Source organism: Alicyclobacillus herbarius DSM 13609 (genome assembly GCF_000430585.1).
GTDB lineage: Bacteria > Bacillota > Bacilli > Alicyclobacillales > Alicyclobacillaceae > Alicyclobacillus_G > Alicyclobacillus_G herbarius.
In genome coordinates this window covers 1-57,671 of the sequence record NZ_AUMH01000011.1, presented here as the reverse complement: position 1 = coordinate 57,671, position 57,671 = coordinate 1, and the positions used below count along the sequence as shown (strand labels likewise).

Here is a 57,671-nt window from a genome sequence, read left to right as displayed (position 1 = left end):
AAAGCCATCGCCGAGCAGCTCTTGACCCATAAGTTTGCCGTAGCCGCAGTGGGACCGGTCAGCGAAGAGCGGTTGCAGCGTTGGGTAGGGTGAGTTCGATGATGGACTTCAGTGTAAAATATCGAGTGGTTTCCCCGCATTTTCGTCCGGAATATCTGCCCAAGTATGCTACGGATGGGGCAGCTGGCATGGACCTGCACGCATGCTTACCCTCGCCGCTGACGGTGGCTCCCGGTCAACGCGTCCAGGTTCCCACTGGGATTGCGATTCAGCTGGATAGTCCGTCTACCGTCGCGCTGATCTACGCCCGCAGCGGCTTAGCCTGGCGTCACGGCTTGGCGCTGCCGAACGGAGTCGGCGTCATCGACAGTGATTATACCGGGGAAATCCTCGTCCTGCTCTGCAATTTCGGGGATTCTCCCGTTGTGATTCAACCCGGGGATCGGATTGCGCAGGTGGTGTTTGCACCGATTCATCGGGCGGTCTTCCAGGCGGTGGATGTGCTTACGGAGACGGCGCGTGGTGAAAGAGGATTCGGCTCGACGGGGGTACGTCCGCAGCCGGACTGAAACAGGATATCGAACAAAACGGCCAAAAAGGCTATAAATGCGTGCCCGGACAACACTATTAGCCCGACTTCACGCTTGACGCGTTGCAGCGGACAAGCTATGAGGCGGGCTTTTTTGCGCCTTCTTGGAGCATGCACCGGGATGGGCTTTGCTTCATAGATTGCATCGATCCGCTTGCGGAAAGGAGGCGAGTGCGGATGCTGACAGGCCGGCAAGTCTTGTTTATTGGTGGCGATGCGCGGATGGTCGAGGTCATCGCGCAAGTGATTGAATCGGACGCTAGTGTAGAACTCATCGGGTTTAACCATCTCTCTCGGGCTTTTCCGGATACCCGGCATGTTGAGCTGGCGGAACCGGCATTCAGCCAAGTGGATGCCATCGTGCTTCCGGTGGCTGGAATGGAAGACGACGGACGCGTCGATAGTCAGTTTTCCGATGAGCCCATCTACCTGCGTGAGGATATGTTTCGCAGCGCGAAACCGGGAACCTTTGTGTTCTCTGGCATCGCCCGGCCTGTATTGGAGGAATGGTGTCAGAACGCCGGACTGCGTCTGGTGAAACTGATGGAACTGGACGAGGTAGCCATACTCAACTCGATTCCGACGGCGGAAGGCGCCATCGCACTAGCCATGCAGCATACCGACATTACACTCCACGGGGCAGGCGTGGTTGTGGTTGGCTTCGGTCGCTGCGGGCAGACATTGGCTCGCACGCTGGCGGCTTTGGGCGCGAAGGTTCGCGTGGCCGCCCGCAGTACAGCCCACTTGGCGCGGATTGTCGAGATGGGATTGGAACCCGTGGCCATGGATCGACTGGCAGCAGCCGTGCAGGACGCGGATGTCGTCTTCAACACAGTGCCGGCCCCCATCCTGACCGCCGAGGTCTTAAAGGTGATGCGACGGGAGGCGGTCATCATCGATATCGCCTCAAAACCCGGGGGTACCGATTTTCGGTACGCGGAGCGGCGGGGCATGAAGGCCATTCTCACACCAAGTTTGCCTGGACTGGTCGCCCCAAAGACAGCGGGACGGATTATTGCCGGGACGCTGTGTCGCTTGCTTGCGGCCGATTGAGGAGGGCTATGCGTGGATTTGCGGGGAAAGACTATTGGTTTTGCGGTGACAGGGTCCCATTGTACGTACGCGGAAGTGTTTCCGGTGGTGGAGCGGTTGGTCAGCATGGGGGTCACAGTCGTGCCGATCTTTTCGAACAGTGTGATGTCGGTGGCAACCCGGTTTGGTGAAGCGGGACAATGGGCGGAAAAGATTGAACAGGTCACCGGTCAGAAAGGAATCACCACGATTCCCGAAGCCGAGCCGCTGGGGCCGAGTAAACGACTGGACTGTCTGGTCATCGCGCCTTGTACCGGCAGCACCTTGAGCCGTTTGGCCAATGCGAATACGGATTCGCCCGTGTTGATGGCGGCAAAGTCGACCTTGCGCAATGACCGGCCTGTGATTCTCGCCATTTCCACTAATGACGGTTTGGGACTCAATCTATTCAACCTGGCGAAACTCATCAATACGAAAAATATTTTCTTTGTTCCATTCGGACAGGATGCGCCTCATGTTAAAATGAATTCATTAGTGGCCCAGATGCGGTTGATTCCAGAGACTTGCCAAGCCGCTCTCGAGAAAAAACAACTGCAGCCGCTGTTGATTGAACGTTGGCGTGAAGAGCGGCCGCCGACGGCGCCCTGAGGGGGGTGGCTGCGGGACAAGGAGTCGGAGAAACGTGCAACAAAAGCAAAGTTACTGTGTGGCTGTACTCGGTGCAACCGGCGCAGTCGGCCGTAGAATGATAGATACCTTGGAGCGCAAAGACTTTCCGGTTGGGGAATTGCGGCTTTTAGCGTCGCCGCGTTCGGCCGGATCGACCTTGACGTTTCGCGGTCAACCGGTCCGGGTGGAGGCGGCCTCCGAAGAGGGGTTTCGCGGCGTAGACATTGCCTTATTCAGCGCAGGCGCGAGCGCGAGTCGAGACTTCGCGCCGCTGGCCGTCCAGCAAGGCGCCGTTGTGATTGACAACAGCAGCGCGTTCCGTCTCGAGGCGGACGTCCCCTTGGTGGTTCCCGAGGTCAACCCTGAGGACGCGTTCCGACACAAGGGGATTATTGCAAACCCCAACTGTTCGACCATTCAGTTGGTGGTGGCGGTCAAACCGTTGTTGGACTTGGGGCTGGAACGGCTGACCGTGACGACCTACCAGGCGGTGAGCGGCATGGGACAGAAGGCGATTGACGCACTGATGGAGGAAGTCGCTCTGGGCCCCAACGAGACAAAAAAGACGTTGTTCCCGGTGCATGGACAGGAGACGACCTACCCGATGGCGTTCAACGTCCTGCCTCAGTGTGACGTATTTGTCGAGGACGGCTACACGCGGGAAGAGATGAAGTTGGTCAATGAGTCGCGTAAGATTTTAGGGCTGCCGGGTCTCCGTGTCAGCCCGACTGCCGTCCGCGTTCCGGTCTTGTACGGACACGCGGAAGCGGTCGAATTGCAGTTTTCAAGACCCGTCACGCCGGAGGAAGTCCGGCAGCGCCTCGCGCATGCGAAGGGCGTTGTCTTAGTGGACGATCCCGCCGGTAACGTCTTTCCGCACCCACGCATGGCGGCTGGAACAGGCGAGACCTACGTCGGGCGCATCCGCCGCGGACTGGCGGATGACCGGTCCATCCTGATGTTTGTTGTAGCCGACAATTTGCTCAAAGGGGCGGCTTGGAACGCCGTTCAGATTGCCGAATTGCTCGTGGGACTGGACCCGAATCGTCAACCAAAGGATGGGCATGTGGAGGCACTCTTGGCATGAAGTTGATTGTGCAAAAGTTTGGCGGCACCTCGGTTGCCAACGAGGAAAGCCGCTTGGCGGCGGCCCGCCACGTGGAGTCTGCGTTGGCGGATGGCTACCAAGTGGTGGTCGTGGTGTCGGCGATGGGCCGACGTGGCGATCCGTACGCGACCGACACGTTGCTGGAACTTGTTCCGAATCGTCACCAGTCTGACCCGCGTGAGCTCGACTTGCTCATGTCGTGCGGGGAACTGATCTCCGCGGTGGTCTTTGCCAATCTACTGCGCAGCCGGGGTCACGAGAGCACGGTCTTGACTGGCGCGCAGGCGGGCATCATTACGACGGCCGAGTTCGGGAGGGCTCGTATCCTCAAAATTCAGCCCGACCTCATTCGAGAGCACCTACAGCAGGGCCGGGTCGTGGTGGTGGCTGGCTTTCAGGGTGTCACGGAGAGCGGGGATGTCACCACATTGGGGCGCGGTGGCAGCGATACCACGGCAACCGCGCTTGGCGTCGCCTTGGATGCGCGTTTCGTCGATATTTTTACCGATGTCGAGGGGATTATGACGGCCGATCCGCGGATTGTGGAAAACGCGCGCCTCTTGCCGCAGGTCACCTATACGGAAATCTGCAATCTGGCCTACCAGGGGGCGAAAGTCATTCACCCGCGGGCGGTTGAAATTGCGATGCAAAAAAACATTCCGATTCGAGTGCGCAGCACGCACTCGGATGATGAGGGAACGCTTGTGGCTTCTGCGGCTGCAGTCTTGGAAAATGAAGCCGTCTCGGACCGGCTGCTGACGGGAGTCGCGCACGTACCCCATTTAACGCAGATTCGCTTAGAGGGGGCCTTGGCCCGGTACCAGGTGTTTGAGGCTCTGGCGAGAAACGGCATCAGTGTCGACTTCATTTCCGTCGCGCCTGGCCGGATTCACTTCACTGTGCCGGATGCGGAGGCGGAAAAGGCGCTTGCGGTTCTGCGGGAGATGGGCCTTAAGCCGGATACGACTCCAGGCTGTGCCAAGGTGTCGGCGGTGGGGGCTGGCATGGCAGGTGTGCCAGGGGTGATGGCTCGGATTGTTGGAGCGTTGGCGGATGAAGGGATTGAAGTCCTACAATCGGCGGATTCTCACACGACGATTTGGTGTTTGGTTCATGGAAAGGATATGGAAGCGGCGGTTCAAGCCCTTCACCGCGCCTTCGGGTTGGGCAAATAGCCTTGGATTGAGGTGAGATTGCGTGGATTTTGGCCGGATTGTAACCGCGATGGCGACGCCATTCACCGCCGACGGCGCGTTGGATGTGGCCGGACTGGAGCGGCTCATCAACCACCTGTTGGAGACAGGCACAACCTGTTTGTTGGCGGCGGGTACGACGGGAGAGTCGCCAACCTTAACCCATACGGAAAAGCTGCGTCTGTTTGAGTCTACGCTACGTTTCGCGGATGGCCGCGTGCCCGTCATGGCTGGAACCGGCACCAATGACACCCGTGCGTCCATTGAACTGTCACGGGAAGCGGCGCGTCTTGGCGTGCATGGTTTACTTCTCGTCACCCCGTACTACAATAAACCTTCGCAAGAAGGACTCTACCATCATTTTGCTGCCATCGCTGAGGCGGTGGATTTGCCAATCATGCTTTATAACGTGCCCGGTCGAACCGCGGTCAATATCGATGTGGATACAGCGCTCCGACTGGCCGAGGTTCCGAACATCGTGGCTCTCAAAGAGGCTAGCGGGAACTTCGCTCAAATCCTTGAGATTGCGGCACGCAAGCCGGACGACTTTCTGCTGTACAGCGGTGACGACAAGTTCACCTTGCCCATGATGGCTGTGGGTGGATACGGAGTGGTCAGTGTTGCATCGCATGTGGTGGGACTTGAGATTCAGGAGATGATTCACTCCTTTTTGGCTGGGGATCATCGCGCGGCAGCTACTTGGTCCGGCCGCTTGTTGCCGATTTTCGAGGCGTTGTTCCGTACGACCAGTCCGTCTCCGCTCAAGGCGGCACTGGAACTCCTTGGTTTGCCGTCGGGCGGCGTACGACTCCCATTGGTGGCGGCCGGGGATGCGGTCGTCGAAGAACTCCGGCGTGAGTTGACCCGTCTGGGCAAATTGTCGGATCGCTAACATCGCGTCGTGATGTATAGTAGGATTTCAGCGGCGAGGGGAGACCCTCGCTTTTTTTATGCGAGCCTTTCTGCCCCTTTGTTCCATCGTCTCATGGCTGGGTTTCCTATTCGGGGCTATGGCCGGCGCCCTGGTTGTGATTGCCGACGCATGCGGTTATAATAAACACAACGTGACTGGTGCGGCGGCCTGACAATCGCAAATGGGCAGCGCGCCTGTGTATTCAGGCAGGCGCTACGGTTTGTGTGCGCATTGTTCGGAATGGTGTGCGACGGGTCGGAGAACGGATACAGCGGGGATTTTATGCCCAGTTTCGAAAACCGAGGCTTCACGTCATCGGGGGAGTCTATTTTTGTGTTTTATGTAAAAAGTGTACGAGCTGCGGAGGTGGCTCATCGAATACGGAGGTGCTACGTTGGCGCGTAAGCAGAAACTCACCATCGTCTCTCTGGGGGGCGTTGGGGAAATTGGTAAGAATATGACGGTTTATACGTACGGCAATGATATCATTGTCGTCGATGCAGGACTCAAATTTCCGGAAGAAGAGTTGCTTGGGATTGACGCCATTATTCCTGACATTTCCTATCTGACCGAGAATAAGGACAAGGTACGCGGAATCTTCTTAACCCATGGCCACGAGGACCATATCGGTGGTTTGCCGTATGTGTTAAAGAATTTGAACGTGCCGATTTATGGGACGCGGTTAACTTTGGGGTTGGTGGAAGGAAAACTGCGGGAGCACGGCTTACTGGATGCCGCCGAATTGAACACGATTGATGGCAACAGTGTTATCCAGGCTGGGGTATTTAAGGTTTCCTTCTTCTACGTCAATCACAGCATTCCCGATTCGGGTGGATTCGCCATCGATACACCGGAAGGTTTGGTCATTCATACGGGTGACTTTAAGTTTGACCACACTCCGGTGGACGGTCGACCGGCCGACATTCAGAAATTAGCCGGTTACGGCGCACGTGGCGTTCTGGCTCTGGTGGCCGATAGTACAAATGCGGAACGTCCCGGGTTTACGCCATCCGAACGGGTGGTTGGCAAGGCCATTGAAGGGATTTTGGCCCAAGCCGAGGGACGCGTCATCCTCGCCACGTTTGCGTCAAACATTCACCGCATCCAGCAAGTGATGACCATTGCCGAACGCGTGGGGCGAAAGGTGGCCGCGGTTGGGCGGAGTATGGTCAACAACATCCAGGTCGCGATGCAATTAGGTTACCTGGACCTCAGACCCAATACGCTCATTGATGCGGACGATGTCGGAAAATTGCCGCCTGAGAAAGTGTTGATTTTATCCACCGGATCGCAAGGGGAACCGATGTCTGCGCTGACCCGCATGGCCCGCTCAGCCCACCGTAAGATTGAGATCTTCCCTGGGGATACCGTGATTTTGGCCAGCTCGCCGATTCCCGGAAATGAGCGTGCGATAGCGCGGACCATCGACCAGCTGCTGAAAATCGGAGCTCATGTCATCTATCAAGGTGTTCACGTATCCGGTCATGGCAGCCAGGAAGAGTTGAAACTGATGTTGAACTTGGTGCGGCCGAAGTACTTCTTGCCGGTTCACGGCGAGTATCGGATGCAGCTGCGGCACGCAGAACTGGCAGAAGCGACCGGGGTGAACCCGGAGAACATCTTCATCGTGGACTTAGGCGACGTTGTGGAATTTGAAAACGGTCGAGCCCGGCTGGGCGGAAAAGTGAACGCAGGCATGGTTCTGATTGACGGACTCGGGGTAGGCGATGTCGGGAACATCGTCCTGCGGGATCGGAAACTTTTGTCTCAGGATGGCATTCTGGTGGTCGTGGTGACGCTTTCGAAGACCGCTGGAACCATTCTTTCCGGGCCGGATATCATTTCGCGTGGTTTTGTGTATGTGCGCGAATCGGAGGCGCTCTTGGAGGAGGCCAACAAGATTGTGGAGGCCACGCTGACAAAAATGGTGGCGGACAACATCAGTGAATGGTCGTCTCTGAAAACGGCCGTCCGGGACGCGCTGGGTCGTTTCCTGTATGAGCAGACCAGGCGGCGCCCGATGATTTTACCTATCATTATGGAGGCTTGAGCGAAGAAGCGAGCATGTTTGTCGTGACTCAAATAGGCGGCTCCCTACTAGGGGCCGCTTTTTTGCATGGCACGTCGCGCGGCACCCCATACTACGACCAAAGCGTGGCACTGTTTCAGACACCTGGTGCCCAGGAAGAGAGGGGATTTTGTTTGAATCGTCAAGCCGAACTGCCAACTAACCCATCCAGTGTGGCGAACCTACAATTTACGGGAACGAGTCAACCGGAAGCGCCCGCGCCAGCCAATCCAGAAGCGCCGAACGCAGCCCCGAATGCGACGCCAAATCCGCAAGTGGTCTCGAATACCATTGAGTCCTTGGGGCAAACGTCTACGGTTCAGGCGGTGTCAAATATCTATTGCTTGGCCGTAATCGGTCAGATTGAAGGCCATCTGGTATTGCCGGCGCAAAACAAGACGACCAAGTACGAGCACATCATTCCCCAGTTGGTGGCCGTGGAGCAGAACGAGAAGGTCGAAGGCCTCCTATTGATCTTAAACACGGTGGGTGGGGATGTAGAGGCGGGTTTGGCCATCTCGGAGATGGTGGCAAGCTTGAGTAAACCGACAGTCTCGTTGGTATTAGGCGGAGGGCATTCGATTGGCGTGCCAATCGCTGTCAGCACGAATTACTCTTTCATCGCCGAAACCGCGTCTATGACCATCCACCCCATTCGATTGACCGGCATGGTGATTGGGGCGCCCCAGTCGTTCGAGTATATGGAACGGATGCAGGAACGGGTCATTCGGTTTGTTGTGCAGCACTCCCGCATCAGTGAACGGGTATTTCGCGACCTAATGCTGAATACGGGTGAGCTCGCCCGAGATATCGGGACCACCGTGGTAGGTCCCGACGCGGTTCGTTACGGGTTAATCGACGAGGTGGGGGGAATTGGGCAGGCGATGGGCAAGTTGCAACAGCTGATTGCAGAGCAGAAGGGACGTCCGGCGGTGTCCGGTTTGTCAGCCATCACTCCGGGGGTGATGCAATGAGTCTGTTCTGGAGCATTGTTCCATTTGGTGTCGTGATGTCTGAGTTGGATCAGCCGTCCCCATTTCGAGAGTATGCGTTTCAAGGGGTCAACCTGTTGGTGACACCAACCCGCCTCGGTAAGGCACGAATTGAGCGCGTGTTGAGCCCACTCCCGCAAGACTTTTTACGTCCAGAACTACAACCGGGTCAGGAAATTCCATATTCCGGAGAGTAGTATGCGTCCTCGCAAGACGAAAAGCCTGTTTGGCAGGAATTGCACCTGTGCGTCTCGAAATAATGTCCGAATGCGTGCCAGAAGGCACACAGGAGGGCGCACGAGTGGGGAAGAAGCAACATAAGCAAGACATTTTGCGCTATGAACTGACAGGCATGGCGCTGCTTGTTCTGAGCGCTCTCGCGCTGGGCAGGCTGGGGATCGTGGGCGAATACTTGGATATCGCGTGTATCTGGATTGCCGGGTCGTGGAGTTTTCTGCTGCCGGTCTTTGTTGGTTATGCGGCAGTATACACCATGGTTCGCCGCATGACCTTTCCGTGGCATTATCGACACATGGGCTTGTTGGTTTTATTTATCACCTGGCTCACCGGCATGGAATACTCCTTTTACCAGAACATCGCGAAGTTCTATCCCAACGGAGAAGTTCCGCTGTTCTCTGCGACTATCGCCGCCATCAAACAGATGTCCCGCCTTGTCCTGAATCCATCCAGTGTCGATGCGTCGGACGTCAGTGGTGCCGGTGGGGGCGTCGTCGGGTACGCGTTTTTCTCCATTTCCTATTACCTGTTTTCCGGCACCGGGACCCTTTTAGTTCTCGGCGTCGGCGTGATCATTGGCGGAGCATTGGCCACTGGAGTGTCTTTAGTCGCGGTCGTCCAGCGCGGCACCGACTTCATGGAACAGCGTCTGGAAGGGCTTTGGCGAGGCATCCAAGGCTATTTGTCGTTATTGTTTGGGCCAGATACCGATGGAAATGGAAACTCGCGCCGCCAGGCAAGGAATGGGGTATCCGAGGAGGCGGATGGAGAAGAGGCGAGACGCTCCTCCCGCAGGAGAAGGGCCAAAGCCAAGGCACATGCCTACGCGGAGACCTCTCCGGGGAATCTGCCCTTTACCCCTGATGCGGCGAGAGGTGGTGAAACGGTTCGCGAAGACGCTGCGCCGGTAGTGCACGACTTTGCTGCTCGATTGCGGGCTCGGCACGAGGCAGAGGCTGTATCCGACGGCCCTACCATGGAACAGGTCGGGAATCAAATCATCATGCGGTATCCTGACCCTTCTCCGCCGACAAGCTCCAAGAAGACGAAACGGAACTCGGAGACGCAGCGGACGCAGTCGAATCCGCCGGGTGAGGAACTGGGTTACCCTGTAGGGGCACCGGTTCGCGACGAAAATTATCAGTTGCCTCCCTTGCGTATTTTTAATTTGCCAAAGGGGTCGAAAGGCGGATTCAGTCATCGGGATGCCCAGGAGAACGCGCGCAAGCTGGAAATGACGTTAGAGAGCTTTGGCGTGCACGCCAAGGTGCTTGAGATCAGCCGCGGGCCCACAGTGACCCGCTATGAACTGCAGCCGGCCATCGGGGTGAAAGTCTCCCGCATCGTCGGTTTGGTCGATGATATTGCCCTAGCCTTGGCGGCGCGAGATATTCGTATCGAAGCGCCGGTGCCCGGCAAATCCGTGATTGGCATCGAGGTGCCCAACGCGGAGGTAGCCGTGGTGACCCTGCGTGAGGTTCTCGAAGCGCCGGAATTTCAGGAGGGCGAGAGCAAGCTGGCTTTGGCATTAGGGAGAGACATCAGCGGTACCGCGATTGTCGGCGACTTGCAAAAGATGCCTCACCTCCTAGTGGCCGGCGCAACCGGATCTGGCAAAAGTGTATGCATCAATGGAATGATTGCCTCCATTTTGATGAAGGCCAAGCCGCACGAGGTCAAGTTGATGATGATTGATCCAAAGATGGTCGAACTCACCATGTATAATGGGATACCTCACTTGTTGGCTCCCGTGGTGACCGACCCTCGTAAGGCGGCTTATGCGCTAAAAAAGGTTGTCCAGGAGATGGAAAGCCGCTATCGCGCCTTTGCCGATCGGGGAGCGCGCGATATCGAGCGTTACAACCAGATGGTGCGCGCGGAAGGTGCCGACCCGTTGCCCTATATCGTGGTGATCATCGATGAGTTGGCGGACTTGATGATGGTCGCTCCGGGCGATGTGGAGGACGCAATTTGCCGTATCGCACAAATGGCTCGGGCTGCCGGGATTCACTTGATTGTCGCAACGCAGCGGCCTTCGGTCGATGTCATCACGGGTTTGATTAAGGCCAATATCCCGAGTCGGATTGCCTTTGCCGTGTCTTCGATGGCGGATTCCAGAACGATTTTGGACATGGGAGGTGCGGAGAAGTTACTCGGCCGAGGAGATATGCTGTATCTTCCGGTAGGCGCATCCAAGCCGGTTCGGGTACAGGGCGCGTTTCTATCCGAGGAAGAGATTGAGCGTCTTGTCAAGCATGTCAAACAGCAGCAGGAGGCCGTCTATACGGTGGACCTGAATCCGTCAGAGGAAGCCGACGATGAGGAGGAGAGCCGAACCAACGATTTGGATGACTTGTTTGTCGATGCGGTGGACCTCGTTGTCGATGCCGGGCAGGCGTCTGTATCGATGGTTCAGCGCCGCTTTCGGGTGGGTTACTCGCGTGCGGCACGCATCATCGATCAAATGGAGCAGCACGGATTGGTCGGACCCTTCGAAGGAAGTAAACCGCGCGAAGTCCTAATTTCCAAGGAGCAGTGGCTGTCTCTAAGGGAGTCCTTTCGCAATGCGTGAGGCATGTTTGTCCAAGGTTCCTCATACAATGTACGGCGAGGAGGGGAACCGTACCCCTCTGCTGCGACACCCTGAGCACGTGCATGAGGGGGATCCGTCATGCCATTTCCAAGCCGTGCAAAGCGTCCAAGGCGGGTGCGTTGGCTGGCGCTATGGTTTTGTGGCGCTGTAGCGCTATATGCCGTCGGAAAAGTCGGTTTGCAACCACTTATAACGACGTATGGGCTCGGTCAAGCTAGACCAGCAGTGGACAACGTGAACACTTCGGCAGCTCGGTCGGCAACAGAAAAGGATGTTCCCAATTCGGTGGTTTCGGCGGTTGCGCGGCATGTAGGCGTGGTTCCTGGATTGGACGAGCTGGTCGTACTTCCGCGCGGAAACGGTTATCTGGTTTCGGCTACCGTGAATCTTTCTACAGGGGATGCTGGCAAGGTAAGATGGACGATTGCGCGCGACGTTCAAACGTTTTTTACCGAACTATTCGCGAGCAACAAGGACGTGGTGGAAGGGGAACTTTCCTTTCTGTCCAGTGGCTCCGGTGACAATGGAGAGGTCATCGCGAGTGCGGGGTTGGGACGAGCGGCCTATCAGAAACTGAGTGTGTCTGCCATGGGTGGAGACGGTATTCAGTTTACAGACCTAATGAGCCGCTCCCAGGCAGATCACGGAAATCTCGATGACTGTTGGTTTGAGGTGGATGTGAATCAACTTTCGTAACCACATTCCGACTCGCTGCAGGTCATACAAAGCGGTTAACGCCGCTTTGTATGACCGAACATATAAGCATGTGACACTCCGATGTCGCGGCGGCGAACTTCACGCATTAAAGCCCGCACCAACGGTTGGTGTCCGGTTTTCATCAATACCTCAATGATGGTCTGGGTCGTAAAAGGCTCGTCCAGCGACTCGACAACTTCTGGGTTTTCCTCTAAATGATCCAGCCAGCGGTCGTCGAATTGATCGTTGCGTTGTTGGCGATAGGCGCGCCGATATAAGTCTTTGACCGTAATGGGCAGATTGAGAATCTCTAAATAAAAATTGAGTTGATATAGCGCCTTTGCCACCGACAGATGTTCTCCTGAATGGGTCATTATTTGCCACCTCTTGCTCCCATTATCTCGGTTTATCCACAGAAACGCAAGGACATTTCCGAAATCCAAGGACTTGGACCTAAGTCCTCGTCTTAGACATGGTACAATAGGCGGCGACGAGCGTACCCGGCCTTTAGATGGGTCGCGATTTTTTCAGCAAGGGGTGTGTTTCTTGCGTTCACGGGGAATAGCCCGGGTGGGACGTGGGATAGGTGCCATTCTCGCGCTATTCATGGCAAGCGGGTGTGGAGCTCCTGACCTTTCATCCATGCATCCGAGTGTCGCAAAAAAGGCGGCACTGGTCTTCCTGGTGGGTAACAATCTACCGCATTGGTCGACACGTCAGGTTGACGACTTGCAAACGTCGACGGGTTTGGTCCTCAAGACCCAGACAGTATCCAATACACGCCAGGTGTTATCGCAGGTGCGTGGTTTGGTGAATCGCCAATTGGCTTCCTTGCCTCTATTGGTGGTCGTGGCGGATGGTCCTCCTGACGCGCAATTCATCTCTTTTCTGCATCAGCACAACGAACTGCGCGTAGAATGGTTGAGTCGCCAGACGGCGCATGTCCAACTGCAGAATTTACGCCAGGTTGTCGAAAATCCGCAGTTGGCGGCGTATGCGACGGGGTGGCTGGCCGGATCGGCCGCGATGGAGGTCGCTCAGCCAGTCGGAACGGTCGGTTGGTTCGTGAATGGGAATCAACAGCCTGCTCCAGAGATGAGCCACGCCGTGCTAGCGGGCCTGTACAACAGTGATACGGTGGCACGGGTGGAACCCTTGTCTCTGGCTGGGTTGCGGAAGCTGCCCAAGGTGGTCATCGTCTGGGGGGCTGTCCCTTCCGGTCTCCGCCAACTTGCAACCGCTTCAGGGGCGTGGTTGGTGACTCCGCCGTCCACGGACGCGTCGACGGATACGGTCTCCCTCGCCTTGCCTCCGGTCTCCGCGCTGGCGAGCGATTTAAAACTGTACGCGAAGAATCGCTGGCACGGGGGGATCCACGAAGTCAACACCGCGCCACAAATCGAGGTTAAGCTCCCGGCTTTACCTGCGAACGTGCAGACGAATCTGGAGCGGATTCAAACGACGCTGGCGAGCCAGCCTGGTTTTCCAGACAAACAGTGGCAAACCATTGCCGCGGATGTGAAACAGAAATGGCAAGTAAGTTTGGGGGTCTCCGCATAGCAGTGGCGGTTTATGGTAATCTATGAGGAAGGAGTCCGTATCGACATGTCGAATGAGAACACGGATATGGGATTGCCAGTGCATGAGTTTTATCTCCAATACCGTATCCGCAAGAATCGTCCGGGCTTGTTGGGGGACCTCGCTTCGTTGCTGGGAATGCTCGGATTTAATATCGTGCAGTTAAACGACCTCTCCGAAGAGAGTCGTGGCTTTCTCCTGCAGACCACGCACCCAGCCAATGTAGAGGTGCTTCGGCACATTCTGAGTTGTTTGGATGATGTGGAATTGGCAGGTTTGCGGCCGCCGTCGTTGCGAGATCGGATGTCTCTGCGTCATGGCCGTTTTATCGAGCGCAGCGATACGGAGACTCGAACCTATCGTTTTGTCCGCGACGAGTTGGGCGTTTTGGTCGATTTTCTCGGGGAGATATTGAAACGTCCGGGTCATCAGGTCATCGGGTTTCGCGGTCAACCCCGCGTCGGCAAGACCGAATCGATTGTGGCTGCGAGTGTGTATGCCAATAAACGCTGGACTTTTATCTCGTCCACCCTATTGCGGCAGACGATACGCAAGGATTTACCGAACGAGTACTGGCACGGTGAGCGGTTTGTCTATATTATCGACGGTGCAGTGTCCACCCTACGCGGGGGTGAACAGCATATGCAATTGGTCGATCAGGTGATGGCGTTGCCTGCTCCGATTGTGATTGAACACCCGGATATCTTCGTGCGGCACTCGCGCTTTGGCTGGAACGTCTTTGACTTGTTGATTGAACTACGTCATTATCCAGAGGAACAAATCTCATACGAGGAATATGAGCGAGAGGCGGCGAATTGGCAGGAATAGAGGGATAGGATGTCTGGAGGGTTCGGCATGCGTGATGTGGGTGAGACGTTGCGACGGCGGCGTGAGGAGATGGGACTGGACCTCAATCAGGTCGAACAGATGACGAAGATTCGCAAGCGGTATCTGATGGCTATTGAACAAGGAGACTGGAGTTCCTTGCCGGGCGAGGTGTATGGGCGCGGCTTTGTCCGGAGCTATGCGGAGGTATTGGGACTCGACGGGTTAGAGCTGCTCCGAGGTGCGGATGAGCGGCAAACCGGTGCCCCTTCTTCGTCAAACGCGGGGCTTCGTGGAGAGGGTGCAAAACCATCGACCAATGCGGTCCGTGTCTCTGCACCGGGTGATGCTCATGAAGACGAATCAGCTCGCCATTTTGAGGCGGACAATCCGCCTGTTCATTCGACCAGGACGCGCCGCGGTGGGGCACGGAAACGGAACGTCTCCCTGCCGAGTGGAAGCGGGCAGGCGGCGATTGTGGTGGCCATTCTCGTCGTGCTTGGAGCCGGTTGGTGGTATTTTAGTCAGGCGCACGGACATAGCGGCCATGATTCCAACCAATCCAATATGAATGCAAGCTCTACCAATCGTGCGATCGGGTCCAACGGGAATACCACCGGAAACAAAGTGGGGCATGCCCAGGGAACGCATTCGCATCCTACGCCGGTTAAACCAGTGAAACCGAGCGTGCAAATTACAACAGAACCGTATCAGAATGGTGTACAAAAGTATGTGGTTCAGACGGCAGATCCTTTGCGCGTAGAGATCGATGCGATGAAGTCCCGGTGCTGGACACAAGTGACCGCCGATGGAAAAGTCGTGGACGCCAGCGATATGATTGAAACAGGACAGAAGCGTACCTGGCAGGCGAAATCCTCGATGGAAATTGTGGTCGGGGCTGCGTATGCGGTCCAGTTGCATATCAATGGCAAGTCTGTCACTCTGCCTCCAATCAACGGCAAGGTGAACGTGGAAATTACGAAGACGAATACGGCCGGGTAACGGTTCGTATCGCGTTGGCTCAGGTAAGTTTTGCTGGATTTTGGAGGGTGGACAAATGGCCAAGGAAGCATCGTTTGACGTAGTGTCGAAAGTGGACCTGCAGGAAGTCGACAATGCGGTGAACCAAGCGAATAAGGAGATTGCGACCCGCTTCGATTTCAAGGGCAGCCATAGCCGCATTGACTTTGACGGGAAGTCCATCATCACGTTGGTCGCAGATGACGAATATAAGCTATCCTCTGTGTTTGACATTTTACAGAGTAAGTGTGTCAAGCGAGGGGTATCCCTGAAAGCATTGCAGCGAGGAAAAGTCGAGGCCGCCAGCGGCGGAATGGTCCGTCAGACGATTGCGTTGCAGCAAGGGATCTCGCAAGACGTCGCAAAGCAAATCATAAAAATGATTAAGGATAGTAAATTGAAGGTCCAAGCTTCCGTTCAAGGCGATCAGGTACGCGTTGCCGGAAAGAGCCGTGACGACTTGCAGGCTGTGATTCAACGCATACGGGAGGCTGACTTACCCGTTCCCTTACAGTTCATCAACTTTCGCTCGTAACAGGGCGTTCAATCCGCTCGGAACACGATGCCTGGTTTGTAGGGACTACTGTGTCAGGCAGCGAGTGTTGAATGGCCACTTTGACACCTTTTTTTGCCGTGGGCTATACTGAGTGCGGTGAGTACGGCGTGGAGAATGCGCAGCGAGGAATGGGGCGTGGGTACGATTGAATCTGGCTAACCGGATTACGATAGCCAGAATTTTCTTTGTGCCGGTCATCGCGTTTTTGCTGCTGGTTCGGTTCGATTTCTGGTCCTTTACAATTAACCATCGGACAACCACAGGCAGTGAAATCATCGCGGCCTTGGTGTTTATTCTGGCAGCGAGTACCGATGGGATTGACGGTTACATTGCTCGGAAACGAAAAATCATCACGAACTTCGGAAAATTTCTCGATCCACTGGCTGATAAACTTCTCATTTCTGCGGTCTTAATCAGCTTGGTTGAGATGCAAAGGTTGTCGGCTTGGGTGGCCATCGTGATTATTAGCCGGGAGTTTGCCGTGACTGGACTGCGGCTTGTGGCGGCGGCCGACGGCATTGTACTGGCGGCCTCCAAGCTGGGGAAATTAAAGACGTTGTCTCAAGTCATTGCTATGGTTGCTTTGATTGTGAATAACTTTCCGTTTTCTGTTATCCAATTTCCTTTTGATACCTTGATGGTCTATGTGATGGTGATTCTCACCGTCGGCTCAGGAATCGATTATTTTGTGAAGAACAAGCACGTCATCGACGTAAGGGGTTGAGCGGATTGCAGGTCGAAGACGTCTGTCGCGCAGAACACATCGCGGTTGGCAGCGAGATCCTGCTTGGGCAAATCGCCAATGGACATGCCCAGACGATTTCCCAGACCCTTGCGGAACAAGGGTTTTTTCTGTTTTATCACAGCGCCGTTGGCGATAACCAGGAACGGTTGATGCAGGTCTTTCAGCAGGCGGCGAAGCGATCCAACACGGTCATTGTGACGGGAGGACTTGGCCCGACGGAGGATGACTTGACGAAAGAGGCGCTGGCCGCTTCCTTGGGACGGCGGCTGATTTTGTCCGAATCCGCTCTGCGCGAGATTGAATCGTACTTTCACGGGCGCGGTCGCCCGATGCCGGAATCGAATCGGAAACAGGCGCTCTGCATTGAAGGTGGAGAACTCATACCCAACCCCAACGGCACTGCGCCGGGGCAGTACATTTTCGCGGATGGCGTACACTATTTCTTGTTGCCGGGTCCTCCGTTAGAAATGAAGCCGATGCTGACGAACAGCGTCATCCCAAAATTGCACACTATTTTTTCCAACCGGCGATTGATCCGTTCGCGCGTTCTGCATTTTTGTGGCATTGGCGAGTCGGATGTCGATATGCAGATTCGCGACCTGCTTCACAAGTCCAATCCAACTGTGGCTCCGCTCGCGGGTGAAGGGGAGATGCTGTTGCGCATCTCCGCGGCTGCGGAATCCGAAAGTGTTGCAGATGCGTTAATCAAACCGATTGAGGAAGAAATTCGTAGGCGGTTTGCGGATTATATTTACGGTACCGATGAGGAAACCTTGCCGTCGGCTGTGGGTCGTCGGCTGCGGGAATCGGGGTGGACGCTCGCCTTGGCCGAAAGTTGCACCGGCGGACTAATTTCCTCTATGATAACGGCGGTGCCAGGAAGTTCGGCGTACTTTCAAGGCGGGGTCGTCGCTTATCAGAACGAGGTAAAGCAAGCTGCGCTTGGGGTGCAAGAAGAAACGTTGCGTAGGTACGGCGCAGTTTCAGAGCCGACGGCCGCGGAAATGGCACGCGGGGTCCAGACGAGGCTTGGCGCGACAATTGGAGCGGCCGTGAGCGGAATTGCAGGTCCGTCCGGCGGGACTCCAGAAAAGCCGGTTGGCACCGTGTGTGCAGCTATTGCCGGCCCGGACGGGGTGTCCACTTGGACCATGCACTTACGAGGGTCCCGGGAACAAATTCGCGTCCGAGCCGCCAAACGGGTGCTCTGGGAGGTCTATCGACGGATAGGCGAGAAGCCTGCCGGCGCGTAAACGCCGACTCCCGGATGGGAACAGCAGAGAAAGGTGAGAACATGACATTATTTACAGATTTACCGCTGAGCAAACGCGTCCAAGACGCGATCAATGACATGGGTTTTGAAGAGCCATCGCCGATTCAGGCGGCGTGTATTCCGCTTGTGCTGGAAGGCCGGGAGGTGATTGGACAGGCTCAGACCGGTACTGGGAAAACAGCCGCCTTCGGAATTCCGATGGTGGAAATGGTGACAACGGATCGAAAAGTGCAGGGCTTGGTGTTGACGCCGACGCGGGAGCTGGCCATTCAGGTGGCGGGGGAATTTCGTAAGATTGCCAAATACAAGCGGATCCGTACCCTGCCGATTTATGGTGGGCAATCCATCGTCCATCAGATTCGCGCGCTGCAGCAAGGCGTGCAAATTGTCATCGGGACGCCCGGGCGAGTGCTCGACCACCTGCGTCGCGGTACATTGGATTTAAGCTCGGTGCGGATGGTGGTTTTGGACGAAGCGGATGAAATGCTCGACATGGGCTTCATCGAAGATATTGAAGCAATCTTATCCGAGACGCCGGCAGAACGGCAGACGCTTTTGTTTTCGGCGACGTTTCCGCCCGCGGTGAAGCGGCTGGCCACGCGTTACATGCGAAACCCGGAGCACGTGACGGTCAACCGTGGCGAGGTTACCGTCCCGATGATTGACCAGGTATACTATAAAGTCCTAGAACGGAATAAGCTGGATAGCCTCTGCCGCATCATCGACAGTGAAGAGGTTTCCCTAGGGATTATCTTTTGCCGCACCAAACGGGGCGTCGACGAATTGACGGAGGCCCTGCTGGCGCGCGGCTACCTGGCCGATGGCCTGCATGGTGACTTGAGCCAAACGCAGCGCGACCGGGTCATGAGAAAGTTTCGCTCCGGGGATATTGAGCTCCTGATTGCCACAGACGTGGCCGCCCGCGGGATTGACGTAGAGAATGTGACGCACGTCATTAACTACGATTTGCCGCAAGACCCCGAGTCCTATGTACACCGCATCGGTCGCACGGGCCGGGCCGGTAAGCGCGGGTTGGCGATTTCACTGGTTACGCCGCGGGAGTTTAAGCTGCTGAAACAGATTCAGCGCGAAACGGGAGCCCATATCGAATCGCGGGACGTGCCTACGCTGGCGGATGTGGCCGAGCGACAGGCGGAAATGTGGCGGGAACGACTGGTACAAACGATTCAAGAAGGTGGCCTTGCCCATTACCGCGCCATTTTGGGGAACGTCGTCGATGAATTCGATCCGGTCGATGTCGCGTGTGCGGCGTTGAAACTAGCTTCGGCTGGAGAAACCCAGGGTCGTGAAGAAGAGGATTATGACTTTGGGGACACCGGGGCGAAGCCGGGCATGGTTCGGTTCTTCGTCAACATCGGGCGATCCGCACGAATCGGCCCGTCCGATTTGGTGCGGACGATTTCCGAAGAGGCCGGAGTCCCCGGGCAGGCGATTGGCAAGATTGATATTTTCGACCGCTTTACCTTTGTCGAGGTGGAACAGGAGTCGGCCCCGTTCGTGTATGAAGCGTTGCGCCACAGCCGCATTAACGGATCAAGGGTGAACTTGGAACCGGCGAAACCCCGCAGTCGTATGCGCTAACCACGAATACCGAACTTCGAATCGTGCACAGCCAGGCGCATTCAGCGCTGACCACAGCGCCGGATGCGCTTTTTACTGAGCATGAATGGGAACAGGTGTTTGCATAATCATTTGGAACTGATACAATAGGCAACAGGAATTAGACCGGCCTGTGTCGAAAACAGGGGTGTCGAAGACAGAGCGAGTGCTTCCTCAGAGGATGAGGGATAAGACGGGATGGTGGCGACATGAACGATAAGCGCGCGGCCCTGGAGATGGCCTTAAAAAAGATTGAAAAGGATTTTGGCAAGGGTTCTGTCATGTGGCTTGGGGAAGCGTCCGCTTCCATGAATGTAGAGTCGATTCCGACCGGGTCCATTGCACTGGATATCGCGCTTGGGGTCGGAGGGTTCCCTCGCGGTCGCATCATTGAAATTTACGGGGCTGAATCTTCGGGTAAGACAACGGTCGCGCTGCATGCGGTCGCCGAAGTACAAAAGCGCGGCGGTCAGGCGGCCTTCATTGACGCAGAACACGCGTTAGACCCTTTATATGCCCAAAAATTAGGGGTCAACGTGGACGAGCTGCTCATCTCTCAGCCGGACACAGGGGAACAGGCGCTGGAGATTGCCGAGGCATTGGTGCGTAGCGGGGCTGTAGATATTATCATTGTCGACTCCGTCGCAGCCTTGGTCCCAAAAAACGAGTTGGAAGGGGACATGGGGGATTCCCACGTAGGTCTCCAGGCGCGTCTGATGTCTCAGGCCCTGAGGAAACTGGCTGGCGCCATTTCCAAATCGAAGACGATTGCCATTTTCATCAACCAGATTCGGGAAAAGGTCGGCGTGATGTTTGGCAATCCAGAAACGACCACGGGCGGACGGGCCCTGAAGTTCTATTCGACGATTCGTCTCGAGGTTCGTCGTGCTGAGGCGCTGAAAATGGGCAACGACATCGTGGGCAGTCGGATGCGCATTAAGGTCGTCAAAAATAAGGTGGCTCCGCCGTTCAAACAGGTGGATGTGGACCTGATGTTTGGCGAGGGGATTTCTCGGGAAGGCAGCCTTATCGATATCGGAACCGAATTGGATATCATTCAAAAGAGCGGAGCTTGGTATTCCTTTCGCGATGAACGATTAGGACAAGGCCGGGAGAATGCGAAGCAGTTCCTCAAAGAACACCCAGAGATTGCCGAAGAGGTTGAACAGCAGATACGAGCCCACTTTGACTTAAATCCGGCTCCCATCGCTGTAATGGCGGCGGATGAAGATGAAGGATTCGTATTCGAAGAGTGACCAAGGCGATCAAATCCGCCCGCAAAACGAGCGTGATTTGCGGACTCGCGCGCTGGCGGATTGGGAGAGCCGGGAGCGGCCCCTCGTCAACGGCGGGGCTTCGGTCGATGCGCAGGCCGACGGCCAGGCGCCGCGTATCAGCGCAGTTATGGAAGTGACCGGACGGACGAATTGGCTGTCTGTCCAATTTGATGACCAGTCAGAGCTTCAGGTTACCCTCCGAGACTGGGCGGATTTCGGTCTCAAAGTCGGACAGAGCATCCCTGCTTTCATGCGGAGAGAACTTGAGCAAAGAAGTGTCGAAGCTGCGGCTTATGAGGTGGCGCTCCGATACTTGAAACGTTCGCATACGGAGGCGGAGGTGCGCCAATATCTCCGGCAAAAAGGGTACAATCAAGCTGCTGTGGATAGTGCCCTGAAATGTTTGAAGACTGTGGGAGCTATCGATGATGAGGCATATGTGGCCCGCTTTGTGGAAGTGAAGGCCCACCGGATGAGCCGTCGCGAGATGTCGTGGAGGCTGCGGCAAAAAGGGATACAGAGTCGGGAACTGACCCCCTATGTGGATGCGGACCGCGTTCGGCAGGCGGAACAAGATGCTTGCCAAGAGTTGGCACGTAGGTATTGGCGGAGAATAAAGGACTCGGACGCTCAGGTGCGAGTCCGCAAGTTGGCCGCATACCTAAACCGGCGAGGATTTCCGGTGGACGTATCGCGTATTGCCATTCGCGCAATCCTGGCTGAGGCAGACCAGTCCGCCACGGACTTCGATACCGATTGGACCGAATAAGGAAGGAACGGATCGACAGGGGGGTGAGATGTATGCTGGGCCGCGTCCGACAGCTGTATGGAAATCGCGGTCCGCGTTTCCGTTTACGGCCGCCCGCTTGCCTGGCGGCCGTTTTCCTCACCTTGACATCCCTTCCCATCGAAATATACAATAAAAATGCGTATCATTTACGGCCTCTAGCTCGAACTGTGGTGTCGCCATGGCGTACCTGCTTGCGTGGCGGTTCGCGGCGGTGAGCAAGGAGGCAGACACATGTCCAGCACCTTTGTCATTGTTGTCGCGGCGGCAGTGGCTGTCGTGGCCTTGTTGGTTGGCTTTGGAATGGGTTATATCGTCCGACGTTCGTTCGCGGAGGCGAAGATCGGCAGTGCGGAGTCGAGAGCTCTCGAGATTCTTGAATCCGCGCAGCGTGACATTGAAGCAAAAAAGAAAGAAGCCTTGTTGGAAGCGAAAGAAGAGGCGCACCGGATTCGCCATGAAGCAGAACGGGACATCCGTGAACGCCGGAACGAAATTCAGAAGTTGGAACGTCGTTTATTGCAGAAAGAAGAGACTTTGGACCGTAAGCTGGAAGCTCAGGAGCAAAAGGCGGAGGAGCTGAAGGCGAGAGAGCAGCGCATCCGTACTCTGGAGGCTGAAATCGAGCAACTTCACCAGCAGCGTGTTGCTGAATTAGAGAGAATTTCCGGTCTCACGCAAGAAAGCGCCCGCGAAATGATTCTCTCGGCGGTTGAGCGGGAGAGCCGCCACGATGCGGCCGTATTAATGAAGGAAATCGAGCAAGCGGCACGTCTGGAAGCGGAGAAAAAGGCTCGGGATATCATCGCAACCGCCGTTCAACGTTGTGCGGCAGACCACGCGGCTGAAATTACTGTTTCGGTCGTCAACTTGCCGAATGACGAAATGAAAGGCCGCATTATCGGGCGTGAGGGTCGGAACATCCGTACGCTGGAAACGCTGACGGGTATCGACCTCATCATTGACGACACACCCGAAGCGGTCATTCTTTCGGGGTTTGATCCGGTTCGGCGGGAAATTGCCCGGGTTGCGTTAGAGCGGTTGGTGGCCGATGGTCGAATTCATCCAGCGCGAATTGAGGAAATGGTTGAAAAGGCTCGTCGAGACATCGACGAACTCATTCGTGAGGAAGGCGAACAGGCCACGTTTGAGACGGGTGTTCACGGTTTGCACCCAGACCTGGTGAAACTTCTGGGCCGCTTGAAATTCCGCACAAGCTATGGTCAAAACGTGCTCAAACACTCGATTGAAGTGGCGCATTTGGCGGGGTTGATGGCAGCAGAGTTAGGCCTGGATGTTCAATTGGCAAAACGCGGTGGATTGTTGCACGATGTCGGCAAAGCGGTCACGCATGAAGTCGAAGGTTCACATGTCGAAATTGGGGTTGATCTCGCTAAGCGATACCGAGAGCACCCGGTTGTCATCAATGCCATTGCGGCTCATCACGGGGATGTTCCATTTACCTCCCCAGTCTCTGTCATCGTTGCCGCCGCAGATGCGGTTTCGGCAGCAAGACCCGGGGCGCGTCGGGAAACCCTCGACATTTACATGAAGCGTCTGGAACAGTTGGAGTCGATTGCGGAGTCGTTTGAAGGTGTTGAGAAGAGCTACGCGATTCAGGCCGGACGAGAAGTCCGCATCATTGTAAAGCCAGAAATGGTGGATGATGCGGAGTCCATACGGATCGCTAAACAGATCTCGAAGAAGATTGAAAATGAGCTGGATTATCCTGGACAAATCAAAGTCACTGTGATTCGAGAAACTAGAGCCGTGGAATACGCAAAATAGAGTAGCCGATGGGCTACTCTATTTTTTCCGGTCTTGCCTGGTAGGTGTGCAAGTTGGCGGCAGGGAGGTTGTAGAGTGCGTGTATTGTTTATCGGCGACATCGTGGGCCGGCCGGGACTGGAGTTTACGGCCGCGGTGCTGGCAAGGCACTATTCCGAGTGGCACCCGGACCTCGTCGTGGCCAACGGGGAGAATGCCTGCGCCAGTGGGCGCGGCTTATCGCCGCGTGTGGCCGAAAGGCTGTATGAAGCAGGTGTGGAATTACTGACGCTGGGCAACCACACGTGGGATCAGAAAGAACTCATCGACTACATTGATTCCGATGCGCGTATCGTTCGTCCGGCCAACTATCCAAAGGGGACCCCCGGGCGTGGTTTCACGCTGTGCCCGGTCAACGGGACGCCGGTTCTCCTCATCAATGTCATGGGCAGGACGTTTCTGAGTCAACTGGATTGCCCATTTCGGGCAGTGGACGAAATTCTTCAGGAACACCCGCAGGTTCGACATGTGCTCGTGGACATACATGCCGAAACGACCTCCGAAAAGTTGGCCATGGGGTGGCACTTGGACGGTAGGGTCTCCGCGGTGTTGGGTACACATACGCACGTACAGACCGCCGATGAACGGATTTTACCGCAGGGCACGGCCATGATTACGGATGTCGGGATGGTTGGCCCCCGCAACGGGATCCTCGGCATGGACCGAATGCGGATTCTACGCAAAATGTTAACCCACATGCCCGAGCGATTTACCGTCGCCGACGGGCCTTGCCAATTTTGCGCGGTTCTCCTTGATTTGGATGACAAAACGGGTAAGGCGAACCACATTGAGCGCATCCTCATTTTCGAATCCTGAACAGTCGTTCTGTAGACTGGAGAACGATTGCGACGGGTGACGATTTTCCGTGTCGTAAGGAATCATTCTGGAATCTGTGAATATCGATATAGTGTCCTAGTCCCGAGGTTTTCCCGAAGGAGGTCATCCGAGCGTGGATGTATTAAAAGTATCCGCCAAGTCCAATCCCAATTCTGTAGCAGGGGCCTTGGCAGGAGTTTTGAGAGAACGTGGATCCGCCGAGATTCAGGCCATCGGGGCAGGTGCACTAAACCAGGCGGTCAAGGCGGTGGCCATTGCCCGCGGGTTCGTGGCACCCAGTGGGGTGGATTTAATCTGTATACCGGCATTCACGGATATTGTCATCGATGGGGAGGAACGAACGGCAATCAAGCTGATTGTCGAACCAAGGTGAAGGGAGAACCAAGAGATTGACGCCCGTAGCGATTGCTGACGCACATGTTGACGTTCTTTGGCGCATGGACGAAGAAAGACACCCTTTTTATGGAGATTCGCCTTTGATGGCAAGCTATCAGAAGATGCAGGAAGCTCACGTCCGAACTCAGGTGTTTGCCCTCTTTACCTCTCCTCGCCGTTCCTCGGGCACTCAGCTTGAACAGGTACTGCGCTGCCTGGACCGGTTCTATCACGATGTGGTCCGTCCAGGCAGCGTCCGCATGGTTGTCGATGCGAAAGGGCTCTCGGCCGCGCACCAGCAAGGAGAGGTGGCAGCCGTATTGTCTCTGGAAGGAGCCGGATGCCTGCACGGCCAGGTCTCGCTTCTCCGGGTTTTGCACCGTTTAGGCGTCCGGGGTGTGGGATTGACTTGGAACGATGCGAACGAGTTTGCCGACGGATGCCTGGAAGACCGCAACGCAGGCCTGACGCGTAGCGGGCGAGAACTCGTGCGCGAACTGGCTCGTCTCGGCATGTGGCTGGACCTCGCGCATCTGGGGGATGGGAGCACGGCGGATGCGCTGCGTTGCTCCGACGGGCCGGTCATGGCCTCACATGCTAACGCGCGGCAGGTGCATCCGCATCCCCGCAATCTCCCCGACGCGGTGATTCGAGAAATCGTTCAACGTGACGGGTGGATAGGGCTCACCTTTGAGGGCTCGTTTGTATCGGAGAGGGAACACCTGAGTATGGATGCGGTTCTGGAGCACGTGGACTACATGCTCAACCTAGGGGCGGAAGACCATCTCGGCTTTGGGTCAGACTTTGATGGCACGTCGCATCCGATACCTGGACTGGCGGACATGGGCGACTATCCGGCGTTGGCCCGCAAACTGCGGGAGCGCTATGGGGAAGCATTGACCCGGAAGCTGATGGCAGAAAATCTGGAACGTTTTTTGCTTCAGGTCTTGTCCTAGGCGCGAGACCGGGAGGACAGATATCATCATTTACAGATGGGCAGTGCCTGAGACATGGGCACTGCCCATTTTTGCACCACATGTGGGCGCTCTGCATACTGATGAACTAACCCGGCCTGGGCGGGGCGGCGCGTCAATCGGCTGACAGTCCGGGAATAGAAGGAGGTTGCCGCATGGTACTCTCAACGAAAGATTTCAGTTACCGTGAGATCGTCGCCAACGCGGTATGCGGGCGTGGCAGCAAGTATTCGCAGACTACCTACACGGTGCGTCCGGCCAACCGTCCCAGCACCATCGGGGGATGCTGGGTGATGAATCACCACTATGATGCAGAGCTGGTTGGAGACTACGTCGAGGTCCACGGTCGGTTCGACATCAATGTATGGTATTCGTACAATGGCAACTCGGAAACGGCGGTTGCCAAGGATACGGTATCGTACGTCGAGCAAATCGCCCTGCGTGACCTGGATGTGGCGTGCGAGCGGGACAGCCGACAGGTCGAGGTACGCGTTCTGCAGAATCCGAACTGCCTGGATGCCACCATCACGGGGAACGGATCGGAAATCCTTGTGCGCGTCGAAAAGGAAATGGGCGTCGAACTGATTGGTCAGACGAAACTTTGCGTGGTGACCGCTGAACTCCCCAAGAAGAAGGACGACGACTTCGCGGACGAAGACGAAGTGCTTGAAGAAGTGGAAATTGAGGACTGACGGATGGAACAATATGGCCGTCGGGGCGTGGGAACGCCCCTTTTTTCTCGGGCCATGCGGACTGAAGGAGCGAGTACGATTGCTGCTGCGCGTGATAACCGATCCACGATTAACCGGTGAACGTATGGATTGGGAGGGAGAAACTCCGCCGCACACGATCCGATACGGGGATCGCACCATCGCTGTGACGCCGCCCGAAGGCACGCCGATCCATCCGGTCGCCTTTTCTCGAGAATCTACAGGCGTGAACGTGGTCCGCTTCAGTCCCAGCGTCAGCCGGCAGCTCTGCCTGCCGGCCAATCTATACCTGCATGGAAAAGTGGAAGAGAACGGGTGGCGGCTGGGGCCATGTCTCGGGATCTACACTCGGCTGAGCCACGGCCGATTGCCGTTTGACTCGCAGACACGGTTGTTTCGCGATCTCGCCAAGCTAGGCGCCGATTGTGCGGTGGATGTGGTCATTTTGACCCCTGGGTTTCTGCGGTCGGGGTTGGGATGGCGATATCACCCGGAACTTGACACCTGGCGGGAACAGCCTGTCCCGATGCCGGACGTGATTCTGCGTCGGGCTGCCAGTTTTGCTGAGGCACAGTCGACCGCACATCGCGAGCTTTCCGGTATGGGACAATCGGGACGGGTACACACGTTGCCTTCCGAATATGGGGACAAGTGGTTTGTCTATAAGGAACTATCGGCCCAGCCGCGCTTCGCTGCGCATTTGCCTACGACCCGCTACGCGCGCGCAGTTCGAGACCTCGTTTGCGCGGCGGCTGATTTGAAGGACGTCTACGTCAAGCCGACCCGGCGCGCCCGGGGTGCGTCTGTGTTTCGATTATGTCAGCAATCAGACGTCTGGGAAACCGTCTTTCACAAGCGACGGACGGTGGCCAACAAGGAGGTCTTGAGCGTGGTCCGGCGGCGCTTCTCGAGTGTCGACGCATTGTCGAACTTTTGGATGGCGCGCCGCATCACGCCATGTATTGTCCAGCAAACGATTCCTGTTTTCCGGTTTCCGAACGGACAACCTGTAGATTTTCGTTGGCTGGTTCAGTTTACCCCGACGCCTTGTGTGACCGCGCGGGTAGCGCGCATTGGGAGGCCGTACGCGGTGACGACCAACCTGCACACCGGAGGGCGTCCAGAGAACGCCGAATCGGCGCTTCGAGAACTGGGGTGGTCCCAACCCGAACAGCTGTTGAACCGATTGGATGAAATCGCGCTTGGCGTCGCCGAACACCTCTACCACCACTACGGGCCGTTTGCGGAACTTGGGGTTGACCTGGCCTTGTCCAAAGAATGCGAGGTCTTTGTGCTCGAGGTGAATCCGACACCGGGTAGGCGGATGCTGAGATTGTTGGGGACGGATGTCCGGGAGATGTCATTACGAAACTGGCTCGAATATGCTATCAACGCGGCTGGGTTTCGTGACGAGACATGACCGGAAAGGAGAGGGCCGAATGGACACGGATCGACGCATGAAACTAGAGTGGTTTCCAGATCCGTATTCATCGCTACGGCTCCATCCCCGGGTCTTCCGAACGCTTACGCCATCGGAAACCTCCATGTCCTGCGATCTGGTTTGTGCGGGAAGGACTTTTCGTGTACCACTGGGTGTGGATGCCACAGTACCAGCCGACACCATCCGGATGAGCAGTAAACTTGCCCGCGAGCTCGGCATCTTCGACCTGCGGGCCGAGTTGACTGCTTTCTTTATCAATGGAAAGCTGCGCATCGGGCCGCTGGTAGGTATCTTATGCAACCCGCGTTGGGATGAGCGCAGGCAGAGTCTGAAGGTGACCCAGCAACTGCTAGGTCTCGAAAAATTGGCGGCCGCTGCACGTGAGGCCGGCGCGTTGTGCTACCTCTTCGGCGCCTCCGACGTTGACTTGGAAGAGCGGCGAGTGCGCGGATACGTCCACGACGGGAACAGCTGGAGCCCGCACCAGCTGCCACTGCCCGACGTGATCTACGACCAGGTCGTCTCACGCAGGGTAGAGCGCCGCGCCGGCGGGGCAAAAGTCCGCAAGGAACTGTCTAAGGTCTATGGAGACCGCATTTTCAACGATGGATTTTTCGATAAATGGCAGGTCCACGAGTGGTTGATGGCCAATTCGCGCACCCGTGGCTGGCTGCCTGCGACGACTCGGTACACGACGACGGCAGCGGCTGCAGGATTTATCAGCCGCTATCCGCTGACATACCTCAAACCGGTGCATGGCAGCCTGGGTTTGGGTGTAGTCCGCGTGGAGCGTACGGCGGAGGGTTATCAGTGGACCGTGCGGCGCAAACACGCGCCTGCACAGGCCGCCTTTGCGCCCAGTGCGGAGGAAGTGGTGGAACGGTTAAAGTCTCGCCTATGCTCCCGCCCGTATCTTCTCCAACAAGGGATCCTGCTCGCCACTGTGCATAACCGGCCGTTTGACATTCGCATTTTGATGCAGCGCGACGGCAGCGGACAGTGGCGTCGGACCAAGATGTTTGCGCGGGTGGCCAAGTCGGGAGAAATCACGTCAAACCTAAGCAGCGGCGGTGAGGCGCAACCGGTGCCCGAAGTCATACGCGCCATCGCGGGCAAAGAGCTCGCGCCGACGCCCATCTTACGAAAAATTCGCCGAGCGGCGCGGGAAGTTGTCGATGTGGTCGAGAAAGGCGCCGGGAAATCGTTTGCCGAACTCGGGATTGACATCGGAGTTGATCAGGAAGGGCGGATTTGGGTCATTGAGGTCAACTCGAAACCGTGGAAAACGCCCGAATCGGCGAAAGGGCGCCAGGACTTGACCGAATTGGCGTTCATCCGGCCCATTCAGTATGCCATCCATCTGGCGGAGCAGATCTAGACGTACGTCGCGGAAAGGGGAAATCGCGCATGGCTTGCTATTTATTGCATGCGGGGCAGCCTTCCGCCAAAAGGCTGCTGCGGCGGGTAAGCGCCTTGCAGGCATACTCATCCGCCAGCGCGGTTGGCACCAAGGATGTCGTGCTACGCTGGGGGCCAACGCGCGAGAGCGATCCCCCACAGGGTCGTATCCTCAACTCCGCCCGTGCGGTTGCTCGCACTCGTTCCAGGGTTGCCATGGGGCGTTTCCTGAGGCGGGTAGGGATTCGAGCAGCCCGGGATCGGACCCGCGGCGAGGAGGAAGAACGGTTTCAGCGGCAGTTTCGCATTCCCGTCTTTCACTTAACCCCATTAGCTTGTTTTCGAAGTGATGCGGGATCCGCCTGGATCAATGAACGAATTCAACGCATTCAAGAAAATTTTGTGGAAGTGTCGCCCGATGAGGACCGACTCACGCGCCGGGCGGTCCGACTCGCCATGCGCGCCGTGCATGCGTTGGGCCTGGACTTTGGCCTGGTCAGCATTGGACAGACAGGCAAAGGGCTGCTGGCGGTTCTGGATATCACGCCCAACCCGGTCCTTACAGGCCGGATGCTGGAGTTGTTCGAAAAGGCCGTGACCGATTACATCGCAGAGGAAACGCGTGCACCAGAGGTATACAGTGGTGTGTTACTCGGCACCGACTTGGAACTGATGTTGCGCAACTCTGCAGGCAAGATGGTGTTGGCGAGCAAGTACTTCGGACGTCGCGGGCCCATTGGCTGTGACGACCGCAGTATTCATATGGACGGTCGCCGGCTTCCGCTGCTGGAACTGCGTCCAGAACCGGATACGAATCCACTGGTCGTGGTCAACCGTCTGCGTGACCTGATGACGGAGGCTGCACTGACGATAAACCGCAGGGGGGTACAGTGGCGCGCCGGCAGTATGCCGTTTCGGCCCTTTTGTACCGGCGGGCATATCCACTTCTCCAACGTGCCGCTGACTGGTCACTTCGTGCGGGTACTGGACAATTATCTCGGCTTGCCGTTGATGCTGGTGGAAAACCCAGAGACTGCCGTGCTGCGTCGACCTCGATATGGGTTTCTCGGCGACGTCAGGCACAAGAGCTGGGGGTTCGAATACCGTACACCATCCAGTTTTCTGGTGGATAGGGATGTCGCCACGGCGGCGATGTGTCTGGCGTGCGTGCTGGCGGCCCATCACCGCGACTTACCCGTGGTCGACCTGTATGACATTCACCTGCAGACCGCATTTTACCGTGCGGATCAGGCTGCTTTACGCCCGATCGCGTTGCGGAATCTGGGGAATCTAGGCGGACTTGCTGTGTTTGAACGCTTCCGAGATTACATCATGCCATTGGTTGAGATGATTGAACAGGGGCGAACGTGGGATGAAACGGTGGATGTGCGGGTCGTCTGGGACATTCCGCTGGCCAAAGTGGAAACTGGGCGCCGAAAAACCGTGCGTCGGTCGCAGTCGCTCGTCGCATCCCACCCGGTTCGGGGATAGGAGGTGAGGGTATGCGTAGAGCCCTTCAATTGGTTTGGCTGGAGAAGGGCGGCAAGTTGGAAATGGCCGTGGTCTGGCCAGAAAACGGCAGAAACCGTCCAGACACCAGTACTGCGGTGCCTGCGCAGGTGAGGGTGTCGAACCTGTTGCTTCCTTGTTATGAATCGGTTGAGAACGCGCGGACGGTCTTCCGGACGCCTTTAGACTGGCGTCGGGCCCCGGACGGGGTGGCGCGGGTCGGACCGGTCTTCGCCATTCTCGCCGGTGGGCGGGACGGGAAGTTTGTCGGCAATCGGTCGCACTTCCGGGACCTCATCCGCATGGGGAGGCGGCAAGGGCAGTTCGTCTATGTATTGCCGGACGACCAGGTAAATGACAATGAGGTGTGGACGGGGTTTGTGCGCATCCGACCGGGGGTATGGCGTCCGCTTCCTTGCCCGCGCCCGCAGGCGGTTTACAATCGAATTCCGCTGCGGCACCTGGAGAAGACCGAGATGGCGGCGAACGCGCGACGAACTCTGAAAGAATATGGGATTCCCATGTTCAATCCAGAGTACTTTGACAAAGCGGTGCTTTATCGCGTCCTGTCCGGATCGGCTTTGTCGCGCCACTTGCCCGAATCGGCCTTCTCTATCGACGCAATGACCCTAGACCGCATGCTCCAACGGTATCAGGCGGTTTATTTGAAACCCGCAGGCGGCAGTATGGGGCATGGCATCATGCGCATTGAGCGCCAAGGGGAGGGCTATCGCCTGCAGGTGTTAAAGAAGGGGCGAACCCGCACCACCGTGGCATCGGACTTAGCAGAGGTATTGCGCATCATGGAACGGGAGCGGACTGGCGGGGCATATGTGATGCAGGCGGCCAAAGAACTGCTCAAGTGGGAGGGGCATCCGTGTGATTTTCGTGTACTCCTGCAGAAACACCGCGGCATGTGGCGAGTGGTTGGTGTCGGGGTGCGCGTGGCGGGAGACGGAGTGATTACGACGCATGTTCCCAACGGGGGTTCGATTGCGGCCGCGGATTTAGTCCTGCGGCATCACTTTGGGCCTCGGGGGGGCGAGGTCAAGCGCTCGTTGGAGCATATGGCGGTCGCTTGTGCGCGCGCGATTGATCGACACTATCGGGAGCAGCTCGGGGAGATGTCGATGGACATCGGAATTGACCAGGAAGCTCGTCTGTGGTTTTTTGAGGCGAACTCGAAGCCGATGAAGTTTGATGAGCCAGAAATCTGGCGGCAGGGGCTGCGCGGAACCTTGATTCACTTGGCGGAATTGGCCGACCTTGAGCCCGTGCACGCGCGGGTATAGAAGCAACGAAAGGCAGACGACAATTTCTGACGCGTCTTTTTTCCTCATGGTATAATAGGACATTGTAGCAGAATCAATGGTGTAGTTGCGATACCCACAAAGGCTGAACGCCGTGAGGAGGGGAGCGCATGGAAAACCGAATCAAACAACTGCGGGAGGGGCGGCTGATTCCTGGCAAAGGAATCGCGTTTAACACGCACCGGCCCCGCCCGGTTGACTATATTCAGTTTGACGTCGCGTCGATGGTGAAAGGGTACCAGGTAGGCCGGAAAGCGAATGGTGAGCCGTACCGGTATTTGATTAAGACGTATGGTTGTCAGATGAATGAACACGACACCGAGATGATGGCGGGCCTTCTGCAGGCGATGGGCTACGAGCCAGCCGAGGATGTGGAAGTGGCCGATTTCATCCTTTTCAATACCTGTGCGGTGCGAGAGAACGCCGAGGACAAGGTGTTTGGCGAAATTGGTCGTCTGCGTCCGCTCAAGGCCACGCACCCGGAACTGATTCTGGGTTTGTGTGGGTGCATGGCACAGGAGAAGAGTGTACAGGCGATGGTTCGGGACAAGTTTCCGTGGGTGGACTTGGTGTTTGGGACACATAACATCCACCGCTTGCCGCAGCTTCTGACAAGGGCTCGGAACAGCCAGGACACCGTCATGGAAGTCTGGGACGAGGCGGCTGCCACCGTGGAACAGCTGCCCAAGCTGCGCAAAGACCGCGTTCGTGCGTGGGTCAACATCCAGTATGGGTGCAATAAATTTTGCACATACTGCATCGTCCCGTATACCCGAGGGGCGGAGCGCAGCCGTCGTCCGGAAGACATTGTGGCTGAAGTCAGGCAGTTGGCCGAAGAAGGGTTCCGAGAGGTCACCTTACTCGGGCAAAATGTCAATGACTATGGTGTCGACCTGGGGGATGTCACGTTTGCCACACTCCTGCGCCAGGTCAATCAGGTGCCAGGAATTGAGCGAATTCGCTTCACGACGTCCAACCCGTGGAACTTTACCGATGAACTGATGGCCGCAATCGCCGAGTCGGAACACGTCGTAGAACACATTCACTTGCCGGTTCAGTCGGGCAACAACCAGGTATTAAGGCGGATGAACCGTACGTATACACGGGAGTACTACCTCGAGCTGGTGGACAAAATCCGTAGGGCGGTGCCAGGCGTGCAACTGACTACGGATATCATTGTCGGGTTCCCCGGGGAAACGGAAGCCCAATTTGAGGACACGTTGAGCCTGATTGAACAGGTGCGCTTTGACAACGCGTTTACGTTTATCTATTCACCACGCGAAAACACGCCGGCTACACGTTTTGCGGACAATGTGAGCTTGGAAGAAAAGAAGCGGCGCCTGCAGCGTTTGAATGAAGTGCAATATCGAATCAGCCGTGAACTAAATGAACGCATGGTCGGTCAAACGGTCGAAGTTTTGGTGGAAGGACAGAGCAAAACCAACGCGTCGGTGCTCTCCGGCCGCACACGAGGCAACAAGTTGGTCCTGTTCCCGGGCAATCCGGCGTGGACGGGCCGCTTGGCGCAGGTTGAAATCACGGAAGCAAAGACCTGGACGTTGACCGGACGTCTACGCTCCATTGAACCAGCCGCCGATACGGGACAGGAGGAGTTGGCATGAGCCACACTGCCGAGGCTGCGCGGGTTACGCGTGAGGCCATTTTAACCAAGGCAGATGCCATTGCCAAGCAGATTACCGCCTTGGATGCGTACGCGCGGTATTGGCAGGCACGGGAGAAAATGGAGCGGCACAAGCGGGCGCAGGAACTGTTTGAGGAACTCAAGCTCAAAACCAACCAGAGCCTGATTCTCAAGCAGCGTCTGCCGGAAGATCACCCAAAGGTGATGTTGGCAGAGCTCGAAATGCAAGAGGTGGAGAGTGAGCTGTGGAAGATTCCGGTCGCCATGCAGTATAAGGAGGCTCAGGCCGAGCTCAATGAGTGTCTGCAAGGCGTAATTTCCGTTTTGCTGACCCGCATTCGTCAAGCTGTCCCCGTGGAACAAGGACCGCGTCAGGGATGCGGACGCGGCCATGGCGGGCAGGGTTGTGACTGCGGCCGGCGCTAGGCGGTAGCGCCTTGGCGAGATCTCGACCGGACACCCATGGAGGCATTCGTATGTCGTTAACCCCAATGATGAGGCAGTACCAGGAACTCAAGCAGCAGCATCCGGACGCATTGCTGATGTTTCGACTGGGAGATTTCTATGAACTGTTTTTTGAGGACGCGGAGACGGCCAGCCGCATTCTGGACATCACGCTGACCGGTCGTGATGCAGGGAGCGCTGGCCGCGTTCCCATGTGTGGAGTCCCATTTCACAGTGCGGATCAATATATTACGCGCCTGGTGGACCACGGATACGCGGTGGCAATCTGCGAACAGACGGAAGACCCGAAGCAGGCGAAGGGGTTGGTCCGCCGTGAAGTGGTGCGCGTCATCACACCCGGAACCAGTGTGCGCGAGGATGAGGTCGGGCATCGATACTTAATGGCCATCATTTCCCTTTCGGACCGGTTGGGCATCGCCCTGGTGGACGTCGGCACTGGGGATGTCTGGGTCGACGAAACGGATACGGATGACCTGCAGCAAATCCTGCTGCAGTGGTCTCCAGCAGAGGTCCTGATGACTGAGCCTCCTCAATGGCCTTGGTTTGCATCGTGGCGAGACCGTACGAGCGCGCGGATGACGCTGCGTCCGTTCGATCCCGCCCGCGATGACGTGGAGCGGCGCGTGCTCCACCAATTTCACGCGTCGTCTCGGACAAGCCTAGGTTTTGGTGAGACTAGCGCGTCTTTGGCGGCGCTCGGGCTTTTGCTCGCCTACCTGGAAGAGACGCAGAAACAGTTTTTACCTCACCTTCGCCCCCCGCGCCAGCTGCAGTCGGAAACGGTCCTCGTGTTGGACGCCACGGCCCAGTACCATTTGGAGTTGTTGGCCACCGCGCGGACCCGCAAGCGGCAAGGGTCGCTGTTTGGCCTTCTGGCAAAGACGCAAACGGCAATGGGCACGCGCCTCTTGGGTCACTGGATTGAGCGGCCGCTGGCCGAGGTCGCGCCGATTGAGGAACGCCTGGACGCGGTGCAAGCGTTGGTCGAAGACGTGTTCCTGCGGAGCGAACTGCAGTCGTTGTTGAAGCGGGTCTATGACTTGGAACGGTTGGCCGCAAAGGTCTCCTTCCAAACCGCCCACGCGCGTGACCTGCTCGCTTTAGGGCACTCCCTCCAGGTGATTCCGGACATTCAGGAGCGTCTGGCGACGCAGACGTCCAATCTTTTGCGGCGTTTGGGGGCACAGCTGCCCAATCTCGCGCCGCTGGCACAACGGATTTTGAATACCATCGTGGACGATCCGCCCGTGCACCTGCGCGATGGGGGCATCATCCGCGAAGGGGTGGATGACGAGCTCGACGAACTGAGACGGTTGGCCAAGGGCGGTAAGACATGGCTGGCCGCCTTCGAGCAGCAAGAGCGTGAAAGAACAGGGATTAAATCCCTGAAGGTCGGTTACAATCGCGTTTTTGGCTACTACATTGAAGTCTCCAAGGCCAACGCTCACCTGATCCCCGAAGACTATGAACGAAGGCAAACCTTGGCGTCGGCGGAACGGTACGTGGTGCCCGCCCTGAAGGAACAGGAGGCGCGCATTCTCGGCGCGGAAGAACGGGCTATTGAACGGGAATACGAGCTGTTTGTTCAACTCCGTGAAGCGGTTTTGGCGCAAATTGAAGCGATACAGGCAACCGCCTCCATCGTAGCCCAACTCGATGTGCTCTGCGCCTTCGCCATTGTCTCGTCTGAGAATCGGTATGTCCGGCCACGCATTCGGCAGAGGCGCGGCATCCACATTCGTCAAGGGCGACACGCGACCGTCGAGGCGATGCTCGGGGGGAAGTTTGTTCCCAACGATGTACACCTGGACGACGAACGACAGCTGATGCTCATCACCGGTCCCAATATGGCTGGCAAAAGTACATACATGCGGCAAGTGGCGCTGATTGTGGTCATGGCCCAGATGGGCTGTTTTGTGCCGGCCGAGGAAGCGGAAATCGGCCTGGTCGACCGGATCTTCACGCGCATCGGTGCTTCCGACGACTTGTCGCAGGGTCAGAGCACCTTCATGGTCGAGATGGTGGAACTGGCCCAGATCTTGCGGCAGGCCACCCATCGCAGCCTTGTCTTACTAGATGAAATTGGCCGCGGAACGAGTACCTATGATGGGCTGTGCATCGCCGAGGCGGTGGTCGAGCACCTGTTGCAGCCCCAGCTCGAGCCGTTTGTCCTGTTTGCCACCCATTATCACGAACTGACGGAGACGGCGGGACGGCTACCCAAAGTCGTCAACGCCTCGGTTACGGTGCATGAACGGGAGGACACTATCGAGTTTTTACACACCGTCGTCAACCGGCCGGCCGATAAGAGTTACGGCATCCAGGTGGCGAAATTGGCTGGCATACCCGACTCTGTCATCGCGCGGGCGAGCGAACTCCTGCAGGTGCGGGAGCGGCAGTTTCCTGAGAAGACCGCCGAGGTCGCAGAGGCGGCAAAGGTCGCCGAGGCAGAGGCCGCAAAGATGGCTGCTGGTTCGGCCGAGGCAGCGGCAGCCGGACCTCCAGCCAGCCCGACAAATTCGGAGGCCCCGAGGGGATACCCACTCCCCCTGTTTGCAGCCGCATCGATCCCGGTTGTCGAGCGCCTCTGTGCGTTGAATCCGCTGGAAATGACGCCGCTGGAAGCCCTCAATCAGCTTTACGCCCTCTGGAAAGAGGCTCGGGAGGTGATGACGTGGGACGCATCCAAGTGATGCCTCCGTCGCTGGCCAACCAGATTGCCGCCGGAGAGGTGGTGGAGCGGCCCGCGTCGGTGGTCAAAGAGCTGGTGGAAAACAGCCTTGACGCCGAGGCCAAGGCGATTGTCGTGCAATTGGAGGAAGGGGGCATTGCCCGCATTGTCGTCCAGGATGACGGCGTGGGCATGGACGAGCAGGATGCGAAACTGGCGTTCGCACGCCACGCCACCAGCAAGGTGCAGACGCCGCGCGATTTATTTCGCATCGTCACGTTGGGGTTTCGGGGCGAGGCTTTGGCCTCGATTGCGGCGGTGGCGCGTGTGGAGCTATCCACCCGCCCGCACGACGCAGAGACCGGAATCAAGCTGCGCATGGAGGGAAGCGAATGGGTAGGCCATCCCGAACCGGTCGGGATGGCGCCAGGGACCCGCATCGAAGTTTCCGACCTGTTCTTCAATACTCCGGCACGGTTGAAGTATTTGCGTACGGTGGCCACTGAGCAGGCGCGCTGCCTGGAGGTGGTGCAACGCGCGGCCTTGGCCCGGCCGGACGTGGCCTTTCGCTGCGAGGCGTCGGGGCGTATCCTCTTACAGACGCAGGGATCCGGTCGCATGGAAGATGTATTGGCCGCCATCTACGGCCCTGCGGAAGCGAAACAGTTTCTTCCGGTTTCCGCGATCACGCCGGATTATCAATTGAGTGGCCTGATTGGCCGGCCGCTGCAGGGGAGGTCCAGTCGGTTCCACGGCCACCTGTTCATCAATGCGCGACCGATTCGCAATCTCGTCTTGCATCAGGCGGTCGTCGCTGGGTACCAAGGCCGACTGATGATCAACCGTCACCCGATGTACGCCTTGCGCATTCAAATGGACCCGACCTTGGTCGATGTCAACATCCATCCGCACAAAGCGGAGGTTCGCCTGAGCGAGGAGCGCGACGTAGCTCGCCTGGTGGAGGAAGGGGTGCGGGCCGCGTTGCAGGAAGCGCTGCTCATTCCCACCTTACGGCAACCGAGCCGAACCGGCGAGTCGGATGAACGGATGGAATCGTCAAGCCGACGAGAAACACGCGTACAGACCCAATTGGCACTTGAGCGCCCTGCAGCCTTCACCCCGACTCGGTCCGGCGAGGTGAAGCCTCGGTCGTCTGGAATACCTGATCGGCACAGGAAATGGGTGGGTCGCATCTATGGGGAGGTGCATCCGACTCGGTCGGTCACTCCTTTGCAGACGCATATGTCCGCGGAGTTTCCCGGAGAGTCTGCGGATCATGGCAATCCCCAGGTAAGCGATGACCAGGTTGTCGAGAAATCGGATCACAGTGGTGTGCAGACGTCATCGGCCCTCGCACAATCCCCAGCGGCGGAGCACCGTTCACTTCTGACGAGGCTGCGCCCGATTGGTCAGGCGTTGAACACGTATATCATCGCGGAGGATGGGGAGAGCCTGTACCTGATTGACCAACACGCCGCCCACGAGCGGGTCTTGTATGAACGCTTCAAAGCCAGCTTGGAAGCGAAGGATATTCATGTGATTCCTTTGCTGACACCCATCCCACTCACGCTCAGCGAGTCGGCTCGTTCTGCGGTTCTGCAGAAGCGATCACTGTTGGCGGAGATGGGATTGGAGATTGAAGAATTTGGTGCGCGGGATTTGTTGCTTCGAACCATCCCTGAGATTTGGGAGGGGCTGGATATCGCCGCCTTGGCGGAAGACGTGCTCGAGATGCTCAAGGAATATCGTCAGAGTGCAAGTGTCCGGGAGGCCGTGCGGGATCGGATGATCATGCGGGCGTGTAAGGCGGCGATTAAGGCGAATCATCATTTGTCTCAGATGGAGATGGAAGCCCTCTGTGCGTCCTTGGCTGACCTGGAAGACCCGTTCCACTGTCCGCACGGACGACCGGTCATGTTGAAGTGGACCACTCGGGACCTGGAAAAGGGGTTCAAGCGGATTGTCTGATGGCTTGTGGAGACAACTGAGTACCGACCTGGCCGTGTGTATTCCACCTTGGCGGGAGACACCGGCGACCATCTCACGCGCGGAAACCATGGGCGCCTGGTTTGGCGTGCGAACGGTTCACCGGAAAAACCGGAGTCTATCCCGCATCTTTTGCGAGGAACACGTGGAAGTGGTATTGGTGGCGGACGTTCAGCCGACCTGGTATCACGTCCGGGACCCGGAGCATCCGTTCCGGTTTCATCCCGGCATGGGTTTACTGCGCTTACAAGCGATGGAGCGGGGAGAACAAGACCGCTTGCTGGCGGCGGCAAACATTCAGCCTGGGGATTCAGTTTTGGACGCCACGTTAGGGTTGGGGGTCGACGCGCTCGTGCTGGCGGCGGGTGTTAGGGACGAGGGTCACGTCTTGGCCTGTGAGTCTTCCTGGGTCTTGGCACGCACATTTGTATGGGCGCTGCAGCACCGTTTTGAGTATGAACCGTTGGTTGCGGAAGCCCTGGCCAGGGTTCAGGTCCACGAAGCGGATCACCTGGAGGTATTAGCCAAACTCCCCGACGAATCGGTGGATGTGGTTTACTTTGACCCCATGTTTCGCAAACCGACCGATAAAACTACCCCGCTCGATGCCATCCGTCCGTTTGCGGAGCCGCAGCCGCTGCGGGAGGATGCCTGGCGTCAAGCGCAGCGTGTCGCACGGCGGGCGGTCGTGATGAAGGAGCGGCCGGGTAGCGGAGAGTTCGACCGCTTTGGTCTGGTGCCCGATAAACGTAGGGGTCGGTTCGCCTATGGGGTGTGGCGGAAACGATAACGGTGTAACGGTTAGGAGGTGAACGACTTGGAGCGCCGATGGCCGGTGTTGTGCATCGTAGGTCCGACAGCGACCGGCAAGAGTGACCTGGCAGTGCGCGTTGCGCGAGAGGTCGACGGGGAAGTGGTTTCGGCCGATTCGATGCAGGTTTATCGGCACATGGACGTCGGGACCGCGAAGCTGACCCGGGAGGAAATGCAAGGGGTTCCGCATCACCTAATTGATGTGGTCAATCCAGACGAGGTGTTCACGGTAGCGGAATGGAAGCAGAGGGCGGAGCGCGCCATTGTCGAGATTCTCGAACGCGGTCGACTCCCCTTGCTGGTTGGCGGCACTGGCTTGTATATCCGAGCCATTACCGATGACCTCAACTTTGCGGAACGGGATGAAACGGGCCGCATCCGCGAGAAGTGGCAGCGGTATCTGGAGGAGCATGGGCAGGAAGCGCTGTACGCGGTGTTGCAGGAGCGCGATGAAGATACGGCAGCGCGACTGCATCCGAACGATACGCGGCGGGTCATCCGTGCCCTGGAGGTTTCTGAAACCAGGGAGAGGCCGTGGTCCGAAACATATGATTTCCGGGTGCGCGAGGGACGGTTTGAGACCGTGCAGTTTGGCCTGACGATGACCCGCGAGGTTCTGTACCGACGCGTGGAAGCACGCGTAGATAAAATGTTGGAGCAAGGGTTGGTCGCCGAAGTGAAAAAGCTTCTCGAGCATGGCCTCCGACCTGACTTGACTTCCCTGCAGGCCATCGGCTATAAAGAATTGGTGGCCTTCCTCCGTGGAGACCTTTCGTATGAGGAAGCGGTTGCACAGATTAAACGTAATACGCGTCGGTTTGTGAAACGGCAGCTGTCTTGGTTTCGGCGCGATCCGCGCGTGATATGGCTGCGAGTTGCTGCGGATGGTTCCCTGGCTGATGAGGATTATGACCGGGTGGTGGCCGCGGCGAAGCGGTTGGCGGCAGGAATTCGTGGCTCTGACCTCGAATAGTAACAGAGGCAGCAGCTACTTGCGGGAGTGGAGGAGGCCAACATGAGCAAACAGCCAATCAACATTCAGGATACGTTTTTGAATCAGATTCGCAAAGAACGAATCCCCATCACGGTGTATCTCGTGAACGGATTTCAGATTCGCGGCACCTTGCGGGCATTCGACAATTTTACCATAATTTTGGATAGTGATGGGAAGCAACAGATGATTTACAAACATGCTATCTCTACCTTTACGCCAATGCGTAGTGTCAACTTGACGTTAGACGGGGGCAGTGCCAACGCGGAGTGACCCTGCGCTTTAAAAAAGGTGTTGACAAACGGCGGCTCGGTGTGCTAATTTAATTCGTGTCGCCGACGCGGCGCCAGCGTAGCTCAGCAGGTAGAGCAACTGACTTGTAATCAGTAGGTCGCAGGTTCGATTCCTGTCGCTGGCTCCATCGCGGAGGGGTACCAAAGTGGCCAAATGGGGCGGACTGTAAATCCGTTGCGGAAGCTTCGAAGGTTCGAATCCTTCCCCCTCCACCAGGGCGGCACAAGAGCTTTTCGACCCTTGAACGGGTCCTAGGGGCGTAGTTCAGTTGGTAGAACGGCGGTCTCCAAAACCGCATGTCGTGGGTTCGAATCCTGCCGCCCCTGCCATGGTGAGTATGGCGAAGTGGTTAACGCACCGGATTGTGGTTCCGGCATTCGTGGGTTCGATTCCCACTACTCACCCCATATCACTTCTTTTTGATGGGGAGTAGCCAAGTGGTAAGGCAACGGATTTTGGTTCCGTCATTCGAAGGTTCGAGTCCTTCCTCCCCAGCCACACGAAGGGTATTGGATGATCTGGGTGATGCACGAAAGTAGAATGATAGCACCCAGTTTTACGTGCCCGTAGCTCAGCTGGATAGAGTGCTTGACTACGAATCAAGAGGTCGGGAGTTCGAATCTCTCCGGGCACGCCATCGGAGCATAGCGCAGCTTGGTAGCGCGCCTGCCTTGGGAGCAGGAGGTCGTGGGTTCAAATCCCGCTGCTCCGACCAGCAATGGATCGCGAACGGGGGTATAGCTCAGAGGGAGAGCACCTGCTTTGCACGCAGGGGGCCGTCGGTTCGAATCCGACTACCTCCACCATAACCTTCGGTTTGTTCCGTTGCACAAGTGGTGATGACCTGTATTCCCCGATAGCTCAGCGGTAGAGCATCCGGCTGTTAACCGGAGGGTCGTAGGTTCGAATCCTACTCGGGGAGCCAGGCTCCCATAGCTCAGTTGGCAGAGCGCATCCATGGTAAGGATGAGGTCACCAGTTCGAGCCTGGTTGGGAGCTCCACAAGGTAAGCCGCGCATGGACAGCGCGGCTTACTCAATGCCAGTGTTTGGGCGGTTAGCTCAGTTGGGAGAGCACCTGCCTTACAAGCAGGGGGTCAGCGGTTCGAGCCCGTTACCGCCCACCATGAAAAAACCTTGATATGACGCGGATTTTGAGACCTTGGCCGCTCACCACCGAGCGGCCTTTTTCGTAGCTTGTGTGCGTATTGTGTGCGGGCTGTTTGTTCAGCCACGAAATAGCATCCACTGGAGCTTATCTGCAGCACTTTTCTGCATGTCGGGGAGGACGTGGGAGTAGCGGTTGAGTGTCATGTTGACACTGGCATGTCCTAGCCGTTCACTCACGATTTTTGGGTTTTCACCGGCAGCCAGGAGCAACGTGGCGCAGGTATGTCGCAGATCATATAGTCTGATATTCTCTGGGAGGCCAGCAGCCTTCAGAATGGGCTTGAAGTGCCGGCGAATGAGGTTCCGCTTGTGAATCGGTTCTCCATTCTCTGACGTAAAGACCAACCCGTACTCGTGATAATTTGGCCCGGCTTTTTCGTCCTGTCCGCATGACGAGCGTGGGTCAGAATGACTTTGTCGGGGATCACCTGGCGGTCCATGAAGACCAAGCGCAGATGCATCTTCACGCCGGCCTTGGTCTTCCGAAACTCTGCCCACCGATACTGAGATAGGCACATGGTGATCGTGGATGAGTCGACAAGATGAATTCGTCCAAGCTTTTCATTCGCTCACCTCATACCGACCTGGTCATAGATTTGCTGAACGCATTGACGGAAGACGAAATCCATGAACTCCGGCGGCATGTCCCGCGGCCTTCTGGAAAACTGCGCTGTACTTTCTGGCATGATGTGAAGCCCCGTGCTGGATGACATGCCTCGCAGCCCCGGTTTTAAGGACTCCCTGGCGGATTTTGTGGCCAACACGCTCGACCGGGCAGAACGGTTGGAGTTAGAGAAAGCCAGCCTTCAGCAGGAACTGGACGATGTGGAGTGCGAGGTGGCCGAGATTCAATCGGCCATCTCGGAGTTGCATCCGGACTATCAGCAGGTTCTCCGCATGGTGTTTCGCGACGGGCATACTTATCGGAGCGCTGCGTTACGCCTGCATCGAAGCAAGAGCCGTGTACAGGAGATGGTGGAGCGCGCCGTGGTAGAGATGGAGCGTTGGCGGTGAAAAAGCAAAATCGACCGGACAAATGCTGGACAAATACCGGACAAAGACAGGACACAGTATAGTATTTGCCATGTTACTATGGCAGTGTCGAAGATAGGCCCTGCTGGATGAAGGGCTGGCGGGTCTTTGCCATGACGGTACCTGATCCGGCGTGATCGGAGGGCAATCTACATATAAAATAACGAGGAAGAAACTCTGCCTAGTGCCCTCTGGTGGCCAGAAGTGGTGCCAAATATCACTCGAAGCCATGGGGCTCGGTAGTATGTAGGGCAAGAAGCAAACAGACCAAGACCATCGCACTCATCGCACGCCGGTCGGTGTCCTCGCAACTGGGCGGTATTTCACCGATGATAAGTGCCTGATGGTACGGACCGCACCGGCGGGCCATTTTGTGGTGAACAGGGGAGCATCCAACGGCACCGCGGGCTCTCCCCTGTTGAGAGACGGTGCCCGGCTGAGACCTCGCGCGTGCGGTCATGACTATATATCAGACAGATTAGCAGGATAATTGCTGTGATTGGAGAATATTTTGGAGGGGAGGTTGAGAACATGGGAAATATCAAGAAAAGATATGTGCTATGGAACAATAAAGGTGGCGTTGGCAAGAGTACACTCACGTTTCATCTAGGGTCTGAGTATGCAGCTAAACATCCAGATGAAAAAGTATTGATACTTGATCTTTGCCCGCAAGCCAACGCTACTATGACATACTTTGGAGGAGGTACGCAAGGTGAGTCAACTCTCCTCAAAATCCAGACCGATGATAAGCCGAGAACGATAGTTGGTTTCTTCAGTGACCAACTGAGTAATCTCGGTGCTACACGGCCAGCAGAATCGTTAAATGTAAAGCAGTTTGTACATAAAGTATCGGAAATAAATCATAGTCTCCCTGAAAATGTATTCATAATTCCAGGAGACGGAAATCTCGAGATATTGTTATCTGCATTGTCGTACTATGCTAATCCACAAGGGACATTAACAAATACCTGGAGAAACGTTATTCTCTGGGCACGAGATTTATGTGACCTTGTGGCTCAAGAGTTTGATGGGAACATAACCATATTTATTGATACCAACCCCAGTTTTGCACTGTATACACAACAGGCCATAGTGGCTGCAGACAGAATTATAGTTCCCTTTAACGCTGATGATTCATCAAGAACAGGTGTAGGTGCGTTATTTGGATTAGTATACGGAGTGAATATTCCTCATCCCGTGTATCAGAATTACACATTCGCGGCATTAGCTTCTCAAGCTGGGTTAGAACTGCCAAAGGTTCACTTGCTTGTCGGGAACCGGTTTGCCCAATTCCAAGGAACTGCCAAAGCCTTTGCTGGTCTGTCCTCTGTGATTCAGGAAAATGCATGGGTTCAGTTTCAAAAGAATCCTGATCGATTCACACCAAGGGACTCTTCTATTAATACACTACATGAGTTTGTCGCAAATTACCATATCGATTTACGGGATTTTAATTCAGCGGGTGTTGTAGCAGCTAATCAAGGAATACCGCTTACAGAAATGAGACCTGGGCGGTTCAACTTGTATGGGGAAACGGCTCAGGTGAATCCTGACCAGATTGAAAAATGCCGCGCAGCGATCGAAGACGTTGTAAATCGTTTGTAGTTACGTTGCCGCTTAGGCGGGTTTTCTTTTTCCTGAAACCAACTCAACCCAGTTTTTGGAGGTGGGGTGAGATGTAGTGCCTCGCCAGCGCAGCCCGGAACGCGACCGTGCATTTCAGATGTGGCGTGAATCGGGCGGAAAGATGAAGTTGAAGGATATTGCAAAAGCTCTTGGAGTGCTCGACACCCAAGTCCGAAAATGGAAAAACCAAGACCGATGGAATGTACGACTGAACAGTAACGTTACCGAATTGAAAAGTAACGTTACGAAACGACCCGGGGCACCTCGAGGCAATAGGAACGCCGTCGGGAACCGTGGCGGACCAGGCGGGCCGCCCGGTAACAAGAAGGCTGTCGTGACCGGCGAATACTAGGCCATCTATTTGGACGCGCTCGATGAAGAAGAGCGGGTCCTTTTTTCGTTAGTCGATACCGATGTCGCTGCCCAACTCGACCGTGAAATCCGTCTGCTCGAGATTCGCGAACGCCGCATGCTTCAGCGCATCCGGCGCCTGCAGGAAGGTCCGGATATGGTCCTGCAGTTTGAGGATCGGAGCGAACAGTCCAGTGAACTGCATGGAGACACGGATATCCGGAGCGAGCGCCGTGAAGCGGCTCTTGACCGCATCCAGCGCATTGAGGAGGCGTTGACGCGGGTGCAGGAACGCAAGACGACACTGCTCGACCTCAAGCACAAAGTCGAGAAGGTGTCGGACACGGACCCCGGCAGCCTGGACAGCTTGGTCAAGGAGATCCGGGACAGTGGCGATGAATGAGCTTCCAGTGGGGCCGGTTCAGTCCGAAGCAGCTTCGATCGATGCGCGAGAGCGATGCTCGCCTGAACATCTGGGAAGGCGCGGTTCGTTCGGGCAAGACCATAGCCAGCATCGTTCGGTGGTTGGACTACATCGCCACGGGGCCCGTGGGCGACCTGCTGATGGTCGGCAAGACGGAGCGCACGCTTAAGCGCAATATCCTGGACGTCATGGAGCAAATCCTTGGACCGCGGTTATACCACTACAACCGTGGCGAGGGTGACTACGTCTGCGGCCGCCGGATGTACGTGGCCGGCGCGAACGACGAGCGCGCGGAGAATAAAATCCGCGGCTTGACCCTGGCTGGGGCCTACGGCGACGAGATCACGCACTGGCCGGAGGGCTTCTTCCGTATGCTCACGTCCCGCCTGTCGGTGCCGGGGGCCAAGTTCTTCGGCACGACGAACCCGGACAACCCATTTCACTGGCTCAAGATTGGGTATCTCGACCGGCCGGGGTTGGATCTGAAGGCCTGGCATTTCGAACTGGAGGACAATCTCAACCTTGATCCGGCCTATGTCGAGGCGCTCAAGCGTGAGTATACGGGCCTTTGGTACAAGCGGTTCATTTTGGGGTTATGGGTGCAGGCTGAGGGCGCGGTCTACGACATGTGGGGCGAATCGTGGCACGTGGTCAGTGACGTTCCCCACCCGCATGAATGCGACCGGCTTATCGCCGGCGGGGACTATGGGACGACAAACCCAACGACTGTGGAGCTTGTGGGGCGATATGGCGGTCGATGGTACGTCCTGAGCGAGTACTACTTCGACAGTCGGGAAATGGGCCGCCAGAAGACGGACGCTCAGTATGCCGATGACGTAGAAGCATGGCTTGAGGATGTGCGCGACCGGGTGACGATTTACCTGGACCCGGCGGCCGCATCCTTTGCGCTTCAGTTGCGCCGGCGGGGGCTGCACGTGGTCGACGCCGACAATGCAGTGCTGGAAGGCATCCAGCTGGTGGGACGCCTTCTGGCGGATGGGGATCTGTTCGTGCATGAATCCTGGACGCATCTGCGGCGTGAATTCGCGTCCTACGTATGGGACCCTAAGGCCCAACAACGCGGCGAGGACAAGCCGCTCAAACAGAATGCCACGCTTTGGATGCCCTGCGGTATGCGATATACACAAACCTGAATCACCCGCCCATGGATGAGGACATTCGGCAGGCGCTGAAGGGGGTGAGGTTCTATGCCTGATGTGCGCACGAAAACAGTCCGGCACAGCTGGTGGCGGCGCGCCATTGGCGAAATCAATGCACTTCGCCAACAGATGTGGTCCGTGTCGGACTTCACCGCACCGTACACGCCGGACAGCTCCCGGGTGGACTATACGCTGGCCCGGGAACTCTACCGGAATACGAACGAGCAATATAAGCTTGGAGCCGCCTTTGCTAAGCCCATTATTAACACCATAGCTGGGTTCATGGGCGTACCGCACTTCTCGCACGATGATCCGGACGCAGACCAGGTCCTTGAGGAGCACTTCACGCGCTGGCGGGGGAAGCTCCTGCGCACGGTCCGCAACGCGCTGCGAGACGGCGACGTATTCGTGCAGTTGTCACGCTATCCCGACAAATTTAGCAGATTGCTGCAGTTCCAGCTGCAATTGGTCCCGCCGGAGTGGGTGACGCCTGTACTAGACCCCGTTACAGGCGAGTGGGCGCAGGTGGTCATCCGGCACCCTGTCACGCTCCGGGATGCGGACGGGAGAGTCATCCAGCAATACGTGGTCGACGAGACTTGGAACGCGGAGCAGCATGTCATCACGGCCGACAGCCGGGCACCTGCGGAAGTACGGGCCCAGGACAAGACGGAGCCGAATCCATGGGGATTCATCCCCTATCGTCCATTTCAAAAATGAGGCGGAGGAATACCGGATGTACGGTGTCAGCGAATTGGAAGCCGTCGAGCCGTACCTGCGTGCCTATCATGACGTAATGCTGTTTGCCGTACAGGGCTCAAAGATGTTCAGCCGTCCCAAGGTCAAGTTCAAGCTCAAGGACGTGCGCAAATTCCTGGCGGACAACTTTTCGGACGAGGAAGTGAAATCCGGTCGGATCAATTTCTCCGGTCGAGAAATCTTCTTCCTGCAAGACGGGGAGGATGCCGAGTTCATTACGGCGGACAGCGGCCTGGCCGGAGTCACCATGCTACTGAAGTTCCTCTACTTCTGCATTGTGGACGTGACCGAAACCCCGGAGTTTGCTTTCGGCACGGCGGTGCAGTCGTCCAAGGCCAGTGTCAGCGAACAAATGGTGCCGCTCATGCGGAAAATCCACCGCAAGCGCGGCCAGTTCGAGAACCGTTCGGGGAGCTGGCGTCAATGTTTCTGGCGATGTGGGCCAAGGTGGAGAACCGGACCCTGGACAGCTACGACGCCCGTATCGAGTGGGACGAGGTCAGCCTGCAGGATGACGCAGAGGTTGCGACGACCATCAACACACTCATCAACGGCCTGTCCACAGGTGTCGAGGCGGGGCTGGTATCCATCGATGCCGCGGCTGAGTTACTACGGAACTTTGTACCGCAGATGCTCCCGTGGGTGGACCCAGAGGCGGACGAGGATGAACGTCGCCGTGTAGCCCGCGGATTTGCTCTTGTCCAGCGCCTGCGAGACGGGGAAGGCATAGATGGCCTACCCGTGAATTCAAGCGGCGCACAGGGGCAAACCGGCGTGAATCCTGCTGCCCCGGATGATGCCTAATGGAAAAGGTCATCAGTGAGCGTGAGTGGTACGACTTGCTCCCAGACAAGGACTACGCTGATTACCTAATGGCTGCGCGAGACAGGTTGGCCAAGCAGGAGGCAGCCACTGTGCGCCAGGTGAAGGCGGTCTACACCCGCGTGGCCAAGCAACTGCGCGCGGAGATCCAACAGGTGACGCCAGGAACCCTGCGGCGGGGCACCTGACGGCACTCGCCAAGAAACTGGAGCAAGCGGCGGATACGCTGAACAAGGACCTGTTGTCGGCCATTTATTCCGGCATCAAGCTTGCGGCCCAGGATGCCACGGACGGGGCAGAGCAGGTGGCTCTGGACGTGCTCAAGGACGTGTTTGACCAGGCTTCCATCAAGGCTATGTTCGCGTCCATCAACGAGCAGGCCGTTCTGGCCGTATTGTCCCGCACCCGAAACGATGGGCTGAAGGTCTCGGACCGCATTTGGCGTACGTCGCAAAACGCGCGAAATGCCCTGACCAAGATGGTAGAGGACGCCGTGACCCGCGGACTCAACAGCCGGGTATTGGGGCGGCAGGTTCAGCAATACCTGCAACCCGGAGTATGGACAGCGTTTAAGGACGAGACCCGACGAAGTCTGAAGGTGTCGCGCGACATCAGCATGGAGGCTATGCGCCTGGCGGTGACGGAATTGCACCATGCGTTTCATGAAGGCGCGGTGCAATCCTATCGCGCCACCCCCAGTTATGAAGGAGTATACTGGAGGCTGAGCAGCAATCACCCGCACACAGACATTTGTGACACCTATGCCCCCCATGACGGCAATGGTTTTTGGAAAGAGGGGGACGAGCCGAGCAAACCCCATCCATGGTGTCGGTGCGTCATCGTCCCTCGCCTCGAGGACACGGACCAGTTTGTCCAGCGTCTTCGGCAGTGGGTCGACAATCCGCAATCGCAGCCGGACATCGAGAGCTGGTACAATGGCCTGCCGAGGTCGTTCCTGCGGCGGCCAAGTCGCACGGTGCAGATTCCGATTCCTGGCCTGCATGAAGGTCGGAACGTGCCACAGTATGTGCGAGACGTGGAGAACCGTCTTGCTCGTGGCGCGCGAACCTTGGATGATGTGCTTGAGATCGGGGACATCCTCCGCGGAGAGTTGGATCGGCGAATTGGAGAACTCAAGCGTGAGCTGTTGCGGACTGTCAAGCGTAGAAGCCAGATCGCCGAGCAATTGGACAAGAACCGGATGCAAGGTATAACAGCAGATAAGCAGCGCCTGCTGGATGAGTACCGCCAGGTAGAGCAGCGCAGGCGTAAGGCTATGGAGAAGCTACTTGACCGGCCCAATTTGGTGCGGGACATTCTAGATCCGGTTCGAAAGATGAACGATGACACTGAGATCGCCGTCCTGGTAATTTCGGATGATGAAGCCGTGCAACGGCTAAAAGGGCAGCTTCGCTATCTGCCGAAAGATTGGGTCGATGCCTTCCGCGGCAGGCAGATCTTTGCGAAAATGAGCACAGAGAGATCGTACTACCAACAGGGCGGAATGGCAGAGACGATATCTCTGCGGTCTTCGGCGAGTCCGTCTGTGACGCTGCATGAGTTGACGTACCGTTGCGAGGCCTGGGTGCCGAAGCTGGTGCAAATGGAGCAGGCGTTCTACGAATACCGGACGGCGGGTGAACCTCTCAAATGGCTCGGCCCACGGTATGATCCGAACGAGATGACGCGCTTCGACCGGTTCACGGATTCATACATGGGCAAAGACTATGATGGTCGCTTCTTCGAGCTGATGAGCATGGGCATGGAATGGTGTTCTACGGATTGTACGAACCCGAGCGCGATCCCGAATATGTCGCCTGGGTATTGGGGGTGCTGGCAACGGCATGAAGTTCACGGCGCGATTCCGATGGATATATGCAAAAGAGATCGCAGAGGTAACATGGGAGGATGGAAGGCTTTCCGGTGATCCTATTTTGACGCAGCTCATTGAGTCGACGGCCATGGGGCTGGAAGGCATGCCGATAGGCTTTCCGACCTGGGATCAGACGGTGACGAACCATCTCCAGGATCCGTACTCGGCGCTTTACATCATGCGGTTCCGCCTGCCGGAGCCAATAGAATTCCTTGACGAGAGCGGCGATGTGCCAACCCTGCCGCCCGTTCTACCGGGGGCGATACCATGATGCACGAACATTGGCCAAAAGGCATGACACCTCCCATACCTGATACGCCAGAATCGGTCAGCCGTCCAGTGACGCTGGCTGATTTCAATTATGTGGCCGAGATCCGGCGCGCACTCGCGGAGCTACCGTTCGGTGTGCGCATGGTGGCTTGCCACGTCGAAGAAAACGACGGTGAGCCGCCGCGCGTTAGCCTTGCGCTGGAGGTCACGGAAAGGAGGGAGGCGACATGAGCGGGCACATCAGCCGGTACAATCCGCAGTCCAGAACGTTTGTTCGCCAAGGCTAGGGCGGGCAGTGGGCCCCCAAGATCCTATCGCAGAAGCCGGCGACGATAACCACGTTGGCGGCCGCGCAAAAACCATCAAAGTAAGCACAGGTGCCGACTGAACCGGCGCCTTTTTCATGCCCGGAAGGGAGGTGAAGGGATTGGCGTTTGGTGAGATGGTCCGTCTAGAGGCATCTGTAACCGGTGAAATGGGAGTCAACGACGTTCCGGTGGCACCATGGGCCGACCTTTCCAAGATTAAGTCGGGAGACGACGACCCTATGGAGGTTGTCGTGGAAGTCCCTGCTGGGAAGTCCAAACGCGGTTGGAACTACCGTCCAGAGGCACTGCAACGCATTGTCGGCGAGGTCATGACGACAGGACTCCCAGGGTTCCTGGGCCACCAAAAGGCCGAGGACGTCAGCACGCAGTTCCTCCCGCCTGCCACGCATTGGGTCGGTGCGAAGTGGGAGAACGGCAAGGCCTATTTCCGTGGCGTCATCGACAAGGCGGCGGCCGACTTGAAGCGCTGGATTCGCGCCGGTGTCATCCGTCAGGTGTCCATATTCGGTCTGCCGAAGCTGTCGAAATCGACCTGCAGGAGCTTCTTGCCCAACTGCGCCAGCAGTTGCAGGCCAAGAACACGACGATGGCCGCAATCTGCGGCGAGATGGGGTGGGACTTTCAGAACCTGGCCAAGGAGATCGGGGGCGACCAGTACCGTGCGCTGGAGACCCGGGCAAACGTCATCGGTGAGATGGCCGAGCTGTTTGGACTCGGTCGGGACGCACAGCCGGAGGCTGTTCTATCCGCCGTAAAGACCGCACGCGAGATGCAGCTGCAGCAGGCTCGTCAAGCGCATGAACAGCTCATCGACAAGGTGATCGGTGAAATGGTGGTGGCGGAGGCCGCGCGTCTTTTGGTCAAGCGGATGCTCCACGTTCCGGAGAACGCCGACGAGGCGGCCATTCGTAAGGCCGTGGGCGAAATGCTGGAGCAGGAGGACGTCAAGACGGCGCTGTCGGGCCTGTTCAATTCGGCGCCGGTACACGGCCGTCAAGACAACCGTGGAAGTGCCAGCATGGATGGTCTCGCGGTGTCTCGCGTGTCCATCTAATGAATCCATTCTTGGAGGTGTTGTAAGTGGGACGTTTGGTTGCTGAAGGAAAGTCGGTCAAAGTCACGGCCGCAGCTGCGGTCAATCAGGGAGATTTTGTGTTGGAGGGCGGCTTCTTGGGGCTGGCCGTAAATTCTGCGAATGCCAACGAACAGGTCGTGCTGAATATAGAGCCCGGCGAATATGAGACCAGCCAGGTTAACACAGCTGATGCGTTCAACGCAGGGGACGCCGTGTACTTCAATGCGACGAACAAGGTCCTGACCACGGCGGACGGTAGCGGAGCCAATCGCCTAGTCGGGCGCGTGACGGTCGCCAAGGATGCGAACAACGTCATCTGGTTCCTGCTCGGGCCGCAGGTTTAAACGAATCCCACTATGGAGGTGGAATGAATGCCAAAAGTCATTACGCTTGAAACCTAGCGCGCACAGCGCCGCCAGGGTACCCATAACATCCGTGTGACTTATCTCTCTCCTACTGGTGAGATGAAGGCGGTTCAGACACAGATTGTCAACGGTGAAATGGAAGTCTTTCAACTGACGCGACCCATTGGTGAGATGATTACCACGCCTGCTGGACTGGACCAGTTGGTGCAGAAGACGGTTGTGGACTTGCAATTGGGGCGGGAGCAGGTGCCTCTGTTGTACCAACCCATTTACCGCAATATTACGGACGCCAACCTGACCGAGTTTGTGGACATCTCGCCGATGGTGGGCGCGCGCATTGTGTTCTTACAGCACGCCGAACTGGAGGAAGTCAAGTTTGGCACGCGGGTAGTCGGTCCGAAGGATACCGTGCCCATTATCACGTATGCGGCCGGTTTTGAATATACGGAGAACATCCAGGAGTGGGACAAGACCTGGCAGCTGGCCGAGCTGAACCGGGCCATGGGCGAGGCCTATAACGCCCTGCTCAACCACATTCACCTGTCGCCGATCCTCACGTACAACTACGCGGCCAAGAACAAAACGGCGGCGGCGACGGAGGGCGCAACGTATCTGGAGAAGTTGCGTAATACCATCAAGCAGGGTCTCATCGACGCGGCCAAGGACAAAAACAAGGACACCCTGTCTCCGCGCCGTCCGACGGTTCTGCTGGCTCATTCCAGCAACCAGTGGGACATCGAGGAAGCCCTGCAGCGGCAGCAGATTGGCGGGACCATTTATCCGGCCATCAGCCAGATTGACACGCTCATCTTCTACGATGGCTACAGCGTGACGGTGGGCGAGAAAACCTACACATACGACGGAGTCGACCCGGGCAAGGCGTACCTGATCGACCCGCAGAAGTACTTTGTCGAGCTGGTCAAGCACGACCTGCGGGTGGACGCCTCGGGCGCGGACCTGAGCCGCCTGGTGGTGAGCCAGATTGTCGGGCGGGCCCGTCGGGGTGTGTATGCGTCTCCTGCCAACGCCGTGCAGGAATTGACCCTGCCCTAAATCCGGGGGCGCGTCAGAGAAGGCTGCGCAGGTCATGCGGGATAACCTGAACGGTGCTCTGGATCAGCTAAGTGGAGCTGTTGAATCGGTGGAGATCGCGGTTGGGAGCCGGTTCACGCCTGTCCTACAAACCGTCTCAAACGCGCTTGCCGACCTGGTCAGCGCCTTTACATCGCTCCCGGGTCCGGTGCAGAGCTTCATCGCATACGGGGCGGCCGCGGCAGCCGTCCTGTTGTTATTGGCTGGGCCAATGCTCATGCTTATTGGGTTCCTGCCACAAATCGCGGCTGGATTTGGTCTGATTTCGGGAGCTATGGCCGGATTCAGCGCAACGGCTTTGCCGATCCTCGGCATCATCGCTGGAATCGCAGCTGCAGCTGGTCTCCTGTACTTGGCCTGGCAGAACAACTTCGGCGGCATCCGAGACATCACGATGCAACTTTGGAGCCAGATTGAGGCCAAGTTCCAAGAGGTCTACAACTATGTGGCGCCCATCGTTACAAGCCTGATAGCCTATATCACCCAACAGTGGCCGAAACTCCGGACGGAACTGGAGCCGGTGATGCAGTGGCTGGGCGTGATATTCAAGTACGTTTTCAAGTTCGCCGCAGACACAGTGATGTTCTACATCAACTCCATCGTCCTGGTGATCAAAGGCGCGATAAACGTCATCTCGGGTATTATCAAGTTTTTCGTGGCGCTATTCACAGGCGATTGGAAGGGCATGTGGGACGCGGTCAAGCAGATATTTACCGGCGCTGTCCAGCTCCTGCATGGCCTGTTCAATCTGTGGTTTGTTGGTCGAATCGCGGGTCTGCTCGGCAGCTTTGCGTCCAAAGGCCTATCCATCCTCGGGGGTTTCGCGAGTAAGGATTTGGGTTCGCTGGGAAAGTTCGCATCCTCTGCGCTTGGATCTGTCGGCCGGTTTGTATCGGGTTCGGTGAGCCGCATTGGTAATTTTGCAACAAGCGCGCTCAATGCCATTGTGCGGTTTGTTTCGGGAGCCATCTCCCGCATCGCAAGCTGGGCGTCGAGCATGGTCTGCCGAGCGGGCAGTGGTATGAGTCGATTCGTGCGCGGAATTGCAAACGGCGCGAGTCGGGCCATCTCGTACGTCCGAGATATGGCATCCCGAATCGTCAATGCGTTTACGAGTTTGCCAGGGCGTATGGCGTCCATTGGGCGAAACATCGTTTACGGCATCTGGAATGGAATCCACGGCCTTGGAGGGTGGCTGGCCGGTAAGCTCATCAGCTGGGCCAAGGCCATCATTCCTGGTCCGATAGCGAAAGTCTTGGGCATCAACTCTCCGTCCCGCCTCATGGCGGAATACGGCGGATACGTGGTGCAAGGGCTTGCTAAGGGCATGCTCCGAGCTGAGGATTTGGTCAAGTCGGCGTCGGAGCAAATCGCGAACACAATCACGTTTAGTGCTCCATCTCCAGCGCTTGCTGCGGTTTCCGGACGGCAATTTGGGGCGCAACAGATTACCAATAGCAACATGAATCAGTATAACGCCCCGCTCATTTGCACGGTGGTCGTGCGAAACGACAGTGACCTACGAAGCATTCAGAACACCATGCGGCAGCTGTACGAGGAAAACGCGAAAGTGCAGCGGGCCATGGGGAAGGGGCGATGACCATGATTGTCACGGGTCTAATGCCAAACCAATCCCCGGGATTCACGTTTGCCGGTCACCATTCCGGAGAGTTCAATGTTTGGCTGACGCGGTCCAACTTCTACCTCATGCCGTCGACTCGCGACAGGTTTACCAGCCTCGTGGGGCGGCCGGGACAGTTGGACCTGGGTTTCGATTACGATGTTCGGCAAATCAACCTGGACTGTGTGATCTGTGATCTATGCCCGTTCAGAACAGGAATTGCGGCAGCGAGCCCGCGATGTGGCAAGTTGGCTGGACCCGCGCGCCGGGACTCAGCAGCTTGTTCTCGACAGCGAGCTGGACAAATTCTACCTGGTGCGATGCTCCGGGACATCCGAAGTCGAGATGGTGGCCAGACAAGGAAAGTTCACGGTTCCGTTTTTGGCGTCCGATCCATTCGCGTATGCCATCGAGGAAAAACGCATCGAGTGGGAAGCGCCGTACCAGGGGCAAACGTCTCTCGCGAACAATGGCACGGCCGCCTGCCCGCTGGTTATCACACTCAAGGCACCGGGTTCGGCGTCCACGGAGTACGCGGCCACGGGGCTGGGCGTGACGAACTATGGCGCGGCGGGCGGCGAGTCCACCACGGCCGGAGTGACGCTCACCATCGGCGGCGTGTCCGTGACCTACACCGGCAACATCGGAGCAGGTGACATCGTGGTCATCGACACCGGCCACTACACAGTGACGCTGAACGGCGAGAACGCACTCCAGTATTGGCAGGGCGACTTTCCGCAACTTCAACCTGGGCAGAACACGGTCACGGAAATGGACACGGCGGGAGCAGGGGTGAACGTGACTTTTCAGTATCGAGAGAGGTGGATATGAGAAATTGGTAATCGGGAACAAACCTATGAAGCGTCGTGGTGCCTTTTCAATTGCCTTTTTGCAAATAAAATCTCCAGATAACTTGTCTGTTGGCGATCGCAGTGCCGACTGGATAGCATCGGTTCCGCTTGAACAGCGAGTAAAGACATCAGTTAGAGAGGAATTTTGACCTTTTTGTGGAACAACATAAGTAAATATGTTGAATGCGGGTGAGTACATGCTTAGTGCCATAATTGGGAAAGCGGTTGGAAAATTCATTGTGAAAAAAATATTTAATCGTATTTATTATGAGCTTAACAAGAGAGAAGCAGACGATGCTATATTGAAACTCTATGAGGCGACGAGAGGAATACCAGAATGCGAACGAACTTTGGAAAATGATAAACGTGTAGTTCAAAATCTTTTTAGACATGGTAAGATCAATAAAGATCAGCTAGAAGGGCTTATGTTCATGCTTGAACACGCCTATAGTAGGAAAGATGAATTAATTGAGAAGGCCCGCGCTTTCCGGGAACAATATCAAGAAGAGTTTAGTACGAAGACTTTGATGAATTGAGCCAAGGCGAAAAACTGGCCCTGTTTGAAGCTATTAAGAACACGCTTTTCCCTGAACCACGGTTAAAGTTGGACAAAGTGGCGGAAGATGTGCGAGACAGTCGATTTAGTTCAGGGCTGGCGTACGTCCATTGCGGTAGCAAGATGGTAAAACGAAACGGGACGTACCGCAGTCGCCAGAGGTATCTATGTAAGGATTGTGGAAAGTCATTTAACGATATGACCGCAAGCCCACTTGCGGGTACACGTTACTCTGACAAATGGCTGAAGTTTATCGAGTGCATGTTGGATGGTCTGACTCTGCCCAAAATCGCTAAACTGCTTGGTATTCATGTATCCACTGCATTTTATTGGCGACACAAAGTGTTATATGCCCTTCGCTCACTTGGTCACGACACGCTGAACGGGATTGTGGAGTCCGACGAAACCTTCTTCTTGGAGTCTCACAAAGGTCGGAAACCTGTTGCTTTTCGGAAATCGAGGAAGCGCGGCGGTGCAGCGAAGCAACGGGGCATCAGCAAGGAACAAGTGTGCGTTGTGGTTGCGATTGATCGAGACGGAGGCGTTGTTGCACAGAATGCAGGTCGAGGTCGCATTACCGCAACAGAAATCGACGCTGTACTCGGCTCACGCCTTGCACCAGGTTCCTTGCTTTGCACAGACTCCGCACGAAACTACATTGCATTTGCAAGGATGAAGGGACTATATCACGAAGTAATTAATGTGCGGAAAGGTCAGCATGTCCGTAAAGGCATCTACCACGTACAGCACGTGAATTCATATTACAAGCGATTGAAAAAGTGGATGGAACGCTTCCAAGGCGTTGCAACGAAGTATCTGGATAATTATCTGTTCTGGTTCAGATTCTTGGAGCGATACAAACACCTGTCGCCCTATGAAGCAAAACGGGCGTTATTACGAGACATGTCCAAACGTTCTAATCAAGTCACCGTTAGTGTTTTCGGATGGCGTAAAGTATTCGCACTATACTTGCCCCAGAGTCAACCCAGACAGAAGGGATGGGTTAAGATGAAGTAGAGGTGTTTGTGATGCCGGGACGTAAGTGGACAGTGGACGAAAAGATGAACATCGTGCTCGAGGGCATGATGCCCGGTGCGAACATCAGCGAGGTTTGTCGGCGGCATGGCGTGGCCCAGAGTCTGTATTACAGGTGGCGTGAAGCATTCCTGGCTGGTGGACGGGCTGGACTTCAGTCCGGACCCTCTACGAGGGAGCAGGAGCTGGAGAAGGAGTTGCAGGAGGCTCGGGCTAAGATCGGTGAACTTACGATGCAGGTGGATGT

General features: G+C 56.7%; 56 protein-coding genes, 11 tRNA genes and 3 pseudogenes (1 of these 70 running past the window's edge). 67 read left to right on the top strand and 3 right to left on the bottom strand.

Features of this window, described 5'->3' with window-relative positions; all coding sequences use genetic code 11:
* From H522_RS0109055 to H522_RS0109000, 12 genes are all read left to right on the top strand, one after another.
* Positions 1–93 carry the end of a M16 family metallopeptidase gene (locus tag H522_RS0109055; protein WP_026962056.1) on the top strand. It extends 1,161 nt beyond the left edge of the window, so only the last 93 of its 1,254 coding nucleotides appear in the window; its start codon lies off the left edge, out of view; the stop codon is at positions 91–93.
* An 8-nt stretch (positions 94–101) separates the two neighbouring features.
* On the top strand, positions 102–569 hold the full coding sequence (dut, locus tag H522_RS0109050; protein ID WP_342664394.1) for a dUTP diphosphatase: 468 nt from the start codon (positions 102–104) through the stop codon (positions 567–569).
* A 197-nt stretch (positions 570–766) separates the two neighbouring features.
* Positions 767–1,642, top strand: coding sequence for a dipicolinate synthase subunit DpsA (gene dpsA, locus H522_RS0109045; protein WP_026962054.1), 876 nt, complete (start codon positions 767–769; stop codon positions 1,640–1,642).
* 12 nt (positions 1,643–1,654) lie between these two features.
* The gene (locus H522_RS0109040) at positions 1,655–2,269 is read left to right on the top strand and encodes a dipicolinate synthase subunit B (RefSeq protein WP_026962053.1); all 615 of its coding nucleotides are present in this window, start codon (positions 1,655–1,657) and stop codon (positions 2,267–2,269) included.
* A gap of 34 nt (positions 2,270–2,303) precedes the next feature.
* Positions 2,304–3,377, top strand: coding sequence for an aspartate-semialdehyde dehydrogenase (locus H522_RS18570; protein WP_051344102.1), 1,074 nt, complete (start codon positions 2,304–2,306; stop codon positions 3,375–3,377).
* Positions 3,374–4,573, top strand: coding sequence for an aspartate kinase (gene dapG, locus H522_RS0109030; RefSeq protein WP_026962052.1), 1,200 nt, complete (start codon positions 3,374–3,376; stop codon positions 4,571–4,573). Before H522_RS18570 ends, dapG begins: the two co-directional genes overlap by 4 nt.
* Before the next feature lie 22 nt (positions 4,574–4,595).
* Positions 4,596–5,483 carry a 4-hydroxy-tetrahydrodipicolinate synthase gene (gene dapA / locus H522_RS0109025; protein ID WP_026962051.1) on the top strand — a complete coding sequence of 296 codons (888 nt, stop codon included), beginning with the start codon at positions 4,596–4,598 and terminating at the stop codon, positions 5,481–5,483.
* 415 nt (positions 5,484–5,898) lie between these two features.
* Positions 5,899–7,554: a ribonuclease J gene (locus tag H522_RS0109020; protein ID WP_026962050.1), complete on the top strand. Its 1,656-nt coding sequence runs from the start codon at positions 5,899–5,901 to the stop codon at positions 7,552–7,554.
* A 191-nt stretch (positions 7,555–7,745) separates the two neighbouring features.
* Positions 7,746–8,546 carry a ClpP family protease gene (locus H522_RS18565; protein ID WP_051344113.1) on the top strand — a complete coding sequence of 267 codons (801 nt, stop codon included), beginning with the start codon at positions 7,746–7,748 and terminating at the stop codon, positions 8,544–8,546.
* Positions 8,543–8,761, top strand: coding sequence for a YlzJ-like family protein (locus H522_RS18560; protein ID WP_035453268.1), 219 nt, complete (start codon positions 8,543–8,545; stop codon positions 8,759–8,761). The genes H522_RS18565 and H522_RS18560 overlap by 4 nt, the downstream gene beginning before the upstream one ends.
* A gap of 104 nt (positions 8,762–8,865) precedes the next feature.
* Positions 8,866–11,373 carry an FtsK/SpoIIIE family DNA translocase gene (locus tag H522_RS0109005; protein ID WP_026962049.1) on the top strand — a complete coding sequence of 836 codons (2,508 nt, stop codon included), beginning with the start codon at positions 8,866–8,868 and terminating at the stop codon, positions 11,371–11,373.
* A 99-nt stretch (positions 11,374–11,472) separates the two neighbouring features.
* The gene (locus tag H522_RS0109000; RefSeq protein ID WP_155836310.1) at positions 11,473–12,090 is read left to right on the top strand and encodes a hypothetical protein; all 618 of its coding nucleotides are present in this window, start codon (positions 11,473–11,475) and stop codon (positions 12,088–12,090) included.
* Between the two features lie 35 nt (positions 12,091–12,125).
* On the opposite strand, the gene H522_RS0108995 is transcribed toward H522_RS0109000, so the two are convergent.
* A complete protein-coding gene (locus H522_RS0108995; RefSeq protein WP_245578067.1) occupies positions 12,126–12,437 on the bottom strand; it encodes a hypothetical protein in 312 nt (103 codons plus the stop codon).
* Between the two features lie 199 nt (positions 12,438–12,636).
* On the opposite strand from H522_RS0108995, the gene H522_RS0108990 reads away from it, so the two are divergent.
* The 36 genes from H522_RS0108990 (at position 12,637) to H522_RS0108815 (ending at position 42,140) form a co-directional block, all read left to right on the top strand.
* A complete protein-coding gene (locus tag H522_RS0108990; protein WP_155836308.1) occupies positions 12,637–13,650 on the top strand; it encodes a hypothetical protein in 1,014 nt (337 codons plus the stop codon).
* A 45-nt stretch (positions 13,651–13,695) separates the two neighbouring features.
* Entirely contained in the window at positions 13,696–14,496 is an 801-nt protein-coding gene (locus H522_RS0108985; RefSeq protein WP_245578066.1) for a DUF3388 domain-containing protein, read from the top strand.
* 27 nt (positions 14,497–14,523) lie between these two features.
* Positions 14,524–15,495, top strand: a complete 972-nt coding sequence (locus H522_RS0108980; RefSeq protein ID WP_026962044.1) for a helix-turn-helix domain-containing protein — start codon at positions 14,524–14,526, stop codon at positions 15,493–15,495.
* Positions 15,496–15,550: 55 nt separating this feature from the next.
* Complete coding sequence (locus tag H522_RS0108975) at positions 15,551–16,048, top strand: YajQ family cyclic di-GMP-binding protein (RefSeq protein ID WP_026962043.1); 498 nt, start codon at positions 15,551–15,553, stop codon at positions 16,046–16,048.
* Between the two features lie 166 nt (positions 16,049–16,214).
* Positions 16,215–16,793: a CDP-diacylglycerol--glycerol-3-phosphate 3-phosphatidyltransferase gene (gene pgsA, locus H522_RS0108970; protein ID WP_026962042.1), complete on the top strand. Its 579-nt coding sequence runs from the start codon at positions 16,215–16,217 to the stop codon at positions 16,791–16,793.
* A 5-nt stretch (positions 16,794–16,798) separates the two neighbouring features.
* Positions 16,799–18,067, top strand: a complete 1,269-nt coding sequence (locus H522_RS0108965) for a competence/damage-inducible protein A (RefSeq protein ID WP_026962041.1) — start codon at positions 16,799–16,801, stop codon at positions 18,065–18,067.
* Between the two features lie 41 nt (positions 18,068–18,108).
* Positions 18,109–19,689 (top strand): DEAD/DEAH box helicase, encoded by a 1,581-nt coding sequence (locus H522_RS0108960; protein WP_026962040.1) that lies wholly within the window; start codon positions 18,109–18,111, stop codon positions 19,687–19,689.
* 227 nt (positions 19,690–19,916) lie between these two features.
* Complete coding sequence (recA, locus tag H522_RS0108955; protein ID WP_026962039.1) at positions 19,917–20,963, top strand: recombinase RecA; 1,047 nt, start codon at positions 19,917–19,919, stop codon at positions 20,961–20,963.
* Entirely contained in the window at positions 20,938–21,753 is an 816-nt protein-coding gene (locus H522_RS0108950) for a regulatory protein RecX (RefSeq protein WP_026962038.1), read from the top strand. The genes recA and H522_RS0108950 overlap by 26 nt, the downstream gene beginning before the upstream one ends.
* A gap of 252 nt (positions 21,754–22,005) precedes the next feature.
* Positions 22,006–23,559: a ribonuclease Y gene (gene rny / locus H522_RS0108945; RefSeq protein WP_035453264.1), complete on the top strand. Its 1,554-nt coding sequence runs from the start codon at positions 22,006–22,008 to the stop codon at positions 23,557–23,559.
* Positions 23,560–23,634: 75 nt separating this feature from the next.
* Entirely contained in the window at positions 23,635–24,414 is a 780-nt protein-coding gene (locus H522_RS0108940; RefSeq protein WP_026962036.1) for a TIGR00282 family metallophosphoesterase, read from the top strand.
* A gap of 133 nt (positions 24,415–24,547) precedes the next feature.
* Positions 24,548–24,808 carry a stage V sporulation protein SpoVS gene (spoVS, locus tag H522_RS0108935; RefSeq protein WP_026962035.1) on the top strand — a complete coding sequence of 87 codons (261 nt, stop codon included), beginning with the start codon at positions 24,548–24,550 and terminating at the stop codon, positions 24,806–24,808.
* Entirely contained in the window at positions 24,792–25,766 is a 975-nt protein-coding gene (locus H522_RS0108930; protein ID WP_342664393.1) for a dipeptidase, read from the top strand. The genes spoVS and H522_RS0108930 overlap by 17 nt, the downstream gene beginning before the upstream one ends.
* A gap of 173 nt (positions 25,767–25,939) precedes the next feature.
* Positions 25,940–26,476, top strand: coding sequence for an outer spore coat protein CotE (cotE, locus tag H522_RS0108925; RefSeq protein WP_026962033.1), 537 nt, complete (start codon positions 25,940–25,942; stop codon positions 26,474–26,476).
* A 79-nt stretch (positions 26,477–26,555) separates the two neighbouring features.
* The gene (locus tag H522_RS18555; RefSeq protein ID WP_162143497.1) at positions 26,556–27,914 is read left to right on the top strand and encodes a YheC/YheD family protein; all 1,359 of its coding nucleotides are present in this window, start codon (positions 26,556–26,558) and stop codon (positions 27,912–27,914) included.
* A 19-nt stretch (positions 27,915–27,933) separates the two neighbouring features.
* On the top strand, positions 27,934–29,313 hold the full coding sequence (locus tag H522_RS0108915; RefSeq protein ID WP_051344100.1) for a YheC/YheD family endospore coat-associated protein: 1,380 nt from the start codon (positions 27,934–27,936) through the stop codon (positions 29,311–29,313).
* 29 nt (positions 29,314–29,342) lie between these two features.
* On the top strand, positions 29,343–30,824 hold the full coding sequence (locus H522_RS0108910) for a putative amidoligase domain-containing protein (protein WP_026962031.1): 1,482 nt from the start codon (positions 29,343–29,345) through the stop codon (positions 30,822–30,824).
* An 11-nt stretch (positions 30,825–30,835) separates the two neighbouring features.
* Positions 30,836–32,134: a YheC/YheD family endospore coat-associated protein gene (locus H522_RS18550; protein ID WP_051344099.1), complete on the top strand. Its 1,299-nt coding sequence runs from the start codon at positions 30,836–30,838 to the stop codon at positions 32,132–32,134.
* A gap of 128 nt (positions 32,135–32,262) precedes the next feature.
* Positions 32,263–33,774, top strand: a complete 1,512-nt coding sequence (miaB, locus tag H522_RS18545; protein ID WP_051344098.1) for a tRNA (N6-isopentenyl adenosine(37)-C2)-methylthiotransferase MiaB — start codon at positions 32,263–32,265, stop codon at positions 33,772–33,774.
* The gene (locus tag H522_RS18540; RefSeq protein ID WP_051344097.1) at positions 33,771–34,220 is read left to right on the top strand and encodes a YlbF/YmcA family competence regulator; all 450 of its coding nucleotides are present in this window, start codon (positions 33,771–33,773) and stop codon (positions 34,218–34,220) included. The genes miaB and H522_RS18540 overlap by 4 nt, the downstream gene beginning before the upstream one ends.
* A gap of 50 nt (positions 34,221–34,270) precedes the next feature.
* On the top strand, positions 34,271–36,952 hold the full coding sequence (gene mutS, locus H522_RS0108890; RefSeq protein ID WP_026962030.1) for a DNA mismatch repair protein MutS: 2,682 nt from the start codon (positions 34,271–34,273) through the stop codon (positions 36,950–36,952).
* Entirely contained in the window at positions 36,934–38,898 is a 1,965-nt protein-coding gene (mutL, locus tag H522_RS0108885) for a DNA mismatch repair endonuclease MutL (RefSeq protein ID WP_245578065.1), read from the top strand. The genes mutS and mutL overlap by 19 nt, the downstream gene beginning before the upstream one ends.
* A complete protein-coding gene (locus H522_RS0108880; protein WP_051344096.1) occupies positions 38,891–39,706 on the top strand; it encodes a class I SAM-dependent methyltransferase in 816 nt (271 codons plus the stop codon). Before mutL ends, H522_RS0108880 begins: the two co-directional genes overlap by 8 nt.
* A gap of 27 nt (positions 39,707–39,733) precedes the next feature.
* Entirely contained in the window at positions 39,734–40,702 is a 969-nt protein-coding gene (miaA, locus tag H522_RS0108875; protein ID WP_026962027.1) for a tRNA (adenosine(37)-N6)-dimethylallyltransferase MiaA, read from the top strand.
* Positions 40,703–40,744: 42 nt separating this feature from the next.
* On the top strand, positions 40,745–40,993 hold the full coding sequence (gene hfq / locus H522_RS0108870; RefSeq protein WP_026962026.1) for an RNA chaperone Hfq: 249 nt from the start codon (positions 40,745–40,747) through the stop codon (positions 40,991–40,993).
* Positions 40,994–41,065: 72 nt separating this feature from the next.
* Positions 41,066–41,141: transfer RNA gene (locus H522_RS0108865), tRNA-Thr, on the top strand.
* A 4-nt stretch (positions 41,142–41,145) separates the two neighbouring features.
* A tRNA-Tyr gene (locus tag H522_RS0108860) sits at positions 41,146–41,229 on the top strand.
* A gap of 38 nt (positions 41,230–41,267) precedes the next feature.
* Positions 41,268–41,343: transfer RNA gene (locus H522_RS0108855), tRNA-Trp, on the top strand.
* A 2-nt stretch (positions 41,344–41,345) separates the two neighbouring features.
* Positions 41,346–41,421: transfer RNA gene (locus H522_RS0108850), tRNA-His, on the top strand.
* Between the two features lie 16 nt (positions 41,422–41,437).
* Positions 41,438–41,512 (top strand) — tRNA-Gln (locus H522_RS0108845).
* A gap of 62 nt (positions 41,513–41,574) precedes the next feature.
* Positions 41,575–41,651 (top strand) — tRNA-Arg (locus H522_RS0108840).
* Between the two features lies 1 nt (position 41,652).
* A tRNA-Pro gene (locus H522_RS0108835) sits at positions 41,653–41,729 on the top strand.
* 16 nt (positions 41,730–41,745) lie between these two features.
* A tRNA-Ala gene (locus H522_RS0108830) sits at positions 41,746–41,820 on the top strand.
* 44 nt (positions 41,821–41,864) lie between these two features.
* Positions 41,865–41,939: transfer RNA gene (locus H522_RS0108825), tRNA-Asn, on the top strand.
* 1 nt (position 41,940) lies between these two features.
* Positions 41,941–42,016, top strand: a tRNA-Thr gene (locus H522_RS0108820).
* A 48-nt stretch (positions 42,017–42,064) separates the two neighbouring features.
* A tRNA-Val gene (locus tag H522_RS0108815) sits at positions 42,065–42,140 on the top strand.
* Positions 42,141–42,240: 100 nt separating this feature from the next.
* Here H522_RS0108815 and H522_RS21050 read toward each other — a convergent pair.
* Together H522_RS21050 and H522_RS22510 are read right to left on the bottom strand one after the other, a co-directional pair.
* On the bottom strand, positions 42,241–42,528 hold the full coding sequence (locus H522_RS21050) for a tyrosine-type recombinase/integrase (protein WP_051344095.1): 288 nt from the start codon (positions 42,526–42,528) through the stop codon (positions 42,241–42,243).
* 29 nt (positions 42,529–42,557) lie between these two features.
* Positions 42,558–42,719, bottom strand: a pseudogene (locus tag H522_RS22510) (IS4 family transposase); the annotation flags it as partial.
* Positions 42,720–42,882: 163 nt separating this feature from the next.
* Here H522_RS22510 and H522_RS0108805 point away from each other — a divergent pair.
* The 19 genes and pseudogenes from H522_RS0108805 to H522_RS0108730 all read left to right on the top strand — a co-directional run.
* Positions 42,883–43,197, top strand: a complete 315-nt coding sequence (locus H522_RS0108805) for a sigma factor-like helix-turn-helix DNA-binding protein (protein ID WP_026962025.1) — start codon at positions 42,883–42,885, stop codon at positions 43,195–43,197.
* A 549-nt stretch (positions 43,198–43,746) separates the two neighbouring features.
* Positions 43,747–44,820 (top strand): ParA family protein, encoded by a 1,074-nt coding sequence (locus H522_RS0108800; RefSeq protein ID WP_026962024.1) that lies wholly within the window; start codon positions 43,747–43,749, stop codon positions 44,818–44,820.
* Between the two features lie 76 nt (positions 44,821–44,896).
* Positions 44,897–45,193 (top strand): phage terminase small subunit, encoded by a 297-nt coding sequence (gene terS, locus H522_RS20510; RefSeq protein ID WP_051344094.1) that lies wholly within the window; start codon positions 44,897–44,899, stop codon positions 45,191–45,193.
* Between the two features lie 9 nt (positions 45,194–45,202).
* Positions 45,203–45,595, top strand: coding sequence for a hypothetical protein (locus H522_RS20505; RefSeq protein ID WP_051344093.1), 393 nt, complete (start codon positions 45,203–45,205; stop codon positions 45,593–45,595).
* 41 nt (positions 45,596–45,636) lie between these two features.
* Positions 45,637–46,770 (top strand): PBSX family phage terminase large subunit, encoded by a 1,134-nt coding sequence (locus H522_RS18525; protein WP_211230668.1) that lies wholly within the window; start codon positions 45,637–45,639, stop codon positions 46,768–46,770.
* 54 nt (positions 46,771–46,824) lie between these two features.
* Entirely contained in the window at positions 46,825–47,496 is a 672-nt protein-coding gene (locus H522_RS21940) for a phage portal protein (protein ID WP_211230667.1), read from the top strand.
* A 462-nt stretch (positions 47,497–47,958) separates the two neighbouring features.
* Entirely contained in the window at positions 47,959–48,339 is a 381-nt protein-coding gene (locus tag H522_RS21935; RefSeq protein ID WP_211230666.1) for a hypothetical protein, read from the top strand.
* The gene (locus H522_RS20500; protein ID WP_051344091.1) at positions 48,339–48,545 is read left to right on the top strand and encodes a hypothetical protein; all 207 of its coding nucleotides are present in this window, start codon (positions 48,339–48,341) and stop codon (positions 48,543–48,545) included. Before H522_RS21935 ends, H522_RS20500 begins: the two co-directional genes overlap by 1 nt.
* A 53-nt stretch (positions 48,546–48,598) precedes the next feature.
* Positions 48,599–50,284 carry a hypothetical protein gene (locus H522_RS20495; protein WP_051344090.1) on the top strand — a complete coding sequence of 562 codons (1,686 nt, stop codon included), beginning with the start codon at positions 48,599–48,601 and terminating at the stop codon, positions 50,282–50,284.
* A gap of 7 nt (positions 50,285–50,291) precedes the next feature.
* Positions 50,292–50,501 carry a hypothetical protein gene (locus H522_RS0108775; protein WP_026962023.1) on the top strand — a complete coding sequence of 70 codons (210 nt, stop codon included), beginning with the start codon at positions 50,292–50,294 and terminating at the stop codon, positions 50,499–50,501.
* Positions 50,498–50,731 carry a hypothetical protein gene (locus tag H522_RS0108770; RefSeq protein ID WP_026962022.1) on the top strand — a complete coding sequence of 78 codons (234 nt, stop codon included), beginning with the start codon at positions 50,498–50,500 and terminating at the stop codon, positions 50,729–50,731. Before H522_RS0108775 ends, H522_RS0108770 begins: the two co-directional genes overlap by 4 nt.
* 501 nt (positions 50,732–51,232) lie before the next feature.
* The gene (locus H522_RS21495; RefSeq protein WP_026962021.1) at positions 51,233–51,883 is read left to right on the top strand and encodes a hypothetical protein; all 651 of its coding nucleotides are present in this window, start codon (positions 51,233–51,235) and stop codon (positions 51,881–51,883) included.
* 26 nt (positions 51,884–51,909) lie between these two features.
* The gene (locus H522_RS0108760; RefSeq protein WP_026962020.1) at positions 51,910–52,248 is read left to right on the top strand and encodes a DUF2190 family protein; all 339 of its coding nucleotides are present in this window, start codon (positions 51,910–51,912) and stop codon (positions 52,246–52,248) included.
* A 120-nt stretch (positions 52,249–52,368) separates the two neighbouring features.
* A complete protein-coding gene (locus tag H522_RS18510) occupies positions 52,369–53,322 on the top strand; it encodes a hypothetical protein (protein WP_211230665.1) in 954 nt (317 codons plus the stop codon).
* Positions 53,323–53,335: 13 nt separating this feature from the next.
* Positions 53,336–54,961 (top strand): annotated as a pseudogene (locus H522_RS0108750) (phage tail tape measure protein); the annotation flags it as partial.
* Positions 54,962–55,174: 213 nt separating this feature from the next.
* Positions 55,175–55,813 carry a distal tail protein Dit gene (locus H522_RS0108745; RefSeq protein ID WP_026962018.1) on the top strand — a complete coding sequence of 213 codons (639 nt, stop codon included), beginning with the start codon at positions 55,175–55,177 and terminating at the stop codon, positions 55,811–55,813.
* 199 nt (positions 55,814–56,012) lie between these two features.
* Positions 56,013–56,369 carry a hypothetical protein gene (locus H522_RS0108740; RefSeq protein WP_155836306.1) on the top strand — a complete coding sequence of 119 codons (357 nt, stop codon included), beginning with the start codon at positions 56,013–56,015 and terminating at the stop codon, positions 56,367–56,369.
* Positions 56,366–57,325: pseudogene (locus H522_RS18505) on the top strand (IS1595 family transposase); the annotation flags it as partial. The gene H522_RS0108740 and the pseudogene H522_RS18505, both read left to right, overlap by 4 nt.
* A 92-nt stretch (positions 57,326–57,417) precedes the next feature.
* A partial coding sequence (locus tag H522_RS0108730; protein ID WP_026962125.1) for a transposase occupies positions 57,418–57,671 on the top strand: 254 nt, incomplete at its 3' end.

What these genes read in the sequence shown, in the direction of transcription:
- dut (WP_342664394.1), top strand. Translation starts at nt 102, where the DNA reads ATGGACTTCAGTGTAAAATATCGAGTGGTTTCCCCGCATTTTCGTCCG.
- dpsA (WP_026962054.1), top strand. Translation starts at nt 767, where the DNA reads ATGCTGACAGGCCGGCAAGTCTTGTTTATTGGTGGCGATGCGCGGATG.
- dapG (WP_026962052.1), top strand. Translation starts at nt 3,374, where the DNA reads ATGAAGTTGATTGTGCAAAAGTTTGGCGGCACCTCGGTTGCCAACGAG.
- H522_RS18560 (WP_035453268.1), top strand. Translation starts at nt 8,543, where the DNA reads ATGAGTCTGTTCTGGAGCATTGTTCCATTTGGTGTCGTGATGTCTGAG.
- H522_RS0109000 (WP_155836310.1), top strand. Translation starts at nt 11,473, where the DNA reads ATGCCATTTCCAAGCCGTGCAAAGCGTCCAAGGCGGGTGCGTTGGCTG.
- H522_RS0108985 (WP_245578066.1), top strand. Translation starts at nt 13,696, where the DNA reads ATGTCGAATGAGAACACGGATATGGGATTGCCAGTGCATGAGTTTTAT.
- H522_RS0108980 (WP_026962044.1), top strand. Translation starts at nt 14,524, where the DNA reads ATGCGTGATGTGGGTGAGACGTTGCGACGGCGGCGTGAGGAGATGGGA.
- H522_RS0108975 (WP_026962043.1), top strand. Translation starts at nt 15,551, where the DNA reads ATGGCCAAGGAAGCATCGTTTGACGTAGTGTCGAAAGTGGACCTGCAG.
- H522_RS0108960 (WP_026962040.1), top strand. Translation starts at nt 18,109, where the DNA reads ATGACATTATTTACAGATTTACCGCTGAGCAAACGCGTCCAAGACGCG.
- recA (WP_026962039.1), top strand. Translation starts at nt 19,917, where the DNA reads ATGAACGATAAGCGCGCGGCCCTGGAGATGGCCTTAAAAAAGATTGAA.
- H522_RS0108950 (WP_026962038.1), top strand. Translation starts at nt 20,938, where the DNA reads ATGAAGGATTCGTATTCGAAGAGTGACCAAGGCGATCAAATCCGCCCG.
- rny (WP_035453264.1), top strand. Translation starts at nt 22,006, where the DNA reads ATGTCCAGCACCTTTGTCATTGTTGTCGCGGCGGCAGTGGCTGTCGTG.
- cotE (WP_026962033.1), top strand. Translation starts at nt 25,940, where the DNA reads ATGGTACTCTCAACGAAAGATTTCAGTTACCGTGAGATCGTCGCCAAC.
- H522_RS0108915 (WP_051344100.1), top strand. Translation starts at nt 27,934, where the DNA reads ATGGACACGGATCGACGCATGAAACTAGAGTGGTTTCCAGATCCGTAT.
- H522_RS0108910 (WP_026962031.1), top strand. Translation starts at nt 29,343, where the DNA reads ATGGCTTGCTATTTATTGCATGCGGGGCAGCCTTCCGCCAAAAGGCTG.
- H522_RS18550 (WP_051344099.1), top strand. Translation starts at nt 30,836, where the DNA reads ATGCGTAGAGCCCTTCAATTGGTTTGGCTGGAGAAGGGCGGCAAGTTG.
- miaB (WP_051344098.1), top strand. Translation starts at nt 32,263, where the DNA reads ATGGAAAACCGAATCAAACAACTGCGGGAGGGGCGGCTGATTCCTGGC.
- H522_RS18540 (WP_051344097.1), top strand. Translation starts at nt 33,771, where the DNA reads ATGAGCCACACTGCCGAGGCTGCGCGGGTTACGCGTGAGGCCATTTTA.
- mutS (WP_026962030.1), top strand. Translation starts at nt 34,271, where the DNA reads ATGTCGTTAACCCCAATGATGAGGCAGTACCAGGAACTCAAGCAGCAG.
- hfq (WP_026962026.1), top strand. Translation starts at nt 40,745, where the DNA reads ATGAGCAAACAGCCAATCAACATTCAGGATACGTTTTTGAATCAGATT.
- H522_RS0108800 (WP_026962024.1), top strand. Translation starts at nt 43,747, where the DNA reads ATGGGAAATATCAAGAAAAGATATGTGCTATGGAACAATAAAGGTGGC.
- H522_RS18525 (WP_211230668.1), top strand. Translation starts at nt 45,637, where the DNA reads ATGCGCGAGAGCGATGCTCGCCTGAACATCTGGGAAGGCGCGGTTCGT.
- H522_RS21940 (WP_211230667.1), top strand. Translation starts at nt 46,825, where the DNA reads ATGCCTGATGTGCGCACGAAAACAGTCCGGCACAGCTGGTGGCGGCGC.
- H522_RS21935 (WP_211230666.1), top strand. Translation starts at nt 47,959, where the DNA reads ATGTTTCTGGCGATGTGGGCCAAGGTGGAGAACCGGACCCTGGACAGC.
- H522_RS20500 (WP_051344091.1), top strand. Translation starts at nt 48,339, where the DNA reads ATGGAAAAGGTCATCAGTGAGCGTGAGTGGTACGACTTGCTCCCAGAC.
- H522_RS0108770 (WP_026962022.1), top strand. Translation starts at nt 50,498, where the DNA reads ATGATGCACGAACATTGGCCAAAAGGCATGACACCTCCCATACCTGAT.
- H522_RS18510 (WP_211230665.1), top strand. Translation starts at nt 52,369, where the DNA reads ATGAAGGCGGTTCAGACACAGATTGTCAACGGTGAAATGGAAGTCTTT.